Origin of the sequence: Caballeronia sp. GACF4, assembly GCF_023631025.1 — a bacterium.
Lineage (GTDB): Bacteria > Pseudomonadota > Gammaproteobacteria > Burkholderiales > Burkholderiaceae > Caballeronia.
In genome coordinates this window covers 1-51,100 of record NZ_JALQDW010000011.1, presented here as the reverse complement: position 1 = coordinate 51,100, position 51,100 = coordinate 1, and the positions used below count along the sequence as shown (strand labels likewise).

Sequence of the window (51,100 nt, the reverse complement as noted above, 5' to 3'; positions counted from 1 at the left end):
ACCGTGAAACGACTCCACGCCGATGATAGTGCGGATCTCCCGTGTGAAAGTAGGTAATCGTCAGGCTCCTCATGCAGAAACAAAAACCCCACCCCCAAACAGGTGGGGTTTTTGCATTTCTGCGGCGTTTGGCTGATCCGCCAGATTCGATCAGCCGTGCATGCCTTGATCGCGCGATAAAATCAGCAAAACATTGCGCAGCCGATTGCCATTCGAGTTCCCATGCTACGTTTAAGCGAAATCAAGCTTCCGCTCGATCATCCCGATTCGGCCATCGAGCCTGCGGTCATCGCACGCCTTGGAGAAATCGGCGTGACGTCAAGCGAACTCGTGCGCTTCCATGTCTTTCGCCGCGCGCACGATGCACGCAAGCGCGCCGACATCAAGCTTACGTACATCATCGATGTGGAGTTGGCAGATGAAGCGTCGGTGCTCGCGCGACTAAAGGCTCGGCCGCATCCGCATGTCGGCATTACGCCGGATATGGCTTATCACTTCGTGGCCAAGGCGCCTGAAGCATCGAGCCAGCTTCGCCCCGTCGTCATCGGCATGGGGCCGTGTGGACTGTTTGCCGGGCTGATTCTCGCGCAAATGGGTTTTCGCCCAATCATCCTCGAGCGTGGAAAAGCCGTGCGCGAGCGGACGAAAGACACTTGGGGTCTGTGGCGCCGAAACGAGCTTAACCCGGAATCCAATGTGCAGTTTGGTGAAGGCGGCGCCGGCACCTTCTCCGATGGCAAGCTCTACAGTCAAATCAAGGATCCGAAGCACTACGGCCGCAAAGTCCTCGACGAGTTCGTCAAAGCGGGCGCGCCTGAAGACATCCTGTATTTGAGCCGGCCGCATATCGGCACGTTTCGACTGGTCAGCATGGTCGAAAAGATGCGCGCGAATATTCATCAACTCGGCGGCGAAGTACGATTCGAGCAGCGCGTCGAGGATATCGACATCGACGATGGCAAGGTGCGCGGTCTATGTCTGTCGAGCGGAGAAACGCTGCGCTGCGATCACGTTGTGCTGGCCGTCGGACATAGCGCGCGCGATACCTTCCAGATGTTGCACGATCGCGGCGTTTTCATGGAAGCGAAGCCGTTTTCGCTCGGGTTTCGTATCGAGCATCCGCAGGGCATTATCGATCGGAGCCGTTTCGGCAAATTCGCCGGTCACGAACGGCTTGGCGCCGCGGACTATAAAGTCGTCCACCATTGCAGCAACGGCCGCGCTGTCTACAGCTTTTGCATGTGTCCTGGCGGAACGGTTGTCGCGGCGACGTCGGAGCCCGGCCGAGTCGTGACCAATGGCATGAGCCAGTACTCGCGCGCGGAACGTAATGCGAACGCGGGCATCGTCGTCGGCATCACGCCGGAAGATTATCCGGGCGGTCCACTCGCGGGCATCGCCTTCCAGCGCATGTGGGAAGAGCGTGCGTTCGAACTGGGCGGCGGCGATTACAGCGCGCCTGCACAGCTTGTGGGCGACTTCATCGCGAGGCGCGCATCGACATCGCTTGGATCGGTCGTGCCTTCGTACAAGCCAGGCGTCAAGCCGACCGATCTCAGCACAGCGTTGCCCGATTATGTGATCGAAGCCATCCGAGAAGCACTGCCTGAGCTCGATAAGAAGATCCCCGGCTTCGCGATGCACGACGCCGTTCTCACTGGCGTCGAGACGCGCACGTCGTCGCCGCTGCGGGTGCGCCGAAATAATGACGATTACCAAAGCGTCAATGTCGAAGGTTTGTATCCGGCGGGCGAGGGCGCGGGTTATGCGGGCGGGATCTATTCAGCGGCGATCGACGGAATCGAAGTCGCGGAGGCCGTCGCGTTGAGGATGATGGCGGAACATGAGGCGGCCGTCCGGTAACGTCGCGACTCATTCGCTGTCCATGCAAACGTCGAAGAGACATAACCACCGCCCATTGCCTCTAAAACGAAAAAGGGCGCATCGTCACCGTTGCGCCCTTTCATCCGCATCCAAAGAACCTCAAGTAACCACGCCCACCTGCCAGGGCACGAACTCACTCTGCCCATACCCGTGCAGTTCGCTCTTCGATGCCACGCCCGACGCGCAGTCGAGCATCATCTGAAAAATCTGGTCGCCGAGTTGCCCGATGCTCGCCGTTCCATCGATCACGCCGCCGCAGTTGATATCCATATCCTCTTCCTGCCGCTCCCAGAGCGCGGTGTTCGTCGCGAGCTTGAGCGATGGCGAAGGCGCGCAGCCGTAAGCCGAACCACGTCCGGTCGTGAAGCAGATGAGATTAGCGCCCGAAGCAACCTGACCCGTTGCAGACATCGGATCGTAGCCGGGTGAATCCATGAACACGAAGCCCTTGGCGTCGACGCGCTGCGCGTACTCATAAACCTCGACGAGATTGGTCGTGCCGCCCTTGGCCACCGCGCCAAGCGACTTTTCGAGAATCGTGGTCAGCCCGCCGACCTTGTTGCCCGCCGATGGATTGTTGTCCATCGCCGCACCGTTGCGCGCGCAATAGTCCTCCCACCACTTGATACGCGTCAGCAGTTTCTCGCCGACTTCACGGCTGACCGCGCGCCGCGTCAGCAAATGTTCCGCGCCATACACTTCCGGCGTCTCGGAGAGAATCGCCGTGCCGCCATGCGCGACGAGTTTGTCGACGGCCGCGCCGAGCGCCGGATTCGCCGAAATGCCCGAGTAGCCATCCGACCCGCCGCATTGCAAACCGACGATCAGATGCGACGCCGGCACCGGCTCGCGCTTGACGCGATTTGCTTCCGTGAGCATCTCCTTGACCAATGCGATGCCGTGCTCGATCGTCTTTCTCGTCCCGCCGCTGTCCTGAATCGTAAAGCTGCGCAGACGCTCGCCGTCTTTCAGTCCGCTTGCTTCGAGCACGCCGGAAATCTGATTGGTCTCGCATCCCAGGCCGACGAAGAGCACCGAATAGAAATTCGGATGCACCGCGTATCCCGCCAGCGTGCGACGCAAGATGGCGAGGCCATCGCCCTGCATGTCGATGCCGCATCCCAAGCCATGTGTGAGCGCAATCACGCCGTCGACGTTCGGGTAGTCCGCCAGCGCTTCCGGATGAACGTCGCGCCGAAAGTGATCAGCAATCGCGCGCGCGACGGTCGCCGAGCAATTGACGCTCGTCAGCACGCCGACGAAATTGCGCGTCGCCACGCGGCCGTCGTCGCGGCGAATGCCCATGAACGTCGCGGGTTCATCGACGAAAGGCGTCGGATGCTTGTCGATGCCGAACTCGTGCTCGCGCGCGAACTCGGCCATCGACAGATTTTGCGTATGGACATGCTGGCCGCGCGCGATGGCGTCCTTCGCCACGCCGATGATCTGGTTGTAGCGCTTGACGGGCTCGCCCGCGGCGATGGCGCGCGTCGCGATCTTGTGGCCCGGCGGAATCAGGCCCATGACGACGAGATCCTCCGACGCGATGCGCGCGCCGGAGAGCAGCTGACGTGTCGCGATGACGACATCGTCTTTGGGATGCAGCCGGATGACCGCATGGTCGGTGGATGTGGTGGACATGATGTTTTCTTAGATCGTGGAGGGAGCGCGCTTGTCGGCGAGGGCTTCCGTTTCGGCGCGGTTGAGCGGCTCGATCTTGCCGACAATCACAAGATAGCTGAACGCGCCGAGAAAGCAGAAGCCGCCTGCAACACACAGCGGAATGGTGAACGAGCCTTTCGTCATTTCGACCATGACGCCCGTGAACGTCGTGATGACGATACCCGCCAGATTCGACGCGAAATTCTGAATGCCACCGATGGACGCGACGTGTCCCGGCGTCGGTGCAACATCGCCCGGCAGCGACCAGATGCTGGCCGCGGCGAACGCGAGGCTGCCGTACGCAACGCCGAAAAAGCCGAGCATCAGATAGATGTTCGTGGTGAACGCCGAGAGCGTGATGACCGACGACAGCAGCATGCCGCCGACCATGCAGGTCTTGCGCGCCGCCGTGAGGCTCCAGCCCCGCTTGAAGAGCGAGTCGGACACGACGCCGCCGAGCCAGCCGCCCGGAATCGACATCAGCGCCGGAATCATGCCGAGCGTGCCGAGCGACTTGAGCGAGAAGCCATGCGTCTGCACGAGATAGCTCGGAAACCAGGTGATGAAGAAATAGATCACGAAGTTCAGGCAGAAAAAGCCGAGCATCATGCCCCACAGCGTGCGGTACTTGAAGAGCGAGCCCCACGAGACCTTGTTCTTCGGCGCGACCGGTTGCGGCGGGACATCCACGGGACCGGTGAGGTCGCCGAGCGACTTATTACGGTAAATGAGGAACCAGCCCAAGATCCACACCGCGCCGAGTGCGCCAGTGATGACGAACGACGCTTCCCAGCCCACCGAGCTGATGATGAGCGCAACGACGGGAATCGACAGCGCGGAACCGACACGCGAGCCGCTATCGAAGATGCTGGTGGCAAACGCGCGCTGCTGCGGCTTGAACCACTGCGCGACGAGCTTCGCGCACGACGGATACGCGCCCGCTTCGCCGACGCCCAGCATCAGCCGGCAGCCGAACATGCCCGCGACGCTCGTCGCGGTGGCGGTGAGCGCCGTGAAAACCGACCACCAGCCCACGGCAAGCGGCAGTGCGATTCGTGCGCCCACGCGGTCAACGAACCAGCCGAAAGGCATCTGCATGAGCGCGTAGGTCCAGAAGAAGCCGCTCAGGATGAAGCCCATTTCCGCCGGCCCAATGCCGAGCGCCTTCTCAATCTGCGGTGCAGCCACGGCCAGATTCGCGCGATCGATGTAATTGATCGCGATGGCCAGAAAGGCCAGAAATATCACTACCCAACGCATTTTGCGCATCGTTTGTCTCCTCGGGATGATGGCATTTCATATCTGCCGGCCCGAACCGCCATGCCGACGCGGTGAGCCGTGATTCAAAAACGGTGTGACGGGAGTCCGCGTTCTTTGGCGGATCTCAATGCGCGTTCAATGCATCGCGCAGGCGCTTTTGTTCGATATCGAGTTCGAGTTCGGCGGCGAAATCGATCACAGGTTGAAAACGCCGCGCTTTCTTCTCGTCGTGATTGCGCGCGATATCCGCGAGCTTGTGCACGAGAAACGGGTTCTCGAAGCGGTCGCGCACGCTCGCGAGGTAGTCGCTTGCCACGTCGCCCTTGCCGAGTGCGACAAACACCGGCAGCACTTCGTCGCGCCAGGTGGCTTCGAGCGGCTCGCGGTACGCGGAATCGCGCATCGCGTCGAGCACGGTCATGTCGGGCGCGCCGCCGCGCGTGCGCCAGATTTCCGCGAGCATCGTGTGGCCGAGGTTGAGCAGCAGCAGTTTCAGGCGCTCGTAGTGCGCGAGGTCGTCGGTGACGACGATGTCTTCGTGTTCGCACGGCAAGGTCATGCCCGCTTGCCGCTCGATTGCCCACAACGCGTAAGGCTCGGCAATCGCGCCGACCGGCAGGATAGGCTCCGACACGATGCGGTCCACGAGCGAATTCACCCAGACGCAATCGTTCGACAAGTAAGCGATGAACGCGTCGTCCGCATTCCATTTGCGCGCCAAGTCGAGCACAAGGTCGCGCAAGGTGTCGCCGTTACGCGAGACGAGTTCGCACGGCAACAGCGTGATCGGCGCCGCGCTCGCCTTGAAGCGTGCGTGCAGCAGCACGGCGAGCTTGGCCGCGAATCCGCGCGGCGTACGCGCGCCATCGAGCAGGTCGGCCGTGTCTTCGTCGAAAAGGGCGTAACCCGTGTCGGCCGTGTTCGAGACGATCACCTTGACGTCGCGTTCCATGCGTTCTAGCAACAGCGGCCAGTCGTCGTTTGCGTGCAGCGCTTCGGTGATCGAATCGCATTCGATGGTGGTGTCGACGGTCGCGTCGCGCTCGCGTCCGCGAATGCGTACCGGATAGCGGCCCGTGGCGCGCAGCGCATCGACGCGCGCGCGGCTGTCAGGACTCGACGTGGTCTGCACGACGGTGATCTTGCCGAGCGCTTTCGCAGGATCGCGCCGCGCGGCGTCGGCCACGAAGAAGTCAACGTGCGCTTGCAGAAAACGGCTCGTGCCGAACTGGAGAATCGGATTGGTCATGTCGGGCGGCTATCGCGCCATCGCTCGATGCGACGGCGAAGTACATGGGGGTTTTGTCGTTGGGAACGGTTCCAGACAGCCGTAAAAAATATGGCCCATCTGGCCTTACCGAAATGCATACTAGTGGCTCGAATTGGAATTGGTCAAGCCACTTGTAAGCGTTTGAAAATGGTCGAACGCGCTTCGTACGGTGCGTCAACCCTTCCGCTGATTACAATCCACGTTTTCCCCGAGACATGCAGGAGTGTGCACGTGAGTGTCAAACCAGTCGAAACGCGTCGCCTCTACCTTCAGATCGCCGATAAGCTGCGCGCTCTGATCGAACAGCAGGACTTTGCGCCGAACGGCCGGTTGCCCTCCGAACGCGAACTCGCGCAGACGTTGGGCGTGTCGCGGCCTTCGGTGCGCGAGGCGCTGGTTGCGCTGGAACTGGAAGGGCGAGTCGAGATTCGCATGGGCTCGGGCGTCTATATCTGCGCGACGCCCGTGGCGAAGCCGCCCGCCACCGAGGCGGAACTGGGCGAGAGCCCGATCGAGATCATGAATGCGCGCAGCGTGATCGAAGGCGCGATTGCCGCGAATGTCGCGCCGTTTGCCAAGCCAAAGGCATTGAAGACGCTACGCGCCGTCTACGAGACCATGGCGCGCGAAGTCGAAGCGGGACAAGTACCAATGAGCGCCGACCGCGCGTTTCACGTTGCGATCGCGCAGATGTCGGGCAACGACGTGCTGGTCAGGACAGTGGGCAGTCTCTATGACGAACGGCATAGTCCGCTGTCATCCACGTTACGCGGACATTTCGAGGGGGAGGAAACCTGGGCGGCCGCGCTTGGCGAACATCTCGAGATTCTCGAGGCGCTCGAAGCGCGGGACGCGGTGCAGGCTCAAGCCGCGATGCAGCGGCACATGCGCAAGTCGGCCGAGCGTCTGATGACACGGCGCAAAGGCTGAAACCGGCGCGCCTTCAAAGACGAACCGGTTCTCTCGAAAGTTAGCCCGCGTTAGCCGGGATACGCTTCATCGACCTTCAGGCCAGCCAGCTTGAAGATCACGCGCAGTGTCTGCGGCGCGATCTCGCGGCGCGAGGCGAGCGTGGTCAGGACGAAGTCCATCACCTTGGCGTACTTCAGCATGGTCAGACACGATTCGATATCCGTGGAGCCGTCGCGCATCGATTCGGCGAGACGCAGCATCTCCACCGAAATCTCTCGAGCCATTTCGAGTTCGAGTTGTTGCTTCTCGCTCCAGGCGGGCATCGTGGTCAGCGCCGCGAGCATCTCCTGAAACTGCTTTTCTGCTTTCTTGTCGGGGATCGCGTCCATCGCCGTCCTCTCCATGTTCATGGCGCTGGCGAGTCGCAATCGCCGCGCTGAGTGTTAGGTGTTACGTAACGAAAGCCGCTCGCGGGTGACGACGCGTACTGCGTTGTCGAGGCGTGACTTTGCTACCTGCTTGTTGCTCTTCCTTGCTGCATTGGCGCGCCGGGCTTCTTCCCCACGCTGCGCATCGTCCCGGCCAGATCCGCATACCGGACAATGCACGAAGTGTTCCAAGCGTTTTCTAGCCGTCTTGCATCGCCGGTCGACTTGGGCGGAACAAGAGCGTCTTCGCGCTTTTGGGTAAACTTCTCCTTTCGAGTCGGCAGAACCAGCGGTTAGCGCACATTCGGCGCAAACTAGCCTCGTTTTTTAATTTCCACGTCACTTTCACGATGGCCAAGAAGTCCTCCGCGTCGGCTCCGGGCACCCCCGACCCCACTACAAAGCACGAAATCCGTCCAGGTCAGTCGATCGAACTGCTGAAGGAACTTCATATCCTCACGCGCGACGGCAAGATGAATCAGGACAGCCGCCGCAAACTGAAACAGGTCTATCACCTCTATCAGTTCATCGAACCGCTGCTTGCCGACGTTCACGAACGCCAGGGTTCGGTGTCGCTTGTCGACCATGGCGCGGGGAAGTCTTACCTTGGGTTTATTCTCTACGATCTGTTCTTCAAGACTCTGCGCGATCGGTCACACATCTACGGTATTGAGACGCGTGAGGATCTTGTTCAAAAATCGGAGGAATTGGCGAAGCGGCTGGATTTCGAGGGAATGTCGTTTCTGAATCTGTCGGTGGCCGAATCGATTGAATCGAATCTGCTGCCGGATTCCATCGATGTCGTGACCGCGCTGCACGCCTGCAATACCGCGACGGACGACGCCATCCAGTTCGCTCTGCAGAAGAACGCGAAGTACATCGTCGTGGTGCCGTGTTGTCAGGCGGAAGTCGCGTCAGTGCTGCGCAAGAACAAGGGGCATGCGCTGTCGAAGAACGTGCTGACGGAGATGTGGCGGCATCCGCTGCATACGCGCGAATTCGGCAGCCAGATTACGAATGTACTGCGCTGCCTGCAGCTCGAATCGCACGGATATCAGGTCAGCGTGACGGAACTCGTAGGCTGGGAACATTCGATGAAAAACGAGCTCATCATCGCTCAGTTCAAGGACTTGCCGCGCGCCCGGCCCGCGCAACGGCTGTCGGATGTGCTCGAAACGCTCGGGCTGGACGAGTTGCGCGAGCGCTTCTTCGCGCACTGATCAGTCGCTTTTCATCCACGCCGCGAAACCTTCGTGACCGAGGCGACGCAGCGTTTCCATGTTGCGTTCGTAGATATCGGCGGCGTCGGGAAAGGCATCCACTGCGCGGTCGATGCTCGCTTCGCGCAGCAAATGAAAGATGGGATACGGCGCCCGATTCGTATAGTTCTCGATGTCGTCGGGCTCGCTGCCTTCGAATCGATATTGCGGATGAAAGCTCGCGATCTGCAGTTCTCCGGCAAGGCCCATGTCGTTCAACAAGCGGTCGGCGAAGAACAGCGCGTCGTTGTAATCGGTGAAGTGCGCAAAGGCGTGCGGCGTGATGAAAAGCGTCGTGTCGATGTCATTTGCATCGCTTTCGCGCAAAAGGCGCAGTTCGTCCGCGAGTTCCGCGACGACATCTTCCACGCCGCGCGCGTCGCTCACGACATAGCGAATCTGTCCCTTCACATGCACGCTCTTGGCAAAAGGACACAGGTTCAAGCCGATGACAGCGCGGGTGAGCCAGTGGCGCGTGGCCGCGATCACTTCTTCTTCGCGGGTGCTACGGTCGTTCATGGTGCATCCTGAATAAGCGGCTTGCAGGCCGCGTCGATCAACGTGCGCGCAATGCGAGGCGCCGCGCGCATCGGCCCCGAACCGGGACCGTAAGTCTGGCTCGTCGCGTAGACGCCATCGACGAGCAACGCCAGCGATTCTGCCAGTTCGACGGGATCGGCGGCGCCCGCAGCAACCGAAATCTCGGTGAGCCGCGTGATCAGATAGTGCTTGTTGCGCTCGACGGATTGCCGCGCGGGATGCGCTGGATCGCCGAATTCGCACGCGATGTTGAGAAACGGACAGCCGCGATAATCCGGCGCCGACGCGCGCCCGACGAGATCCTCGAGCGATTGAACGAGTTGCTCGGCCGGCGCGCCCGGATGCTTCTCGACGCTTGCCTCGAAGCGCTTGCGGAATCTTTCGTCCATGCGCTGCAGATACGCGGTGACGAGTTCGTCTTTCGATGCGAAGCGCCGGTACAGGCTCATCTTGTTGACGCCCGCGCGTTCGACGACGGCATCGACGCCGATGGCGCGGATGCCTTCGCGATAAAACAGTTCCTGCGCGGCATCGAGCAATTGTTCCCGAGCCTGCACGCCGTCGGTTCGCACACTGCGGCGAGCAGGGGTTTTCGGCTGGCCGGCGGGAGTTCGTGTCACAGTCGCATCCTTGAATATTGCTTGGGTCTTGACATGTTACCGATCGGTAACTAAGCTCGCAACTCTGATGTGACAGGTCGGTAACGTCACGGCGCGTAAAACACGAAATTCACGGAACGGAGCAGCGATGAATTGGGTAGCGAGACGGCTTGGCGGCCGCGTGCATTATGGCTGGATCGCAGTGGGCGTCGTTTTCCTGGTGTTGCTGGCGGCGGCCGGCACGCGCGCGACGCCGAGCGTGATGATGTTGCCGCTCGAAAAACAGTTCGGCTGGTCGCGCGGAACCATCTCGCTTGCCATCTCGATCAACCTTGCGCTTTACGGCCTGACCGGACCATTCGCCGCTGCCGCCATGCAGCGCTTCGGCGTGCGTCCGACCTTGCTCGCCGCGCTTGCGACCTTGGCCGCGGGCGTCGGTCTCTCCTCGATGATGACCGCGCCCTGGCAGATGATCGTGATCTGGGGCGTGATGGTCGGCGGCTCGACGGGCGTTGCGGCGCTCACGCTTTCGGCGACGGTGGTGAATCGCTGGTTCACGACGCATCGCGGGCTTGCAATGGGCATTCTCACCGCTAGTTCGGCGACCGGGCAGCTCGTGTTTCTGCCGTTTCTCGCGGCGTTGTCGGAGCATCACGGCTGGCGGCCGGTGGTTTTCGTCGTGGCTATAGCAGCCGCAGTCGTCGTGCCGCTCGTCGCGTGGCTGCTGCCGGAGCGTCCGTCGGATGTCGCGCTGCGACCCGTCGGCGAAAGCCCGGACGCGCCGCCCGCCGTCATTCCGCCGCCGAAAAATCCGATCAAGGTCGCATTCGGCACGCTCGGCATGGCGAGCAAGACGCGCGATTTTTGGCTGTTGTTCTTCAGCTTTTTCGTGTGCGGCGCGAGCACGAACGGTTATGTCGGCACGCATCTGATCGCGATGTGCTCCGACTACGGCATGACGCAGGTGCAAGGCGCGACCTTGCTCGCGGCGATGGGCATTTTCGATTTGTTCGGCACGACGCTTTCCGGATGGCTTTCGGATCGCTTCAACGCGCGCCTGCTGCTGTTTTGGTACTACGGCCTGCGCGGGTTGTCGTTGATCTATCTGCCGTATGCGTTTGGCATCGACTTCTTCGGCTTGCCGCTTTTCGCGGTGTTTTACGGGCTCGACTGGATCGCGACCGTGCCGCCGACGGTGCGCCTCGCCACCGATGTCTACGGCAAGGAGTCGGCGCCGATCGTCTTCGGCTGGATCGTGGCGGGGCACCAGCTCGGCGCGGCGTTCGCGGCGCTGGGCGGCGGCATGCTGCGGTCGAGCCTCGGCAGCTACACCGTGGCGACGATGATCTCCGGCGGTCTTTGCCTCGTCGCAGCCGTTACGGTGCTGCGGATCAATCGCGCGGGGCGGTCGATGGGCGTCGCCGCCACTTGAGCGCTTTTGCGGACGTGTGAGTCCGTGACTTATCCTTGTCGTTCGATACTTGAACGGCGCGCATTGGGCCGATGCGCGCCGTTTGCGCTTTTGAGGGCGGCGCGAGGCAACGGTGCTGTATTGAAGTGGTAGCGTTGTGCGGTTGACTGCTGCAAACCGTTATCGTGATGGGCAGGCCTCGCTTCTTCCAATCGCTGAAGGATTTCAATGATGACCGCCAAACCCGCCGCAACCGAAGTCGATATCCACGAACTACTCGCAGGCCGCTGGAGCCCGCGCGCGTTCGCCGACGCGCCGCTGAGCCGCGAGCATCTGCATAGCCTGCTCGAAGCGGCGCGCTGGGCGCCTTCATCGAGCAATTTGCAGCCTTGGCGTTTATCGCGTTCGATCGGCATCGCGACGAAGCCGCGTTCCAGCGCGCGTTCGAAACGCTCGCGCCGTCCAATCGGACATGGAATGTTCGCGTGCCCGTGCTGGTCTGCGTGACTGCGTCGACGCTCACGCCGAAGGGCGATGTCAGCCGCACCGCGCTCTACGACACCGGCGCGGCCGCGATGGCGCTCGTGCTCCAGGCGCACGCGCTCGGACTCGCGACGCATCAGATGGGCGGCTTCGATCGCGACGCGTTCCGCGCGGCGTTCGAGATTCCGCCGGAGGTGGAGATCATCGCGATGATCGCAATCGGTCATCACGGCGACGCGAATCTTCTCGACGACGCGCTGCGCGAACGCGAGGCCGCGCCGCGAGCACGCAAGGCGCTGGGCGAGACCTCGTTCGAAGGCGCGTGGGGAAAGAGTTTCGAGTGAAGCCAGGTTTACGCGGCGCGGGTTCGCTTGACTGCGGATGTGTCCGACATCACCCCTCATCCGCCGATGACAGCGGCCGCGCAACATCTTCCAGAGACTTGCGCTCCGCTGCCACGCCCCAGATGCCGGCCACGACGGCGGCCGCGATCATCAGCGCCGAGCCGATCAGATAGCCGACGAACACCGCGCCACGCTGATGCGTATCGATGAGTTGCCCGAACAGCGCCGGCCCGATGATCCCGCCGAGCGCCGTACCGAACGCATAAAAAACGGCGATGGCAAGCGCGCGAATCTCAAGCGGAAACGTCTCGCTGACCGTCAGATAGGCCGAACTCGCCGCCGCCGACGCGAAGAAGAAAATCACCATCCACGCTATGGTCTGCGTGGTCACGGAAAGCATTCCGTGCATGAACATCCATCCGCTGATCGTGAGCAGCACGCCCGAGATCGCGTAAGTGAAGGCGATCATCCGGCGTCGGCCGAGCACGTCGAATAGCTTGCCGAGCAGAACGGGGCCGAGGAAGTTGCCCGCCGCGAACGGCAGCACGTACCAGCCGATGTGATCGCCCGGCACGTGATAGAAGTCCGTCAGCACGAGCGCGTAAGTGAAAAAGATTGCGTTGTAGAAGAACGCCTGCGCGGTCATCAACATGAGGCCGACCAGCGAGCGGCTCCGATGCACATGAAACAGCGTGTGCGCGACTTCCGAAAGTGGCGTGTGCTCGCGCATCTTTAGGCGCAGCGGCTTGATCGGCGTGTTCGGTATTTCGACGCCGTGCTTGCGAAAATGCGCTTCGATATCCTCGACAATCTGCTTCGCCTCATCGACGCGGTTATGCGTGATGAGCCAGCGCGGACTTTCCGGCACCCACATCCGCATGAAGAGAATGGTGAGACCGAGCGCCGCGCCGATCAGAAAGCACCCGCGCCAGCCCCAATCGGGCGGCATCAGGCCCGGATCGAGCAAAACGAGCGAACCGGCCGCGCCAATGCCCGCGCCGATCCAGAACGTGCCGTTGATGGCGAGATCGGTCCAGCCGCGCAAACGCGCGGGCGTGAATTCCTGGATCGTGGAATTGATGGCCGTGTATTCGCCGCCGATGCCTGCGCCCGTCAGAAAGCGGAACAGCACGAAACTTGCGAGATCCCATGAGAACGCGGTTGCGGCGGTCGCGGCCACGTAGAGAAAGAGCGTGATGAAGAAGAGTTTGCGTCGTCCGAGCCGGTCGGTGAGCCAGCCGAAGCCAAGCGCGCCGACCACCGCGCCCGCAATGTACGCGCTGCCGGCAATGCCGACATCCGTGTTGTTGAAGTGCAGCGCCGGGCTCGACTTCAATGCGCTCGCCACCGCGCCCGCGAGCGTGACTTCGAGCCCGTCGAGCAGCCACGTGATGCCGAGCGCGAATACGATCAACGTATGAAACCGTCCCCAGGGCAGACGGTCGAGCCGTCCCGGTAAATCGGTTTCTATGATGTCGGATCGATCGCTGGCGCTCGCAGTCGAACGATTTTCCTGCGGTAAGGTAGTGTCGTTCATTGGCTCGTGCCCGCCGCATCCGCGCGCGCAACAGTGAATAAATTGCCGCTTTGGCGAGCAAGTTGCATTCCGCGCCGGTTGAAGCGTCGTGGCGGTTCCAGACGGGTTCGAATGCGGTTGATGCATGCCGCCGAACATGCTACAAACCCTGTCCACTTTTGAATGCGGCGTTGCCTCGTAACGCTGCCTCGATGTCCATGACCTACTGTGCGATCGATTTTGGCACGTCGAATTCCGCCGTCGCCGTGCCTGCCGCGATTCAGGCGCAGACGCAGGGTGGCCATTCGATCCGGCTGGCTCCCGTCGAGGGCGAGGCAACCACGCTTCCGACGGCCGTCTTCTTCAACACGGACGAAAACAGCCAGTCCTATGGCCGCGCCGCGCTCGAATCGTATATAGACGGCTTCGACGGCCGCCTCATGCGTTCGATGAAAAGCATTCTCGGCTCGCCGCTCGCCGACACTAGCACCGATCTCGGCGACGGCTCCGCCATCAAGTACACGGACGTCATCACGCTTTTTCTGCAGCATCTGAAGCAGAAAGCACAGGCGGTCTCGCCAAGTCCGCTCGATCGCGCGGTTCTCGGCCGTCCGGTCTTTTTCGTCGATGACGATCCGCGCGCCGACCGCCTCGCGCAGTCGCAACTCGAAGCGTGCGCGCACGCCATCGGCTTGCGCGAGATTCACTTTCAATACGAACCTATCGCCGCCGCATTCGATTACGAAGCGCGCCTGACGCAGGAAGGGCTCGTGCTGGTCGCGGATATCGGCGGCGGTACGTCCGACTTCTCGCTCGTTCGCGTGGGGCCCGAGCGCGCTCGCCAGCTAGACCGAAAAAGCGATGTCCTCGCGCATCACGGTGTGCACGTGGCCGGCACGGATTTCGACCGGCGCGTCGAGCTGACGACCGTTTTGCGCGAACTCGGTTATCAGACGCTCGATCCGCAAGGGCGCGAAGTGCCAAACCGCGTGTATTTCGATCTGGCGACGTGGCATCTGATCAACACCGTCTACACGCCCAAGCGCGTGAGCGAATTGCAACTGATGCGCCACCTTTACACCGAACCGCGTCTGCACGACCGGCTGATGCGCGTCGTCGATCGCAGGCTTGGTCATGCGCTAACCGCGCACGCTGAGGAAGCGAAGATCGACGTGGCGGCGGGCGGCGTAACCGAGATCGACATGGAAGAGGTGGAGGAAGCGCTGCGCGTCGCATTCGACGAAGCGCAGCTGATCGAAGCGGGCGCGGACGAGACGCGGCGTATCGTCGAAGCGGCGCTGGAAACGGTGAAACGCGCGGGCGTGGCGAACGCGGATGTCGGCGCCGTGTACTTCACGGGCGGCACCACCGGTTTGCGCTTTCTGTCCGATGCGCTCGCGGCGGCTTTTCCCGGCGCACGAGCCGTATTCGGCGATCGACTTGCCAGCGTGGCGACGGGTCTCGGTATTTACGCGCAACGCGTCTTTACCTGATCGCGCTCGTTCCAGATGCAAAAAACCCCGCCGAGGCGGGGTTTTCTTTAAGCCGGATAAAAACTTACGCCGGCTTGATGTTCGCTGCTTGCTTGCCCTTGGGGCCAGTCTTCACTTCGTAGGTAACCTTTTGGTTTTCTTGAAGTGTCTTGAAACCCTCAATGCGGATTTCCGAGAAGTGTGCGAACAGATCTTCGCCGCCGCCATCCGGGGTGATGAAGCCAAAGCCCTTTGCGTCATTAAACCACTTGACGGTACCGGTTTCCATGTTACTTATTCCAAAAAATTGATGAATGAGGCCGAAGCCAAGGGTGCATGAAGATCAAGGAAGGGGCAATGGGACCAACCGGAGTACCGCGATGGCGAACTACGAAAGAACCACAAGTCACTCGCCACTTGAAATCCTGCAAGAAGGTTTATACGGCTAATCGTTTTCGCGGTCAAATAATATCCGACTGCCGCGCAGGGACTTTTTGAGATATCGCAACGTATCTTACGAATCTTTCATAATTTCACTGCCAACTGTCTATCACCGCCGTGTGGTAGCTTTCATCGCGCAAAAACTGATGAAAGCTGACAATCCTTCGCTGCATTCGAAAGGTGCAACCGTTACACTACGCGCCAACCTGCCAAGGTTGCACCAAAATCGCCCTATCACCGGACCGTAGGCCGGCATCGCGCGCGGCGGATGTGCATTCGTGCGCCTGACCTCCAAGCGCAAGGCGAGAGACACTGGAGAACAATGTGAAGAGTTCGATACAACGGAATATCGGGCCGATAGCACTTATGCTTACCGGCCTCGGTTCCATCATCGGTTCAGGCTGGTTGTTCGGCGCGTGGAAAGCGGCCAAGATCGCCGGTCCCGCAGCCATGGTCGCGTGGGTGATCGGCGCGGTCGTCATCATGGCGATCGCTCTTACTTACGCGGAGTTGGGCGCGACGTTTCCCGAATCCGGCGGCATGGTGCGTTACGCGCGCTATTCGCATGGCGCGCTCGTCGGTTTCATCAGCGCGTGGGCGAACTGGATTGCCATCGTCTCGGTCATTCCGATCGAGGCCGAGGCATCCATTCAATATATGAGCACGTGGCCCTATGAATGGGCGCATGCGCTCTTCGTGAACGAAACGCTCACGACTTCAGGGCTGATCCTCTCGGCGCTGCTCGTGGTCGTGTACTTCATGCTCAACTACTGGGGCGTGAAGGTGTTCGCGCGCGCCAACTCGACAATCACTGTCTTCAAGTTCCTGATTCCCGGCCTGACCATCGCGGGCCTCATCTATACAGGGTTCCATTCCGAGAACTTCGGCACGGTGTCGAGCTTCGCGCCCTATGGCTGGCCGGCCGTGCTGACGGCGGTGGCGACGAGCGGTATCGTATTCAGCTTCAACGGCTTTCAGAGCCCGGTCAATCTCGCGGGCGAGGCGCGCAATCCGTCGCGGAGCATCCCGTTCGCCGTGATCGGCTCGATTCTGATCGCGCTCGTGATCTACGTATTGCTGCAAGTGGCCTACATCGGCGCGGTCAATCCCGCCGATGTCGCGAAGGGCTGGTCGCATTTCAACTTCGCGTCGCCGTTCGCGGAACTGGCGCTGGCGCTGAATTTAAACTGGCTCGCCGTGCTTCTTTATGTCGATGCTTTCGTGAGCCCGAGCGGCACCGGCACCACCTACATGGCGACGACCACCCGCATGATCTACGCGATGGAGCGCAACAACACGATGCCGAAGATATTCGGCAACGTGCATCCGTTCTACGGCGTGCCGCGTCCCGCGATGTGGTTCAACCTGTTCGTCGCGTTCGTGTTCCTGTTCTTCTTCCGTGGTTGGGGCACGCTGGCGGCGGTGATTTCGGTGGCGACGGTCATTTCCTATCTCACCGGGCCTGTGAGCCTGATGGCGCTGCGCCGCGCCGCGCCGGATCTGGAACGGCCGGTCCGCTTGCCCTTAATGGGCTTGGTCGCGCCGTTCGCGTTCGTTTGCGCGTCGCTCGTCCTGTACTGGGCAAAGTGGCCGCTGACCGGCGAAATCATCCTGTTGATGGTCGTCGCGCTGCCCGTGTACTTCTACTTCCAGGGCAAGACCGGCTTCGCGGGATGGGGCCGCGATCTGAAAGCCGCGTGGTGGCTGGTGGCGTATCTGCCGACGATGGCCGTCATGTCGCTCATCGGCAGCAAGGAATTCGGCGGAAGTGGCGTGTTGCCGTATGGCTGGGACATGGCGCTCGTCGCCGTGCTCGCGCTCGTGTTTTACTTCTGGGGCGTGCACACCGGTTATAGGACGGACTATCTGGATGAACGCGAAGCGCACGAAGACATTCAGCACGAAGTCGGCGCGTAAACAGATCGTCGACGAGAAGCGGTAAAACGAAGCCCGCCTGAGCAATCAGGCGGGCTTCGTTCTTTCCTGCGCGGCTCGTGCGTTCAGGCCTCAGGCGTCCGCGAACACGTAGTTCGTCATTGCGAGCGCGCGCTGGAAAGTGCCGAGCGACTGTATGCGCAACTGATAGTCATCCGCCGCAGCGCCTAGTGCGCCGAATACTGGCAGCAGATGCTCGTCGGTCGGATGCATCAGCGCGGCGTGCGGCGCGCGGGCGCGATAGTCGAGCAGCGCGTCGATGTCGCGATCGGCAAGACGCGCCTCGAACCAATGCGTGAACTCATCGACGCGCGGATCGGCATCTTCAGGACGAGCGCCGAAATCCGCCATGCGCAGGTTATGCGTGATCTGCCCGGAACCGACGATCATCACGCCGTCACGCCGCAAATCGCGCAGCGCCCGGCCGATACCGAAGTGATGCGCGGCATCGAGGCGCGGTTGAATGGAAAGTTGCGCGACTGGGATGTCGGCGTTGGGAAACATGAGCAGAAGCGGCACCCACGCGCCGTGATCGAGGCCGTGCTCCATCGTGCTCGCAGCAATGCCGTGCTCGCCGAGCAGCGCGGCGGCGTTGCGGGCGAGATCGGGCGCGCCGGGCGCGGGATAGCGCAGTTCATAGAGCGCGCGCGGAAAACCGTAGAAATCGTGGATGGTTTCCGGCCGCTCGGCGATGCTCGCAACGGGTTGCGTCGTGCCCCAGTGAGCCGAAAGCATGAGGATGGCGCGTGGGCGCGGCAGCGTTTCAGCGAGCGAGGCGAATTCGCCGGAAGGCATCGACGGGTCGATAGGCAGCGTCGGCGCGCCGTGGGAAATGAAAACGGAGGGAAGGGAAGTCATGGCGTCGCGTATTGAGTTGGATGCCATCAATGTACGGCCGGAACTAGCGGAAATAAACGGCCGGTGAAGCAATGAATTGTGTCGTCGGCGTTTGCAATCGAAGCGACGCTCAGTCCGCTTCGCCGCGCATTCCTTCCCATGCAGCGGCGGCCGGCGATGCGATCTGGAACAGATCAATCACCCGCGCGACGGTGTGATCCACCATCTCGTCGATGCTCGCCGGCTTCTGATAAAACGCCGGCATCGGCGGAAAAATCACGCCGCCCATTTCCGTCACGGCGGTCATATTGCGCAGATGCGCGAGGTTGAGCGGCGTTTCGCGCACCAGCAGCACCAGACGGCGACGCTCCTTGAGCACGACATCCGCCGCGCGCGTGATGAGATTGTCGGAGAGTCCGTGCGCGATGCTTGCCAGCGATCGCATGGAGCACGGCGCGACAATCATGCCTTCCGTGGAAAACGAGCCGGACGCGATGCTCGCGCCGACATCGCGCACGTTATGAACAACGTCCGCGAGCGCGTGAACCGTGGATTTATCGAGTTCCAGCTCGTGCTGGATATTGAGCCAGCCGGCGCTGGAAACGAGCAAATGCGTTTCCACGCCGGAAACATGGCGCAACGTTTCAAGCAGACGCACGCCGTAAATTGCGCCCGTGGCGCCCGTGATGGCGACGATGAGCCGTCGTCGGGCGGCAGGCGCGTTCACTTCGAAGATGACTTCAGGCAGCGGCGAAGAGCTGTTGCAGTTCGCCGGATTCGTACATCTCCATCATGATGTCCGAGCCGCCGATGAACTCGCCCTTCACGTAAAGCTGCGGAATGGTCGGCCAGTTCGAGAATTGCTTGATGCCCTGACGAATTTCGTTGTCTTCGAGCACGTTCACGGTTGTGATCTGATCGACGCCGCACGCCTTCAGCACCTGGATGGCGCGGCCGGAGAAACCGCACATCGGGAACTGCGCCGTGCCCTTCATGAAGAGGACGACCGCGTTTTGATCGACGAGTTGCTTGATGCGTTCTTGCGTTTCCATGATGTTCCTGCGCTTTGATGTCGGTGGGGACTAAGTGTTGAAATGATAGCGGATTTCGCTATTCCGGGCTGACCGCTGCCTGGCTCGCCCGCCGCGCTCAGGCATTGAAAACGCCGCCGCTGATTCGCTCGATTCCCGCCAGATCGCACAGCGAATGCACATTGGTGAAACCGCGCGCCGTGAGCAGTCGGCGCACGGCGTCGGACTGATCGTAGCCGTGTTCGAGCCACAGCTCGCCACGGCGCGCAAGCAGAAACGGCGCTCGCTCGATAATGGTCCGGATGCAGGACAAACCGTCGGCGTCATCGGTGAGCGCGTCGCGCGGCTCGAAGCGCAGATCGCCTTGCTGCAAATGCGGATCGTCGCTTGCGATATACGGCGGATTGCTCACGATGGCTTCGAAGAGCAGCGAAGGATCGACCTTCGCGGTCCAGTCGCTTTCGACGAACGCGAGCGGCCCGCCCGCGCGCGCCGTATCGAGCAGCCGTTCTGCATTGCGACGCGCGACATCCAGCGCGGCGCCTGAGCGGTCCACGGCCCACACGCGCGCGTCGGGCCGTGCATGCGCAAGCGAAACCGCAATGGCGCCGGTTCCCGTGCCGAGATCGAGCACGCGCGCGTTCGGCGTATTCGCGATGGCGTCGAGCGCCGTTTCCACCAGCAATTCGGTTTCCGGGCGCGGAATCAGCACATCGGGCGTCACGTCGAATTCGAGCCCAAAAAATTCACGCGTTCCAGTCAGCTGCGCGATCGGTTCTCCCGCGACACGGCGCGCGACGAGCGCCTCGAAGCGGCTAACCGCGATGGCGCCAAGCGCTTCGCGGTCGCGCGTGATCAACTGCGTGCGTCGCCAGCCGAGCACGTGCATCAGCAAGACGCGCGCTTCGAGCGCGGGCAGCGCACACGCACGCAGCAGATCGACTGCGGTCGTCACTCGGTTTCCCCGAGCGCCGCGAGCAATTCCGCCTGATGCTCGCTCACGAGCGCGCCGATCAGTTCGTCGATATCGCCGTCCATGATGTATTCGAGCTTGTAGAGCGTCAGATTGATGCGGTGATCCGTCATGCGCCCTTGCGGAAAATTGTAGGTGCGAATGCGCTCGGAGCGGTCGCCTGAACCGATCAGACTCTTGCGCGTCGCCGCTTCCTTCGCGTGTTGCTCGTGATACTGCTTGTCCTTGATGCGCGCGGCGAGCACCTTCAGCGCGCGATCCTTGTTCTTGTGCTGCGAGCGGTCGTCCTGACATTCGACGACGATTCCGGTCGGCAAGTGCGTGACGCGCACGGCCGAATCGGTCTTGTTGATGTGCTGCCCGCCCGCGCCCGACGCGCGGAAGGTATCGATACGCAGATCCGCTGGATTAATCACCACTTCGCTGATTTCATCGGCTTCCGGCATGACCGCGACCGTGCACGCGGACGTATGGATGCGCCCCTGCGTTTCCGTCGCCGGCACACGTTGAACGCGATGCCCGCCCGACTCGAACTTGAGCCGCGAGAAGGCGCCGTGGCCCGCAATCCGCACGATCACTTCCTTGTAGCCGCCCAAGTCGGACACGCTCTCGGACATGGTTTCGGCGGTCCAGCGGTTGCGCTCCGCATAGCGCAGATACATGCGCAGCAGGTCGCCCGCGAACAGCGCGGATTCGTCGCCGCCCGTGCCCGCGCGAATTTCGATGAAGATATTGCGCTCGTCGTTGGGATCGGTCGGCAGCAGCATGGTCTGCAGATCGCTTTCGATCGTCGCCATGCGTTCGCGCGCTTCGCCGATTTCCTCTTCGGCGAAATCTCGCATCGACGGATCGGACAGCAATTCCTGCGCGGTCGCTTCGTCGTTGAGCGCCTGACGCCAGAGCGCGTACTGCTCGACGACCGGACTGATTTCCGCATGTTCGCGCGTGAGTTTCCGATACTGATCCATATCGGCGGTCACGTCTTCGCGGCTCAACAATTCGTTGAGTTCGACCTGCCGTTTTGCAAGCTGGTCGAGCTTGCTTTGCATGCTCGTTTTCATCGGGCGGAGTTGGAGCGATGCTCCGGAGAAATGTGGAATCAGAAATGCCTGCGCGTCAGCGCCGCGCGGCATTGGAGAACAGCGAGGAAAGCCGCTAACGGTCCGGAGACTGCGACGATTCAGGCGCCGAAGGCGTGTCGTCTTGCGGCTTGTCGGACGAACCGTGGCGGTAGAAGCCGCTCATCAGGTCGATGAGCTGGGCGCGCTCTTCCGTGGTCGCGCGATTGAGCGCGTGCGTCGGACCATGAATGAGCTTGTTGGTGAGCGATTGCGACAATGCTTCGAGCACGGCGGCGGGATCGTCGCCGCGCGCGAGCAGCTTGCGCGCGCGTTCGACTTCGGCGCGGCGCAACGCGTCGGCTTGTGTATGCATGTGGCGGATGACCGGCACGATACTGCGCGCATCGAGCCACTGCATGAAATTCTGCACACGCGTTTCGATAATCGCTTCGGCTTGCGCGACGGCAGCTTGCCGCGACGCATTGCCTTCGCGCACGATCGCGCCGAGGTCGTCGACGGTATAGAGGAACACGTCCTGCAGATTGCCGACTTCCGGCTCGATATCGCGCGGCACGGCGAGATCGACCATGAAGATTGGCCGATGCCGGCGCGCGCGCACCGCGCGTTCGACCGCGCCCAGCCCGATGATAGGCAGCGTCGACGCCGTGCACGACACGATGATGTCGAACTCGTGCATGCGCGTGGGCAGATCGGAAAGCGGAATAGCGCGGCCGTTGAACCGTTCGGCGAGCTTTTCGCCGCGTTCGGCCGTGCGGTTTGCGACCACCAGTTCGCGCGGATTTTGCGCGGCGAAGTGCGTGGCGCAGAGTTCGATCATTTCGCCCGCGCCGATGAAAAGCACGCGCTGACTCGAAATGTTTTCGAAGATGCGCTGGGCGAGTCGCACGGCGGCTGCGGCCATGGAAACGGACTGCGCGCCGATCTCGGTCGTCGAGCGCACTTCTTTGGCCACCGCGAAGGTGCGCTGAAACAACTGGTTGAGATAAGTACCGAGCGCGCCCGCTTCCGACGCGGTGCGCACGGCATCCTTCATTTGTCCGACGATCTGCGTTTCGCCGAGCACCATGGAATCAAGCCCCGAGGCGACGCGGAAGGCGTGGCGCACGGCCTCGGACTGCGGCAGCGCGTAGACGTGCGGCGCGAGTTCCGAAACCGGGAGATTGTGGTACTTCGACATCCACTGAATGGCAGCGTCGCGCGCGGCGGCGTCGTCGGTGGCGCAGTAAAGTTCGGTGCGATTGCAGGTCGAGAGGATCGCCGCTTCGGGCGAAACCTTGGCGAGCGGCCCAAGCCAGATGTCCTTCAGCGCGCCCAGAGCAGGCTTCAGCTGTTCGAGCGGAAACGCCACGCGTTCGCGCAAGGCGACAGGCGCAGTGTGGTGATTGATTCCGATCGTGAGGAGCTGCATGTAATGGGCCTAAGCCGATGGCCTTTCAGATAGCGCAATATTATAGCGTTTTACGAATCTCTTCATTTATAGGCGGCATAGGGGATGGCTGGTGTTCGCTCGCGCCGCTTGCAGCTGGCGCGAAGCCGCACGCTCGTGCGACGCCAGGACGCAGCGCCGCGCTCAATCGAAGTACTTTGCCAGCTCGGCGGCGCGCGCTTCGAGTTCCTCTTGCGACAATGCATGCGTCTCGGCAGCCGCTTCGCGATTTCGTTCGGCGGCGGCAATGGCCGCGTGCCGCGAAGTATTGTCGTGATGTAGATGGAACAGCGACGCGTTTGCATCGGGCACGGAATGCCAGCGAACGCCGAGCCGCACCGCGCGCGTGAGCAGGTCGTCATCTTCGCCGCCCCAGCCAATGAAGCGCGGATCGTAGCCGCCAACGCGCATGTAATCCGAGCGTTTTATGAGCACGATGGCGCCCGGCGTATTCGCATAGAGAATTTCCATTTCTTCGGGCCGGTCGCTTTCGAGAAACGGTTTTAGTATTGCGTAATCTCCGGAAGCAATGAAGGCATCGCGATAAACACCCGTAACGTTAATCACGTTCGTGAATGGGCAAAGTGCGTCGCTTGCCGTTCCATGACGAATTGCGTTGATGCAAAGCGGCAGATAATCCGGATTGGAAATCATGTCCGCGTCATGGAAACAAATGATGTCGCCGGTGCACATTCGCGCGCCCAGATTGCATAGGCGCGCCTTTGGAAAGGGGCCGTTGTTGTATACGAAGACATGCCTGATCTTTTCGTCGCCGAGGCCCGACCAGTGAAAGGTGGGCGTGGCATCGGCTTCGATGAGATAAACCGTGTAGTCGGAATAAGTCGAATCGAGATGGCGCAATATGCCGCGCAGATTTTCACGCCGTTCCAGCGTGGAACCGCGGTAGGTCATGACGAATTCCAGACCGTTTAGCGATATGAGGCTTTTCTCAATCATGGTGCTTTGTTTTCCGCTGTAAACCCATTAAATCGATGCCGCGAACTTGGGCAATGACTTCTTAGAGTATCGCCCTTAAATCAGCGTGGCTAAAGCGGTCATTTTACCGGCCCGGCATATTTTCATTTTTAAGCTTAGTCGCATAAATCGTTCAAGGAAACGCACTTGCCATCGCCAACCTGGCCCCCTAAACTCGACCGCTAACGGCGCGCGGCGCCGGTTCAAACGCAATCAAAGGGGCGCGGTAGCTGATGGGCTGGACGGGCTTGATCTTTTTGGGCGCGGTAATCGGCGCGACGGGTTGGTGGCTGCATCCGCTGCGGCGCGCGGGGCGCGTGGGCACAGGCGCGGCGGGGCGCATCTGGACGGCCATCGTCGCGGGCATATTGGCGATAATCGTCGCGCGCATGTTCGGCAATATCATCAACCTGTATCACGACGGCGATACGCTCGAATGGTTCGCGTGCACGGTGTTCGCGCTCGTCGTCGTGACGGTGACAGTCGGCCTTGCCGCGCGTCGCTAAACCCGCGCTCGCCGGCGCTTCCTCACGCATTCCATGCAGGTGACTTCATGAACGACCGCATCGCACATTCCGCCATTCCCGACGCAGCCGAGTTCGCCCGGCGCATTGAATCGCTGCGCGGCCAGATGGCGCTCGACAATCTTGCCGCCGTGCTGATTCCGTCGGCAGACCCGCATCTTTCCGAATATCTGCCGGAGCGCTGGCAAGGGCGGCAATGGCTGTCCGGCTTCACCGGTTCGGTCGGCACGCTCGTGGTGACGGCGGATTTCGCGGGCGTCTGGGTGGACAGCCGCTATTGGACGCAAGCCGAGGCGCAACTGGCGGGCACCGGCATCGTGCTCATGAAGATGATGGGCGGCCAGCAAACCGCGCCGCACGTCGAATGGCTGGCGGCGCATGTCGATTCGGGCGATGTCGTCGGCGTCGATGGCGCCGTGCTCGGCGTGGCGGCGGCGCGCTCGCTTGCGGATGCGCTGAAGGCACGCGGCATCGTACTGCGCACGGATGTCGATCTGCTCGATTCCATCTGGCCGACGCGTCCCGGTTTGCCTGACGCGCCCATCTACGAACATGCCGCGCCGCACGCCAGCGTGAGCCGCGCGGACAAACTCGCCCAGGTGCGCGAAGCCTTGCGCGCAAAAAACGCGCAGTGGCACTTCGTGTCCACGCTCGACGATCTCGCGTGGATCTTCAATCTGCGCGGCGGCGATGTCAGCTACAACCCCGTGTTCGTCGCGCATGCGTTGATCGGCAGTGACGACGCGACGATCTTCATCGCCGATGGCAAGGTGTCGGCCGAGCTCGAGGAATCGCTCGCGCGCGACAACGTGCGCGTCGCGCCTTACGCCGATGCGCCCCGCGCACTCGCCGCGCTGCCCGCCGGAGCCACGCTCCTGATCGACCCGCGCCGCATCACGCATGGTTTGCTGGAGCAAGTGCCCTCGGCGGTGACGATCGTGGAAGGCGTGAATCCGTCCACCTTCGCGAAGTCGCAAAAGACGGCGGCGGAAGCCGAGCATATCCGCGCGACGATGGAACAGGACGGCGCGGCGCTCGCGGAATTCTTCGCCTGGTTCGAGAATGCGCTGGGCCGCGAGCGCATTACGGAACTTACCATCGACGAAAAGCTCACGGCGGCGCGCGCGCGGCGTCCGGGCTTCGTGACGCTGAGCTTCGGCACTATCGCGGGCTTCAATGCCAACGGCGCGATGCCGCACTACCGCGCAACCGAAGCGTCGCATTCGGTGATAGAAGGCAATGGCTTGCTCTTGATCGATTCGGGCGGACAGTATGTGAGCGGCACGACGGACATCACACGCGTGGTTCCCGTCGGCGAGATCACGGCTGAACACAAGCGCGATTTCACCATCGTGCTGAAAGGAACGATGGCGCTGTCGCGCGCACGCTTTCCGCGTGGCATCCGTTCGCCAATGCTCGATTCCATCGCGCGCGCGCCGATCTGGGAAGCCGGCGCGGACTACGGGCACGGGACCGGGCACGGCGTCGGCTACTTTCTGAACGTGCATGAAGGCCCGCAGGTCATCTCGCACTACGCGCCCGCCGAAAGCTGGACGGCGATGGAAGAGGGCATGATCACGTCTATCGAGCCGGGCATCTATCGGCCGGGCAAGTGGGGCATTCGCATCGAGAATCTGGTGCTGAACCGAAGCGCGGGCAAGACCGAATTCGGCGATTTCCTCGACTTCGAAACACTCACGCTCTGCCCGATCGATACCCGCTGCATCGACCTGGCCTTGCTGCGCGAGGACGAACGCGCGTGGCTCAACGCGTATCACGAGGAAGTGCGCCGGCGCGTGTCGCCGCATGTGTCGGGCACGGCGTTGGCGTGGCTCGAAAAACGCACGCAGGCTATCTGATCCGAAACAAGAAGGAGCAGCAAAACCATGACCATCAAGGCAGTCGTATTCGACTTCGGCGGCGTGTTGATCGACTGGGATCGCGAGTATTTGTACCGGCAACTGATTCCGGACGAAACCGAGCGCCGCTGGTTTCTCGACAACGTCTGCAAGATGGATTGGGTCGTACAACAGGACGGCGGGCAGACCATAGAAGAAGGCACCGCCGAACTGATCGCGCGCTATCCCGATCACGAAGCGCTGATTTGCGCGTTCTATGCGCGCTGGCACGAGATGGTGTCGGGCGTGCTGGAAGAGGGCGTGGCGCTCGTCGACCGGCTGGACGCGGAAGGCGTGCCGCTATTTGGCCTGACGAACTGGTCGGCGGAGACGTTCCCGTATGCGTGGGAACGCTTCGACGTGTTGCGGCGGTTTCGCGAGATCATCGTTTCGGGGCGCGTGGGAATCGTCAAGCCCGACCCGCAAATTTTCGCGTTGATGCGCGCGGAGATCGAAAAGCATCTGCCGGGCATTCAGCCGCACGAACTCGTCTTCATCGACGACAACGCGAAGAACGCGCAGGCCGCCACGGATCTCGGCTGGCACGGCATCCACTACACGGGCGCGATGGAAACCGAAACGAAGCTGCGCGCGCTCGCCGTGCCTATCTGACGCTTACTGACCGAGCAAACTCTTGAGCGCGTTGCCAATACCGCGCACGGTATCGCCCGTGCCTTTGGCCACGCCTTCGACGCTCACACCGAGCGCCTTCGCAAAACCGGCGGCGAGTTTCTTCGACAGACTTTCCTGCAGCGAAAACTTCGGATCGCGCAGATCGCCGTCGAGCACGAAGTCGAGCTTGATCTGATCCTTGCGGTCTTTCAGCGCGGCGACAGCGGCTTTCGTCGGAATGGAGAGGAAGGTGTCGAGTCCGTTGCCGGTGTCGCTGATCTGCAAGTGATTCAGCGTGAGCGTGCCGGGCGCGTGAATGCGGTAATCGTGGATGTTCGCGTCCACGGTGAGGTCGATGGTCCCGCCCGTCACCGCCGCACGCGCGCCGGCCTTTTTCAGCAGATACGGGTCGAACGACGCGATATCCACGCCGCTCAGCACGGCGCGCGTCTGCGAATCCTTGTTGGCGATGACCATCCAACCGCCCCACGAAACCGTTCCCGTATGCGACGGACCCTTGATCGAACCGGACATCGACAGATTGGTGCGGTCAGTGAGCGCGGGGAGATGCAGATGGTCGATGGTCGCGCGCGAATCGCTGATCAACACGCGATACGGCGGCTTTTGCACCGATGAATCGAAGAACTCCATCGAGCCGCGTTCGAACGACACGCGATCGATGAGCTTCTCTTCCTGCGAGCGCGCGTCTTCCTTCGCGTCGGGCTTGGCGTCGGCGACGCGCGCGGTTTCCTTGAGACCGGGCAGAATCTGCACGCGGCCATCGGCGGAACGCACGATCGACAAATAGTAGTTGTCCACGCTCACGCCATGCAGATGCACGCGGTTTCGCAGCGCTTCGTGCATGTCGATGTCGAGCACGATGCGCTCGGCGCGCATGGCGTCGCTCGCGGGCCAGTCCTGCGGGCCGCGCAGACGCACGCGCGACAGTGTGACGTGGCCGAAGCCGACATCGATCTCTTCGGCCGAGCCGTTCGGCCCGAGCGTTTCGAGAATGCGCTCCTTCATCTGATGCGCGACGAAGAGCCACCCGCCAACCGCCACGACGATGATCGCCACGACGATTCCGACTGCCCAAAGCGCTCCCCGTTGCGCTTTCGATCGCGCCATCTGCTATGTCTCCCGAATACTGGTTCTGCCTGAGGCTCACTCGGCGGTAAGCCGTTTCGCGTGCATCGTTTTTTTAAGTGAGCGCGTACTTTTCAGCCTCTGTCGCGCCGCTAGCGTGTCGCAAAGATGCGGTGAAGACTGGCGGCGACGTGCCTCAGACAGTCGCCGCATTCGTGTCCGATGTCGGTGCGCGCGCGCGCATAGGCGCGCGCGTTCCTCGTCTCATCCGTTCACGCAAAGGATCAGCGCGTGATCGGCTTGTAGCGCAGACGCTTCGGCCTCGCGGCTTCTTCGCCGAGCCGCTTGCGCTTGTCGGCCTCGTATTCCTGATAGTTGCCGTCGAAGAACTCGACGTGCGAGTCGCCTTCGAACGCGATGATGTGCGTGGCGATACGGTCCAGGAACCAGCGATCATGCGAGATCACCATGACCGAGCCGGCGAATTCGAGCAACGCGTCTTCGAGCGCGCGGAGCGTTTCGACGTCGAGGTCGTTGGACGGTTCGTCGAGCAGCAAGACGTTGCCGCCCGCGATCAGCGTTTTCGCCAGATGCAGACGTCCGCGTTCGCCGCCCGACAGATTGCCGACGAGCTTCTGCTGATCGCTGCCCTTGAAGTTGAAGCGGCCGATATACGCGCGCGACGGCGTTTCGTACTTGCCAACCGTGAGCACATCCGCGCCGCCGGAGATTTCCTCGAACACGGTCTTGTCGGCGCCAAGCGCGTCGCGGCTTTGATCGACATAGGCGAGCCTGACCGTCGGCCCTTGCACGATCTCGCCGGAATCCGGCTGCTCCTTGCCGGTCAGCATGCGGAACAGCGTGGACTTGCCCGCGCCGTTCGGCCCGATGATACCGACGATCGCGCCCGCCGGAATCTTCATGCTGAGGTTGTCGATCAGCAGCCGGTCGCCATACGCCTTGCTGACGTTTTTGAACTCGATGACTTCATTGCCGAGACGATCGCCCACGGGAATGAAGATTTCCTGCGTTTCGTTGCGCTTCTGATATTCCTGGCTGTTGAGTTCCTCGAAGCGTGCGATGCGCGCCTTCGACTTCGCCTGACGTCCCTTCGGATTTTGGCGCACCCATTCCAGTTCCTTCTTGATGGCTTTCTGGCGGGCGGATTCGCTCGATTCTTCCTGCTTCAGGCGCTCTTCCTTCTGGTCGAGCCAGCTGCTGTAGTTGCCCTTCCATGGAATGCCGTGACCGCGGTCGAGTTCGAGAATCCATTCGGCGGCGTTGTCGAGAAAGTAGCGATCGTGCGTGACCGCGACGACGGTGCCCGGATAGCGCGTCAAGAACTGTTCGAGCCATTCGACGGATTCGGCGTCGAGGTGGTTGGTCGGTTCGTCGAGCAGGAGCATGTCGGGCTTTTGCAGCAGGAGCTTGCACAGCGCGACGCGGCGCTTTTCGCCGCCCGAAAGATGTTCGATGGTCGCGTCCCACGCGGGCAGGCGCAGCGCATCGGCGGCGACTTCGAGTTGCTGCTCGGGGCTGCCGCCGTCGCTCGTCGCGAGGATGGCTTCGTACTTCGCTTGCTCGGCGGCGAGCTTGTCGAAGTCGGCGTCGGGCTCGGCGTAAGCGGCGTAGATTTCGTCGAGCTTCTTGGTTGCCTGGAAGACATCGCCGAGACCTTCTTCGACTGCCTGACGCACGGTTTGTTGCGGATCGAGTTGCGGTTCCTGCGGCAAATAGCCGATGTTCAGATTGGGCATCGGCGTGGCGTCGCCTTCGATGTCCTTATCGACGCCCGCCATGATCCGGATGAGCGTGGACTTGCCTGAACCGTTGAGACCGAGCAGACCGATCTTCGCGCCGGGGAAGAACGAGAGTGAGATGTCTTTCAGGATCTGACGCTTCGGCGGGACGATCTTGCCGACGCGGTTCATGGTGAAGACGTATTGGGCCATGTCGATGTTGTCTGTAATGGTGTGGTGAAGAGTGCGAACGCCGGGCGCGGGCGGCTGCGTGCGGGACGCGCACGCCGCGTTATCGGCATTCGACGCGAATCGTCGGCGCGGGATGACGCGCTTCCCGGCGCGTGTGCCGCGCGGGATCGAATGTCATTGTACTTCGGGCGTGCTCAGGCTATTGCCAGCGCGCCACGCCGCCATGCCGCGAACACGTTCCGCCGTGGTGGCGGCTGAAGCTGTACGAGCCGTCGCGGCACTGCGCGGTCGCGCCTTCGGGTACCGCACCCGAACGCGAGCGAGAGGGCGCATGGATTACGTTGCCGTCGCGGTTGACCTAATGGCCATGTCTGTCGAGGTCGTTTTCGTCAGGCTGCGGGTTGAAGCTGTTCGCGTTCGCGCTGTTCGCGTACGCGTGCGCCGGTGTGCAAGGGATGACGCTCGCGGACAATGCAATGCAACACGTCGCAGCGAGCGAACGCAGAAACGTGGGTCCTTTCATCTGCTTTTTGTCTCTCTTTATTTTTATCGGGTACCGCTCATGAAAAAAGCGGAGCCCCGTTTATCGGGCACTCCGCTTTTTTCATGCAAGACGATTTGACGATTCTTGACGCTTGACGGCGTTTAAACGTTGAACAAGAAGTTCATCACGTCCCCGTCGTGCACGACGTATTCCTTGCCTTCGGCCCGCATCTTCCCGGCTTCCTTTGCGCCTTGCTCGCCCTTGAACGCGACGTAGTCATCGAACGCAATGGTCTGCGCGCGAATGAAGCCGCGCTCGAAATCGGTATGGATGGCGCCAGCGGCCTGAGGCGCCGTATCGCCGATATGAATGGTCCACGCGCGCACTTCCTTCACGCCAGCCGTGAAGTACGTCTGCAAGCCAAGCAACTTGAAACCCGCCCGGATCACGCGGTTCAAGCCCGGCTCGTCCATGCCCATGTCGGCGAGGAAGTCCTGCTTGTCCGCGTCGTCCAGATCGGCGATTTCCGCTTCGATTGCCGCGCACACCGCGACGACCGGCGCGTTCTCCGCGTCCGCATGCTTGCGAACGGCGTCGAGATATGGGTTGTTCTCGAAGCCGTCGTCCTTCACGTTCGCCACATACATGGTCGGCTTCGCCGTGATGAGGCAAAACGGCTTGATGAGCGCCTGCTCGTCTTCGTTCAACGAAAGCGCACGCACCGGCTTGGCCTCGTCGAGCTGCGCGCGCACTTTTTCGAGCACGGCGACGAGCTTGCCCGCTTCCTTGTCGTTGCCCGACTTCGCCGCCTTCGAATAACGCGTGAGCGCCTTTTCGATCGTCGACAGATCCGCAAGCGCGAGTTCCGTGTTGATGACGCCGATATCGTCCAGCGGATCGATCTTGCCCGCGACGTGGATCACGTTCTCGTCGTCGAAGCAGCGCACGACGTGCGTGATCGCATCCGTCTCGCGGATGTTCGCGAGGAACTGATTGCCGAGACCTTCGCCCTTCGACGCGCCCGCGACGAGACCCGCGATATCCACGAATTCGACGACGGCCGGCAGGATACGCTCGGGCTTCACGATTTCGGCGAGCGCGGTGAGGCGCGCGTCCGGCACTTCGACCACGCCGACATTCGGCTCGATGGTGCAGAACGGATAGTTCTCGGCGGCAATACCCGCCTTGGTCAAAGCATTGAATAGAGTGGACTTGCCGACGTTAGGCAAGCCGACGATGCCGCATTGGAGGCTCATGGAATCCTTCGAACTGGTGAGACGGCGCAGGCCGCGCGGGTTTCGTCAAAAGTCGCGCGCCGGGCAAAGGCTGAATTGGCAAAAACGCCCGCCAGCGCAACGGCCGCGTCGAGCGGCCAGGCAAACCGCCATTGTACCGCCGCGCCGGGCAGCGGCGTTTCGCGCCGCCTTCCGCGACGGCCCGCCGCAGCGCCGCGCAGGCGCCAAATACGCTGCAATCCTCACGGCTATAATGGCCGGATGACTTCGCATCCCCTGACCTTTCATGCAGTTGTCGTCGGCGGCGGGCTCGTCGGCAAGACCGCTGCGCTTGCGCTCGCGCAATCCGGCTTGCGCACCGCGTTGCTCGCGCCGCAAGCCGCCGCCTTGCCCGCGGGCGCCGCGTTCGATTCGCGCATCTACGCGCTCTCGTCGAGTTCGCAGACGCTGCTCGAACGGCTGCGCGTCTGGCAAGCGCTCGATCGCACGCGGCTCGGGCCCGTCTTCGACATGCGCGTGTTCGGCGACACGCACGCGGAACTGCACTTCTCCGCGTTCCAGGCCTCGGTGCCGCAGCTCGCGTGGATCGTCGAGTCGAATCTGATCGAACAGTCGCTCGACGCCGCGCTGCGCTTCCAGCCGAGTCTGTCGTGGTTCGAATCGCGCGCGCAGGGCATGACGGTCGAGGACGATGCCGCGCACGTCACGCTTGCAAGCGGCGAGACGCTCGAAGCGGATCTGATCGTCGGCGCGGATGGCGCGCATTCTTGGGTGCGCGCGCAAATGGGCGCAAAGGTCGACCGGCGCGATTATCGGCAAACGGGCGTGGTCGCGAATTTCAAGGCGGAGCGGCCACACGGCGAAACCGCCTACCAATGGTTCCGCGACTCGGAAATCATCGCGCTGCTGCCGCTGCCGGGCGATCACGTCTCACTCGTCTGGTCCGCGCGCACCGAACACGCCGACGAACTCCTCGCGCTCGATCCCGCGCAACTCGCGGCACAAGTCGAACAGGCCACGCAAAACATGCTCGGCACGCTCGAATGCGTGACGCCCGCGCAAGGCTTCCCGCTCGCGTTGCAAACGGTCGACAAGCTGATCTCGCCACGTGTCGCGCTTATCGGCGACGCCGCGCATTTAATTCATCCGCTAGCCGGGCAAGGCATGAACCTCGGTTTGCGCGATGTCGCCGCGCTCGCGGATGTCATCGCCAATAAAGAAGGTTTTCGCAATCTTGGCGATCCCATTTTGCTGCGCCGCTACGAACGCGCGCGCCGCGAAGACATACAAAAACTCATGTTGGCGACAGACGGCTTGCAACGGCTTTTCTCGGTGCCGGGCACGCTTGCGCGCGCGGTTCGCAATACCGGCATGGCGCTCGTGGGCGCGCAGCCACTCGTCAAGCGCTGGCTGGTTTCGGCCGCGCTCGGTTGAAGACACGCCAGGCACATACAGGAAAAAAACATGAAACGCATACTTCGAACGGCACTCGCAGCAGCCGCGGCACTCGCCGTGACACTTGGTCTCGGCTGCACGGCGCAGGCCGACCAGACCACCGACAAGATCAAGTCCACGCTCGAATCGCGCATGGGCGACGCGAACATCAAGAGTGTCGACAAGACGCCCATTCCAGGGCTCTATGAAGTGAACCTCGGCTCGCAGATCGTCTATACCGACGCCACCGGCAACTACGTGCTGATCGGCGATCTCGTCGATACGCGCAGCAGCAAGAATCTCACGGAAGCGCGGCTCTCCGAGACCAACAAGATCGACTTCGCGAAGCTGCCTTTCGAGAACGCGGTGAAAGTGGTGAAGGGCAACGGCAGCCGCAAGATCGCGGTGTTCTCGGACCCGAATTGCCCGTATTGCAAGCAACTCGAATCGACCTTGAAGTCCATCGATAACGTCACCGTGTACACGTTCCTGTATCCCGTGCTCTCGCCGGATTCGACCGCGAAATCGAAGTCGATCTGGTGCTCGAAAGATCGCGCGATGAGCTGGGAAGGCTGGATGCTGGACCGCAAGGCGCCGACCACGGCCGCCTCGTGCGACACCACCGCCATCGACAAGAACCTGAAGCTCGGTCACACGATGAACGTGAGCGGTACGCCGACCGTGTTCCTCGCGGACGGCCGCCGTCTGCCGGGCGCCGTTCCCGCCGACCGGCTGGAGAAGGAACTTTCGACCGCGCATTGAGGCGGCCCGAACCCACGACGAGAGGCGCATGAGAGGCGCCTCTTTTGGTTTCAAAGGCGCACCGACCGCGCGCCCACAACAAGAACAAAGGACACGACATGGCAACGACTACGCTCGATCGACCGGTGCACTACAGCATCGTTCCGAAGAATCCGGCCGCGCATATCTTCGAAGTCACGCTCACGGTCGCCGCGCCGGACCCGGCGGGACAACGCTTCATGCTGCCGGTGTGGATTCCGGGCAGCTACATGATTCGCGAATTCGCGCGCAATATCGTCACCTTGCACGCGTTCAACGCGGCAGGGCGCAAGATCGGTATCGAAAAAATCGACAAGCACGCGTGGCAAGCCGCGCCGGCGGATGGCCCCATCACGCTGCGTTACGAGGTGTACGCGTGGGACATGTCGGTACGCGCCGCGCATCTGGATGACAGCGTCGGCTTCTTCAACGGCACGAGCGTGTTTCTCGCGGTGGAGGGGCAGTCGGCTGCGCCGTGTATCGTCGATATTCAAGCGCCGCAAGGCGGAGCGCTGCGCAACTGGCGCGTCGCCACGGCGCTTGCCGAAGCGCGTGGCACGAAGCGCCATGGTTTCGGCGCGTACGAGGCCGCGAATTACGACGAACTCGTCGATCATCCGGTGACGATCGGCGAATTCGCGCTCGGCGGCTTCACCGCGCATGGCGTGAAGCACGACATCGTGATCTCGGGACGCGTGATCGGGCTCGACATGAACCGGCTCGCGGCCGACCTCAAACGCGTGTGCGAAGCGCAGATCGCGCTCTTCGAACCGCGCACGAAGAAAGCGCCGGTGGATCGCTACGTGTTCATGACGGTCGCCGTCAGCGATGGTTACGGCGGGCTGGAACATCGCGCATCCACGGCGCTGATCTGCAATCGCGGCGACTTGCCGGTGCTTGGCCGACCCGAAGTCAGCGAAGGTTATCGCACGTATCTTGGCCTTTGCAGCCACGAATACTTCCATACGTGGAACGTAAAGCGCATCAAGCCGGCGGCGTTCGCGCCGTACGATCTGTCGCAGGAAAATTACACGTCGCTTTTGTGGCTCTTCGAAGGTTTCACGTCGTATTACGACGACCTGATCCTCGTGCGCACCGGCCTTATTTCCGCGAGCGATTACTTCTCGATGCTCGGCAAGACCATCGGCGGCGTGTTGCGCGGAAGCGGGCGGCTCAAGCAATCGGTGGCGCAGAGTTCGTTCGACGCATGGGTGAAGTACTACCGCGCCGACGAGAACGCATCGAACGCCATCGTCAGTTACTACCAGAAGGGTTCGCTCGTCGCGCTCGCGTTCGATTTGTCGATCCGCGCGCAGACGGACAACCGTAAGTCGCTCGACGATGTCATGCGTCTCTTGTGGCAGCGCTACGGACGCGACTTCTATCTCGGCAAGGCACGGGGCATCCGCGAGGACGAAGTGGAAGCGCTCTTCGCCGAGGCCACCGGCGCGGATCTGCGCTCGCTGTTCCGCGACGGCGTGCGCGGCACGCGCGACTTGCCGCTCGACGCGCTCCTCGAGCCGTTCGGCATAGCACTCGCGCCCGATCTGCCGACGAGCGGCACGGCCGGCAAACCGTCGCTCGGCGTGCGCGTGCGTGGCAGCGCGGATTGCACGCTGGCGGTCGTGCACGACGGCAGCGCCGCGCAGAAGGCGGGGCTTTCGGCGGGCGATGTTCTCGTGGCCATCGATGGTCTGCGTGTGACGGGATCGAATCTGGAGGCGCTGTTGTCGCGTTATCTGCCGGGTGCGAAGGTCGAAGTACACGCGTTTCGCCGCGACGAACTGCGTCGTACCGAAGTGAAGCTCGACGGCCCCGAAGTGTCGCGTTACGCGCTGACGGCTATCGACGGGCGCGGACCGTCGAAACAATGGCGCGAGCGCTGGCTGAAGGGCTGAAAAGGCTGCGCCCACCGGGGATTGTCCTACTGGTGCAACGATCCTTCACGGCCGGACGGCTTTTTCCGGAACGCCGAACAACGAAGAATGCTTCCAACGCGGGCGCCGACGGCTCCCGCTCCTCCATCAAGGAAGCCATCATGACGACGATTCTCCAGATCAACTCCGCAGCGCGCTCGCAAGGCGCTCAATCGACGCTGCTCGCCGACGAACTCACCGCGAAGCTGCAACAAAGCAATCCGGGCGCGAACGTGGTCGTCCGCAATCTGCTCGCCGACCAGCTCACGCACCTCGACGACGCCACGCTCGGCGCGTTCTTCACGCCCGCCGAACAACGCACGCCGGAACAAGTCGCCATCAACGCGAAGAGCGAAGCGCTGATCGACGAACTGCAAGCGGCCGACATCGTGGTGATCGCGGCGCCGCTTTATAACTTCGGCGTGTCGTCGCAACTGAAGGCTTATTTCGACTGGATCGCGCGGGCCGGAATCACGTTCCGCTACACCGCGACCGGCCCCGAAGGCCTGGTGAAGGGCAAGAAGGTGTTCGTGGTGTCGGCGCGTGGCGGCAAGTACGCAGGCACGCCGAACGACTCGCAAACGCCGTATCTCAAGACGTTCTTGGGCTTCCTCGGCATGACTGACGTGAACTTCATTTACGCCGAAGGCTTGGCGATGGGACCGGACGCCGCGAGCGCAGCGCTCGCTTCGGCACGCGATTCGATCGCGGCGCTGTAAGGCTTAAGCTCGACGCCGAAGTAAAAGAGCCCGCCCGGTCTTCGGACCGCGGCGGGCTCTTTGCATTGCATTGCATTGCGTTGCATTGATGAGGATGCTCAGGCGAGCAACTGTGCCTCGGCGGGCAAGCGCCAGTCGATCGGCTCGCGCCCATGCCGCTTCAGATATTCGTTCGCGGCGACGAAATGCCCGCACCCCAGAAATCCGCGATGCGCCGACAACGGCGACGGATGCGGCGCTTCCAGCACGCAATGGGCCTTTCCCGTGCCGTCGATCAGCGCGCGTTTTGCCTGAGCGTGCGCGCCCCACAACATGAACACGACGCCATCGTGGCGCTCGGCAATTTCGTGGATCAGCGTATCCGTGCACTGTTCCCAGCCGCGCTTGGCATGGCTTCCCGCTTTATCGCGCTCGACGGTCAGCGACGTGTTGAGCAAGAGCACGCCTTGTTTCGCCCACGAATCGAGGCAGCCGTGAGCAGGCGCGACGATATCCAGACTCGCGGCGATTTCCTTGAAGATGTTGCGCAATGACGGCGGCGGGCGCACGGGCGCGGGCACGGAGAACGCAAGCCCATGCGCTTGCGGCGCGCCTTTGTCTTCACCGTGATACGGGTCCTGACCGAGAATCACCACTTTGACCTCGCCAGGACTGGTGAGGCGCAATGCGCGGAAAACATCGGCGGGATAAACGGTCTTGCCGGCGGCGCGCTCGGCATCCACGAAAGCGCACAACGACGCATAGCGCGGACTGTCGATAAATGCTCTCAGATGTCGCCGCCATTCAGCGGGCAGCGCTTCGAACTGGCTTTCGAGCGTGATGAAGCCGCCAGCGTGCGTGCGAGGCTCGTCGAAAAGAGAAGGCTGCTGGCTCATGCTTCGGCGTCGTCTACCGCGCTTTCCGGACGCTCGCGCAGCCGATAACCTCGCTCCGCCTTGCTCAAATCTTCCGGGTCGAGTTCGGGAAACGCGCCGCGCAATTCGGCGGCGAGCGTGGAGAGCGCTTTGGCGTCGCCGGACTTGATTTCGAGTTCCAGCTCGCTGATTTCCGCGTGATGGTTTTCGCCATCCACGTCCGCCGTGATCTTGCCGGCGTCGAGCGCGACTTCGATCTGCGAGCCTTCACGCTCGATGCCCCACACGATGCGCCGGAAGTCCGTGCGAAACAGGGCGATCAGATTCGGCGCGGCGTCCTGCAACGCCTTGCGGGCCGCTTCGTCTTCGCAGGAAACGAGGAGCGCATCGATTTCAAGCGATTCGCCCGCCACCGGCATCTCCCATTCGTGACGACGGCTCAAGCCGGCTTTCGATTCGCCCAGCACCTTGTACGTCTGCAACCACTGGTCGGGCGTGCGGCGCAGGCGCAATGCGGACTTCGCCTTGGCGAGCGCGCAATCCGGCGTGTCGAAATAGACGTTCGCCAGTTCCATCGGCTTGCCCGCACCGGTGCGCTCGTCGAAAAAGCGCGCCACGTCGTCGTGCTGCGAAGGCGGCAGCGCGAGCTTGATTTCCTGTTCGATGCCCAAAATTCGGTCCCGTCTTTAGAGTCAGAAGAACATTCGCGCGAGTTCCGTGCCCGGATCGTCGGCGCGCATGAACGCTTCGCCGACGAGGAACGTGTGTACGTGCATCGCTCGCAGCCGATCCACGTCGTGGCGCGAGAGAATGCCCGATTCCGTCACCACAATACGGTCGTCCGGCACCGCTTCCAGCATGCCGATGGTCGTATCGATAGTCGTCTGGAACGTGCGCAGATTGCGATTGTTGATGCCGATGAGCGGCGTTTTCAGCGTGAGCGCGTCTCGCAGTTCGTCGGCGTCGTGCACTTCGACCAGCACCGCGAGTCCGAGCGAATGTGCATAGGCTTCGAGATCTTGCATCTGCGAAAGTTCGAGCGCGGCGGCTATCAGCAGAATGCAGTCGGCGCCCATCGCGCGCGCTTCCATGATCTGATAAGGGTCGACGATAAAGTCTTTGCGCAGCACCGGCAGGCTGCACGCGGCGCGCGCTTCTTCGAGATACGCGACGCTGCCTTTAAAGAACTGCACGTCGGTGAGCACGGAAAGGCACGCGGCGCCGCCTTGCTCGTAGGAGCGTGCAATTTCGCCCGGCACGAAGTGCTCGCGCAGCACGCCTTTGGAAGGGCTCGCCTTCTTCACTTCCGCAATGACCGCGGCCCGGCCTTCAGCATGCTTCGCACGCAGCGCGCCGACGAAATCGCGCAAGTCGCGCGCGCTCGCTTCGAGCCTGAGTTCTTCGAGCGGCGCGCTTTGTTCGGCGGCGCGGATTTCCTCGCGCTTCACCGCGATGATGCGATCCAGAATGTCGCTCATGGTGATGTCCGTTATTTGGTGAATTGCTGCGTGAAGCGCACGAGAGCTTCGACCTTTTCGCGCGCCTCGCCGCTGGCGATGGCTTCGCGCGCGGCGGCCATGCCCTCGGCGATCGAATCGACGATGTCGGCCGCGTAGAGCGCCGCGCCCGCGTTCAGCGTGACGATCTCGCGCGCTACACCCGCCTTGTTGTTCAGCGCGCCGAGCAGCATGGTTTTCGATTCCTGCGCGTCCTGCACTTTCAGCGAGCGGTTCGAGACCATTTGAAGACCGAAGTCTTCCGGATGAATCTCGTACTCGTTCACTTCGCCGTTCTTCAATTCGCCGACCTTGGTCGCGGCGCCAAGCGACACTTCGTCCATCCCGTCCTTGCCGTACACGACAAGCACGTGGTTTGCGCCGAGCCGCTGCATCACACGAACCTGGATGCCGACGAGGTCTTCATGGAACACGCCCTGCAGCTGATTCGGCGCGCCCGCCGGATTGGTCAGCGGCCCGAGAATATTGAAGATGGTCCGCACGCCGAGTTCGCGGCGCACGGGCGCGATGTTCTTCATTGCCGGATGATGGTTCGGCGCGAACATGAAGCCCATGCCGGTTTCGGCAATCGAGGCGGCGACTTGTTCCGGCGTCAGATCGATATTCACGCCGAGCGCTTCGAGCACGTCCGCGCTGCCCGACTTGCTCGACACGCCGCGATTGCCGTGCTTCGCGACCTTCGCGCCGGCGGCGGCGGAAACGAACATCGATGCCGTGGAAATGTTGAAAGTGTGCGAGCCGTCGCCGCCCGTGCCGACGATGTCGACAAAATGGGAGTTGTCCGCCACCTCGACGTGATTGGCGAACTCGCGCATGACAGTCGCGGCGGCCGCGATCTCGCCGATGGTTTCCTTCTTCACGCGCAAGCCGGTGATGATCGCAGCGGCCATCACAGGCGACATCTCGCCGCGCATGATGGTGCGCATGAGATGCAGCATTTCGTCGTGAAAGATTTCGCGATGCTCGATCGTGCGTTGCAGCGCTTCTTGTGCGGTGATCGTCATGACAGTCACGCTCGCTTTCCCGATGCCGTGTTTTTCACGAAGTTTTCGAGCAGCGCGTGACCATGCTCGGAAAGAATGGATTCCGGATGGAACTGCACACCTTCCACTTCGAGTTCCCGGTGGCGCACGCCCATGATTTCACCATCAGGCGTCCATGCGGACACTTCGAGACAGTCGGGCAAAGACTCGCGTTCAATCGCCAGCGAGTGATAGCGCGTGACGTTGAAGTGTTTTGGCAGGTCGGAGAACACGCCTTTACAGTCGGTTTCGATCGCGCTCACCTTGCCGTGCGTGATGGTCTGCGCGCGCACCACGCGTCCGCCGAACGCTTCGCCAATGGCCTGATGGCCGAGGCACACGCCAAGAATGGGCAGCTTGCCGGAGAACTCGCGCAGTACGTCGAGCGTGATGCCCGCGTGCTGCGGATTGCTCGGTCCCGGCGACAGGCAGATGCGTGCAGGATTGAGCTTGGCGATTTCATCGAGCGAGATTTCGTCGTTGCGAAACGTCTGCACGTCCTCGCCGAGTTCGCCGAAGTACTGGACCAGGTTATAGGTGAACGAGTCGTAGTTGTCGATCATCAGCAGCATGGTCTTTTCTCCTCAGAAGTCGCTGTCGAGGCCATCTTGCACTTGCTCGGCGGCACGCAACACGGCGCGCGCCTTGTTCTCCGTCTCTTGCCATTCGGACTCGGGCACCGAGTCGGCAACGACACCCGCCGCTGCCTGCACATAGAGATTGCCCTTGTGAATGAGGCCGGTGCGAATGGCAATCGCCAGATCCATTTCGCCGCTGAACGACAAATAACCGACCGCGCCGCCATACAAGCCGCGCTTCACGGGTTCGAGTTCGTCGATCAATTCCATCGCGCGCACTTTCGGCGCGCCGGAAAGCGTGCCGGCGGGGAAGGTCGCGCGCAATACGTCGAAGTTGCTCATGCCGGGCTTCAACGTGCCTTCGACCGAACTCACGATGTGCTGAACGTGCGAATACTTTTCGATGATCATCTTGTCCGTCACCGAAACCGAGCCGGTCTGCGCAATACGGCCCACGTCGTTGCGCGCGAGGTCGATCAGCATCACGTGCTCGGCGACTTCCTTCGGATCGTTCAGCAGTTCGGTGGCGAGTTCGGCGTCGCGCTCGGGCGTGTTGCCGCGCGGTCGCGTGCCGGCAAGCGGACGTATGGTCACTATGCGCTCGCCCGCGCGCTGTTCCTGACGCACGAGAATTTCCGGCGATGCGCCGACCACGTGAACGTCGCCGCCAAAGTTGTAGTAGTACATGTACGGCGACGGATTGAGCGAACGCAGCGCGCGATACAGCGAGAGCGGGTTGTCGCGGAACGGCTTGACGAGCCGCTGGCCGACTTGCACCTGCATTAGTTCGCCCGCCGCGATGTATTCCTTCGCGCGTCGCACGGCGTTCAGATAATCCTCTTTAGCGAACTCGCGGAACGTTTCGGTGCGCACACTCGCCGACGTCACGGGCGGCTGGACGGTAGCACGCAGACGCGCCCGCAGTTCGCGCAGCCGATGCTTTGCCTTGGCATACGCCTCGGCCTTGGTGGGATCGGCATAGACGATCAGGTAGAGCTTGCCCGCGAGGTTGTCGATGACCGCGACTTCCTCGGTCAGCAGAAGCTGAATGTCCGGCAGGCCGAGATCGTCGTGCGGCGCCGTATGCGCGAGCTTTTTCTCGATATAGCGCACCGCGTCGTAACCGAAGTAGCCTGCCAGGCCGCCGCAAAAGCGCGGCATACCAGGACGCATGGCAACCTTGAAACGCTTCTGGAAGCGTTCGATGAACGCGAGCGGATCGCCTTCATCGGTCTCAGTGACGTTGCCGTCGGTCACGACTTGCGACACGCCGTTCTGTACGCGCACCACCGTGCGCGCCGGCAGGCCGATGAACGAATAGCGCCCGAAGCGCTCGCCGCCCACGACGGATTCCAGCAGGAACGAGTTGGCGCCATTGCGCTCGGACTGCGCGAGCTTGAGATAAAGCGACAGGGGCGTTTCGAGATCGGCGAGCGCTTCTGCGATGAGCGGAATGCGGTTATAGCCTTCGTTCGCCAGCGATTGGAATTCGAGTTCGGTCATGTTGCGATCCTTTGCGTGCCGCGCATTCTTTTGATTGAGCGCGGCATCGGGACAAGCGGGGCACTGCGATCGGCCGGTTTTTCATGCTGTCGAACGGTGCGCGACGACACGCGTTTTCGCGGGCGTTTCTCGCAAGGAGAGACGTCTTGAAGAACGACGCGGTTATCGTTCGTTGCGCCGGAATGGTTCCGAAGCAAGCGGTGCGACAAGTCAGAGTAAACGGCGCGGGAATGCGCAGCGAAACAAAAAACGGATGCTGAAGCGTGCTCGAACATGATGGCTTCAGCGTACCTCGGGCGAGGTTAGCGCGACCAGCGACGCCAGGGCCAGGCTCCCCGGTCGATGCTGCTCAGACTCCGTTTTCTGTTGAGAAACATGAGATGGACTATTCAGTCAGTGTGGTATTGGGCGGCGCCAGCGTAGTGGAAATGGCCATTGCGGCGGCGCGCAGCGTGGAAACTATACCATCGGATTTCACCGATTGCACATCTTTCCCGTGGTTGTAGCCGTAGGGGACGGTGAGCGTCGCCATGCCCGCGGCGCGGCCCGCGAGAGCATCGTTTTCGGAGTCGCCGACCGCCACGGTTTCGCGCGGCAGCACGTCGAGCCGCTCGCACGCGGTGAGCATGGGAAGCGGATCGGGTTTCTTCTGCGCGACCGAATCGCCGCCGAGAATGACCTTGAAATACTCGGCAATGCCGAAGTGCGCCAGCAACTCCACGGCGAACCGATGCGGCTTGTTGGTCACACACGCGAGCGCGATGCCGAGTTCGCGCATGGCTTCCAGACCTTCCTTCACTTCGGGAAAGAGCGCCGAGTACTGGCCGTTGATCTTCGCGTATTCGCTTTGATAGATAGCGAGGGCGTCGTCGAATTGCGCGGCGGCTTCGGTGCGCGGCAGGCGCACGGCGAGCACGCTGCGGATCAGATTCTCCGAGCCCTTGCCGACGTAACCCACGACTTCATCGCGCGCGACCGGCTGCTGTTGCAGACCGATGCGCACGAGCATGCCGTTGATCGCGACGACGAAGTCGTCGGCGGTATCAACCATGGTGCCGTCGAGATCGATGATGGCCGCGCGGATCGGTCGCGCGGGTCGTATCGAAAAGGTGGTGAGTTCGCTCACTGCGCGTTCCCCACTTTGGCGAGTTCGGCGCGCATGGCGTCGATTACTTGCTTGTAGTCGTGCTTGCCGAAGATGGCCGAGCCCGCGACGAAGCTGTCCGCGCCCGCCGCCGCGATCTCGCCGATGTTCTCCACCTTCACGCCGCCATCCACTTCGAGATGAATATCGCGGCCCGTTCGCTCGCGGTAAGCGTCGATACGCGTGCGCGCCTCGCGAATCTTGTTCAACGCTTCAGGAATGAACGACTGTCCGCCAAAGCCGGGGTTCACCGACATGATGAGCACGAGATCGACCTTGTCCATCACGTGATCCAGATAAATGAGCGGCGTGGCCGGATTGAACACGAGGCCCGCCTTGCAGCCGTGATCGCGAATGAGCGACAAGGTCCGGTCGATATGATCCGAACCTTCCGGATGGAAACTGATCTGATTAGCTCCGGCTTTTGCAAAGTCCGGCACGATACGGTCGACCGGGCGCACCATCAAATGCACGTCGATGGGCACGTCCACATGCGGGCGAAGCGCCTCGCACACCACCGGGCCGATCGTCAGGTTCGGCACATAATGGTTGTCCATCACGTCGAAGTGAACCCAGTCGGCGCCGGCCGCGACGACGTTACGGACTTCTTCGCCAAGGCGCGAGAAGTCGGCGGACAGGATGCTAGGAGCGATATGGAATTGCTTCATGGACGTGTGGAGTGAGTTGGCCCGCGTCCGGCGAAAGCATTGCCGGATTAAGGCTCGATGTCTGGAACACCGATTCTAACCCGCGTTTTTTCAGCACGTTACCCGGCTGAACGGCCTAATACGTGCTACTCGGAATGAAATGGCGCGAGTTTTGGATTTGACTCGAGCACGCAATTCGTATTGCGACTGTGAATTGCATAAAGCAGAATGCTTGACCAGTGGAAGCAAAGCGATGAAACAATGAGGCACCTGCGCGCTAAATGGCGGCGCAGCGACGAATAGAATTGGAACAACGATGAGCCAGTACGAATTCAGCGTCGCGGTCGAGACGCGCTACCTGCCGGACCAGTCAGATCCCGACAACCGTCAATACGCGTTCGCCTACACGTTGACGATCCGTAACACGGGTCAGATCACCGCTCAACTGATCTCCCGTCACTGGATCATCACCGATAGCGACGATCACGTGCAGGAAGTAAAAGGGCTCGGCGTGGTCGGGCATCAGCCGCTTCTGCCGCCGGGCGAGCGCTTCGAATATACGAGCTGGGCCGTCATCGCGACGCCCGTGGGCACGATGCGCGGTTCGTATTTCTGCGTGGCGGAAGATGGCGAGCGCTTCGAAGCGCCGGTCGCGGAGTTCGCGCTGCACATGCCGCGCACACTGCATTGAACGCGGAGTTTTAGTGGCAATCAGCGGCGCTTCGCAGCGTCGTTTTGGCGGTTCTGGTGTTTCTTCTTGCCCGAATTCGTCCACACAACGATAAAAATCAGCAAGCCGAGCGCAACCAGCGCCTCGAGCCCGAAAACCAGCATTGGATATTCGTCGAACAGATCAGACATGGCGGTTCCCATCAAGAACGAGCATTGTATGCGTTTCACGCGGTCTGCCGCGCGCGTGGCGGCGCTGGCCGCATCGATTGCAACCGCGGTCCTCGTCGCCTCGTGCGGAGGCGGCTCTTATACGAAGCCAGGCGCGAATGCACCGACTGGCGCGCCGATCATCACGGGACAGCGCGCGGCTTCGCGTCTTTCGCCGGTGAGCTGGCAGCAAGTGCCGGGCTGGCAGGACGATTCACTTATCGGCGCGACGGCCGCGCTGCGTCAGAACTGCAGCCGTCTCGCGCGTCAGGCGCCGTGGCAGCGAGCATGCGCGGCGGCACAGCAGCTTGACGATCTGGACATGTCGGCGGCGCGCAGCTTCTTCGAGAGCTACTTCACGCCTTATCAGCTCGCGAATACCGACGGCACGCTCGACGGCCTCGTAACCGGCTACTACGAGCCGTTGTTGCGCGGCGCGCGTACGCGGCATGGCATCTATCAGAACGCGCTTTATCGATGGCCGTATCGCTATAAGCAAGGCTCCGCGTTGCCTGCGCGCGCGCAGCTCGAACGTTCGGGCGCGTTGACCGGCAACGAACTCGTCTGGGTCGACGACCCGATCGAAGCGTTTTTCCTGCAGGTTCAGGGTTCGGGACGCGTCGTCATGGAAGACGGAAGCGTGATGCGCGTTGGCTTCGGCGGCACGAACAACCAGCCGTATCGGTCGATCGGCAAGGAGTTGCTCGATCGCGGCGAAATCACGCCGGTGCAGGCGACCATGCAGGGCATCAAGGCGTGGGCGAAGGCGAACCCCGCGCGCGTCGATGCGCTCCTCGACGTGAATCCGCGCTTCGTGTTTTTCCGTGAGATGCCGTCGGCCGACGTGGTGTCCGCGAGTCTCGGCGACGGCCCGGTTGGCGCTTTGGGTGTGCCGCTGACGCCCGAACGTTCGATCGCCGTCGATCCGTCCGCGATCCCCCTCGGCACGCCCGTGTTCCTCCAGACCACGCGTCCGCTCAGCAATCAGCCGATGAACCGCCTCGTCTTCGCTCAAGACACCGGCAGCGCAATCAAGGGCGGCGTGCGCGCCGACTACTTCTGGGGCCTGGGCGACGACGCCGGCGATCTTGCCGGCCGCATGAAGCAGGGCGGCCGGATGTGGCTCTTGCTGCCGAATTCCTAGCGGGCGCGTTTGTCGACGACGCGTCGCGCCTTGCCCACCGAACGCTCGATGCCGTTCACCGCGAGCACATTCACGATAGCGCTGACGCCTATCAGCGCCTTGATGTCGTAGGTAAGCGCATCCCTGGCGCCGTCGAGCGCGACGGTATCGGGCGCGGATTCGGGGCAAGGCTCGACGTTCAGCGTCAGGACGTCGAGCGGACCTTCCTTCGTCAGTACGATCTGGTAGTGCGGCGCGAGCACGGGGCGCTTGAGCAGCAACTCTTCTATCTGCGTGGGGAACACGTTGACGCCGCGCACGATCATCATGTCATCCGAGCGGCCGGTGATCTTTTCCATGCGGCGCATCGTGCGCGCGGTGCCCGGCAAAAGCCGTGTGAGATCGCGCGTGCGATAGCGGATGATCGGCAGCGCTTCCTTCGTCAACGAGGTGAAGACGAGTTCGCCGAATTCGCCATCCGGTAACACTTCGCCCGTTTCCGGGTCGATGATCTCGGGATAAAAATGGTCTTCCCAGATCGTCGGGCCGTCCTTGGTTTCCGCGCACTCCGAAGCCACGCCTGGCCCCATCACTTCCGAAAGCCCGTAGATGTCGACCGCGTCGATACCCATGCGCGCCTCGATCGCGCGACGCATGTCGTTCGTCCACGGCTCCGCCCCGAAGATGCCAAGACGCAGCGAGCAACTCGCCGGATCGACGCCTTGCCGCTCGAGTTCATCCGCGATCGAGAGCATGTAGCTCGGCGTCACCATGATGATGTCCGGACGAAAGTCCTGTATCAGTTGCACTTGCTTCTCGGTCTGACCGCCGCCGAAGGGAATTACCGTGAGTCCCGCGCGTTCGGCGCCGTAGTGCGCGCCGAGGCCGCCCGTGAAGAGACCGTAGCCGTAGCTCACGTGGACCTTATCGCCGCGTCGCGCGCCGGCTGCGCGGATCGAGCGCGCCACGAGATTCGCCCAGATGTCGATATCGGACGCCGTGTAACCCACAACAGTCGGCTTCCCGGTCGTGCCGGACGAAGCGTGGATTCGCGAAATTCGCTCTTGCGGCACGGCGAACATGCCGAACGGATAACTGTCACGTAAATCTTTTTTCGTCGTGAACGGGAAGCGGGCGAGATCGGCGAGCGACTGCACGTCCTCCGGGTGCACGCCGGCTGCATCGAACTTGCGCCGATACACCGGCGAGTTCTCATAGGCGTGCTTGAGCGTCCATTTCAGACGGTCGAGTTGCAGCGCCAGAAGTTCGTCGCGGCTCGCCTTTTCTATGGGCTCGAGCGGCAGCGTCGTGGTCATCGTTGTCTCCTTCATGCTCGCCATGCAGCGGGGCCATGTCTGGCGCGTCCGCCTGCTCGGGTCGGTCCAGTCAGACTGGTATGACGGTGCCGCGGATCTGCGCGGACTTGCCGCGAAACATCGCGACCGTTTCGCCTTCGCGGTTGGTCAGGCGAATATCGTAGATGCCGGCGCGGCCGCTCAAAGTCTGCTCGATCGCTTCGGCGGTCAGTCGATCGCCGCCTTGAACCGGACGCAGAAATTCGATCGAACAGCCCGCCGCGACCGTGCTGAGGTTGTACGAATTGCATGCAAAGGCGAATGCGGAATCGGCAAGCGTGAACATCAAGCCGCCATGACAGATCGCGTGGCCGTTCAGGAAGTCGGGGCGCACGTTCATCTGCAGCCGCGCATAGCCAGGCCTGATTTCGACGAGTTCAATGCCGAGCGAGCGCGTGCAGGCGTCTGCTTCATACATTGCCTTGGCGGTCGCTTCCGCCAGTTGTTGAGGCGTCACGGGTTTCTCCTTGCGGCTCTTACAGACCTTCGAAGCGCGGTGCGCGCTTTTCCTTGAACGCGGCGACGCCTTCCATGAAGTCGTGGGACGCGCCCAACTCGCGTTGAACATCGCGTTCGAGGTCGAGTTGCTGATCGAACGTGTTGTTGGCGCTCGCGCGAAGCGCCTGCTTGATCGCCGCTATCGCCTTCATGGGCTGCTGCGCGAGTTGTGCGGCCAGTTGCGTCGCGGCGTCGGTCAAGTCGGGGTCTTCCACCACGCGCCAAACGATGCCCCACGCTTGCGCTTTTTCCGCGCCGAGCTTCTCACCCGTCAGCGCGAGCCCGAGCGCGCGCGCTTCGCCGACACGTCGTGGCAGGAGCCACGTTCCACCTGAGTCGGGCACGAGACCGATCTTCACGAACGCCTGGATAAAGCTGGCCGAGCGCGCGGCAATGACCAGATCGCACGCCATCGCCAGATTCGCGCCGGCGCCGGCGGCCGTGCCGTTGACAGCGGCGATGATCGGCAATGGCATTGCCTGAAGACGTCGCACGAGCGGGTTGAAGTGTGCCTCGATCAGCTCGCCGAGATCGGGCGTGGCGCCTTGCGTGAAGTCGAGATCGGCCAGATCCTGACCCGCGCAAAAGCCGCGTCCTGCGCCGGTGATGATGACCGCGCGCGCGTTGCTCGCTTCGACTTCGTTCAACGCGTCGTTCAGCTCGACATGCATCTCGCGGGTAAAGCTGTTCAGCTTGTCGGGACGATTGAGCGTCACCGTTGCGACGCGCGTCGTTGCATCGATATGAAACAGGACGGACTTCCCGGACATGGCGTCTCCTCAATCACCAATCGTTTGAATCGATACTAGCCGTGCGCCCGAGCCCTTGCCATTCGGCCGAATGGCATAGGCCTTTTGCACCGTCGCTTTTGCCTATGCCGTTTGGCTAGCTTCCGCAGTCGCGGCCTTCGGCGCAACATGGACTCTGCTTTGCACGACACGAAAGCGATTGGCGACGTAAGCCGCGTCGGACAGCGCAGCGTTGGCCGCGGGATTCGCGCCCGTGCCATGGAAGTCCGAGTACGCCGCGGTCTGATTGACGAAAACGCCGCCCGTCAGATTGATGGACAGGGCGACGCCGCCGCGAATGGCTGCGTCATAGGCCGCTTCGATCACTGCGTCGTCCGTGCTGTACACGGCGAAGGTCAGCGCGCCGTGTTCTTGCGCGATCGAGCCGGCAAGTTCCAACGACTGCGCGGTCGAGTCCGTCGCGACGACGAAGGAGATCGGGCCGAACCATTCCTTGATGAAGCTGGCTTCATCGGCGCGCGCGTCGAGTTTGAGCATGAGGGGCGTATGCACTCGCGCTTCGGGAAATGCCGGGTGCGCGAGCGTCTGGCTATCGAGGAGAACCGCGCCGAGTTCGCGTGCTTGGGCTACGCGATTGACGACGCCATCGTTTTGAATCGCGCCGGTCAGCTCGACCGCGCGCGCCGGGTCGGAGGTCAGTTTTTCGACGGAAACGGCGAGCGCCTTGGCGACATCGTCGAAGCTCACGTGTCCGTCGGCCGTGCGGATACCCTCACGCGGCACGTAGATGTTTTGAGGCGCCGTGCACATCTGGCCGGAATAGAGCGCGAGCGAAAACGCAATGTTCCGTGCCGCTGCCTTCAGGTCGTCCACGGAATCGATGACGATCTGATTGACGCCCGCTTTTTCCGTATAGACCTGCGCCTGATGCGCGTTGCGTTCGAGCCAGGTGCCGTTCTGCGTGCTGCCCGTGAAGTCGATCAGCTTGATTTCGGGCCGCACGGCGAGTTCTTGTACGAGCGGGCCGTCATTCGGAGCGGTGGCGAGCAGCGTGACGACATTCGGATCGAAGCCCGCATCCCGCAGTACTTCGCGCGCGATGCGAACCGTGATTGCAAGCGGCAAGATTGCACCCGGATGCGGTTTGACGATGACGGCGTTGCCGGTCGCGAGATCGGCGAACAGGCCGGGGTAACCGTTCCACGTCGGGAACGTGCAGCAGCCAAGCACGAGGCCCGTGCCGCGCGGAACGATGGTGAAGCGCTTTTGCATCGCGAGCGGCGGATTCTTGCCTTGTGGCTTTTCCCAATGCGCTTCGGAAGGGATTCGGCGCATTTGGTCCCACGCATAGACCACGGCTTCGAGCCCGCGATCCTGCGCGTGCGGGCCACCTGCCTGAAAGGCCATCATGGATGCCTGACCGGTCGTATGCATCACGCTTTGCGCAATTTCGAAGCTCGCGCGGTTCAGTCGCGAAAGAATCTCGAGACTCACGCCGACCCACGCTTTCGGTCCAGCGGCGCGCCACGCAGATTGCGCTTCAGAAGCGGCCCGAATGAGCGCGTCGGGATCAGACTTGGGATACTTGATGCCAAGCCCAATGCCGAACGGCGATCGTTCGTCACCGACTGTCTCTCCCGTCGAGGGCTGGTCGAGTTCGAACGTCTTGCCGAGATGCGCCTTGAACGCGGCTTCGCCATTCGCGGCTGCCGTTTCCCCGTACACTTTGGGGCTCGGCATTTCGGCGAACGGGCTCCAATAGCCGCGTGTCTCGATGGCGGCAAGCGCTTGGTCGAGCGTCGCCTCATGTTTCGTAAAGAGCGGATGTGTCATGGTCGCGAGCAGTAGGAACGGCGGATGGCGGCGGATCGAATAATTAACCGACCGGTTGGTTGGTAATGTTAGCATTATCGAGATAGCGCGAAGCAAGTGATTTCATTAGGGCTTACCTGAGGATCGAAAGGAGGAGTGCATGGCTTACGAGAATCTGTTGGTGGAGACGCGCGGGCGGGTTGGACTGATCACGCTCAATCGGCCGAAGGCGCTCAACGCGCTGAACGACGCGCTGATGGATGAGTTGGGCGCGGCGTTGAAGGCATTCGACGCCGACGAGGATATCGGCGCGATCGTCGTGACCGGCAGCGAGAAGGCGTTCGCAGCGGGCGCGGACATCGGAATGATGGCCGGCTATTCCTATATGGACGCCTACAAGGGCGACTACATCACGCGCAACTGGGAAACCATCCGCTCGATTCGCAAGCCGATCATCGCGGCGGTCGGCGGCTTCGCGCTGGGCGGCGGCTGCGAACTCGCCATGATGTGCGACATCATCATCGCCGCGGATACCGCGAAGTTCGGCCAGCCCGAAATCAAGCTCGGCGTCATCCCGGGTGCGGGCGGCACGCAGCGGCTGACGCGCGCGGTATCGAAGTCAAAAGCGATGGACATGTGCCTGACCGCGCGCATGATGGACGCGAGCGAGGCGGAGCGGGCGGGTTTGGTGTCGCGCGTCGTCGGTGCGGAGCGTCTGATCGATGAGGCCGTCGAGGCCGCGACGATCATCGCTTCTTTCTCGCTGCCAGCGGTCATGATGGCGAAAGAGGCGGTCAATCGCGCTTACGAAACAACATTGGCGGAAGGCGTTCATTTCGAACGTCGCTTGTTCCATTCGCTCTTCGCGACGGAAGATCAAAAGGAAGGCATGGCCGCGTTCGTCGAGAAGCGCAAGCCCGTCTTCAAACACCGTTAAGTTTCTTCGACGCAAAGGGCTTGCGATTCTCGCCGGCGCCCACTAAAATTCCGTTCCTTCGCGATTCGATGAACGCGAAGGAAGCGGGAGGTGGTTTCAGTAGGCGAGGCGGACAAAGGTGGT

47 protein-coding genes and 2 pseudogenes are annotated in these 51,100 nt (G+C 62.0%); 17 read left to right on the top strand and 32 right to left on the bottom strand.

Annotated elements, in window-relative coordinates; all coding sequences use genetic code 11:
* Positions 1–222 precede the first annotated feature (222 nt).
* Positions 223–1,863 carry an NAD(P)/FAD-dependent oxidoreductase gene (locus tag NCR40_RS11915; RefSeq protein WP_250509547.1) on the top strand — a complete coding sequence of 547 codons (1,641 nt, stop codon included), beginning with the start codon at positions 223–225 and terminating at the stop codon, positions 1,861–1,863.
* Between the two features lie 120 nt (positions 1,864–1,983).
* Here NCR40_RS11915 and NCR40_RS11910 read toward each other — a convergent pair whose 3' ends face one another.
* From NCR40_RS11910 to NCR40_RS11900, 3 genes are all read right to left on the bottom strand, one after another.
* The gene (locus NCR40_RS11910) at positions 1,984–3,525 is read right to left on the bottom strand and encodes a UxaA family hydrolase (RefSeq protein WP_244826355.1); all 1,542 of its coding nucleotides are present in this window, start codon (positions 3,523–3,525) and stop codon (positions 1,984–1,986) included.
* A 9-nt stretch (positions 3,526–3,534) separates the two neighbouring features.
* Positions 3,535–4,815 carry an MFS transporter gene (locus NCR40_RS11905; protein ID WP_244826354.1) on the bottom strand — a complete coding sequence of 427 codons (1,281 nt, stop codon included), beginning with the start codon at positions 4,813–4,815 and terminating at the stop codon, positions 3,535–3,537.
* Between the two features lie 115 nt (positions 4,816–4,930).
* Complete coding sequence (locus NCR40_RS11900) at positions 4,931–6,055, bottom strand: mannitol dehydrogenase family protein (protein WP_250509546.1); 1,125 nt, start codon at positions 6,053–6,055, stop codon at positions 4,931–4,933.
* A gap of 252 nt (positions 6,056–6,307) precedes the next feature.
* Here NCR40_RS11900 and NCR40_RS11895 point away from each other — a divergent pair, with 252 nt between their 5' ends.
* On the top strand, positions 6,308–7,006 hold the full coding sequence (locus NCR40_RS11895) for a FadR/GntR family transcriptional regulator (RefSeq protein WP_250465782.1): 699 nt from the start codon (positions 6,308–6,310) through the stop codon (positions 7,004–7,006).
* Positions 7,007–7,056: 50 nt separating this feature from the next.
* Here NCR40_RS11895 and NCR40_RS11890 read toward each other — a convergent pair whose 3' ends face one another.
* Entirely contained in the window at positions 7,057–7,377 is a 321-nt protein-coding gene (locus NCR40_RS11890; protein ID WP_244826352.1) for a DNA-binding protein, read from the bottom strand.
* Positions 7,378–7,766: 389 nt separating this feature from the next.
* On the opposite strand from NCR40_RS11890, the gene NCR40_RS11885 reads away from it, so the two are divergent.
* Entirely contained in the window at positions 7,767–8,636 is an 870-nt protein-coding gene (locus NCR40_RS11885; RefSeq protein WP_250465780.1) for a class I SAM-dependent methyltransferase, read from the top strand.
* On the opposite strand, the gene NCR40_RS11880 is transcribed toward NCR40_RS11885, so the two are convergent.
* Positions 8,637–9,194: a DUF1415 domain-containing protein gene (locus tag NCR40_RS11880; protein WP_250509545.1), complete on the bottom strand. Its 558-nt coding sequence runs from the start codon at positions 9,192–9,194 to the stop codon at positions 8,637–8,639.
* Complete coding sequence (locus tag NCR40_RS11875; RefSeq protein WP_502800980.1) at positions 9,191–9,835, bottom strand: TetR/AcrR family transcriptional regulator; 645 nt, start codon at positions 9,833–9,835, stop codon at positions 9,191–9,193. The genes NCR40_RS11880 and NCR40_RS11875 overlap by 4 nt, the downstream gene beginning before the upstream one ends.
* A 127-nt stretch (positions 9,836–9,962) precedes the next feature.
* Between NCR40_RS11875 and NCR40_RS11870 the strand changes: the two genes are divergently transcribed.
* The gene (locus tag NCR40_RS11870; protein ID WP_250509544.1) at positions 9,963–11,246 is read left to right on the top strand and encodes an MFS transporter; all 1,284 of its coding nucleotides are present in this window, start codon (positions 9,963–9,965) and stop codon (positions 11,244–11,246) included.
* Positions 11,247–11,456: 210 nt separating this feature from the next.
* Positions 11,457–12,052 (top strand): annotated as a pseudogene (locus tag NCR40_RS11865) (nitroreductase family protein).
* Between the two features lie 49 nt (positions 12,053–12,101).
* Here NCR40_RS11865 and NCR40_RS11860 read toward each other — a convergent pair.
* The gene (locus NCR40_RS11860; protein WP_244826348.1) at positions 12,102–13,589 is read right to left on the bottom strand and encodes an MFS transporter; all 1,488 of its coding nucleotides are present in this window, start codon (positions 13,587–13,589) and stop codon (positions 12,102–12,104) included.
* 197 nt (positions 13,590–13,786) lie between these two features.
* Here NCR40_RS11860 and NCR40_RS11855 point away from each other — a divergent pair, with 197 nt between their 5' ends.
* Positions 13,787–15,061 carry an Hsp70 family protein gene (locus tag NCR40_RS11855; RefSeq protein ID WP_244828124.1) on the top strand — a complete coding sequence of 425 codons (1,275 nt, stop codon included), beginning with the start codon at positions 13,787–13,789 and terminating at the stop codon, positions 15,059–15,061.
* 64 nt (positions 15,062–15,125) lie between these two features.
* On the opposite strand, the gene NCR40_RS11850 is transcribed toward NCR40_RS11855, so the two are convergent.
* Positions 15,126–15,329 carry a cold-shock protein gene (locus NCR40_RS11850; RefSeq protein ID WP_016346375.1) on the bottom strand — a complete coding sequence of 68 codons (204 nt, stop codon included), beginning with the start codon at positions 15,327–15,329 and terminating at the stop codon, positions 15,126–15,128.
* 476 nt (positions 15,330–15,805) lie between these two features.
* Here NCR40_RS11850 and NCR40_RS11845 point away from each other — a divergent pair, with 476 nt between their 5' ends.
* The gene (locus tag NCR40_RS11845; RefSeq protein WP_250465772.1) at positions 15,806–17,398 is read left to right on the top strand and encodes an APC family permease; all 1,593 of its coding nucleotides are present in this window, start codon (positions 15,806–15,808) and stop codon (positions 17,396–17,398) included.
* Between the two features lie 90 nt (positions 17,399–17,488).
* On the opposite strand, the gene NCR40_RS11840 is transcribed toward NCR40_RS11845, so the two are convergent.
* The 7 genes from NCR40_RS11840 to NCR40_RS11810 form a co-directional block, all read right to left on the bottom strand.
* Positions 17,489–18,274 carry a DODA-type extradiol aromatic ring-opening family dioxygenase gene (locus NCR40_RS11840; protein ID WP_250509543.1) on the bottom strand — a complete coding sequence of 262 codons (786 nt, stop codon included), beginning with the start codon at positions 18,272–18,274 and terminating at the stop codon, positions 17,489–17,491.
* A 109-nt stretch (positions 18,275–18,383) separates the two neighbouring features.
* A complete protein-coding gene (locus NCR40_RS11835) occupies positions 18,384–18,980 on the bottom strand; it encodes a UbiX family flavin prenyltransferase (protein ID WP_250509542.1) in 597 nt (198 codons plus the stop codon).
* A 13-nt stretch (positions 18,981–18,993) separates the two neighbouring features.
* Positions 18,994–19,305, bottom strand: a complete 312-nt coding sequence (gene grxD / locus NCR40_RS11830; RefSeq protein ID WP_244826344.1) for a Grx4 family monothiol glutaredoxin — start codon at positions 19,303–19,305, stop codon at positions 18,994–18,996.
* Positions 19,306–19,402: 97 nt separating this feature from the next.
* On the bottom strand, positions 19,403–20,239 hold the full coding sequence (gene prmC, locus NCR40_RS11825) for a peptide chain release factor N(5)-glutamine methyltransferase (protein WP_250509541.1): 837 nt from the start codon (positions 20,237–20,239) through the stop codon (positions 19,403–19,405).
* Positions 20,236–21,318, bottom strand: a complete 1,083-nt coding sequence (gene prfA / locus NCR40_RS11820; protein ID WP_244826342.1) for a peptide chain release factor 1 — start codon at positions 21,316–21,318, stop codon at positions 20,236–20,238. Before prfA ends, prmC begins: the two co-directional genes overlap by 4 nt.
* A 94-nt stretch (positions 21,319–21,412) precedes the next feature.
* Positions 21,413–22,747, bottom strand: a complete 1,335-nt coding sequence (gene hemA, locus NCR40_RS11815) for a glutamyl-tRNA reductase (protein ID WP_250509540.1) — start codon at positions 22,745–22,747, stop codon at positions 21,413–21,415.
* Between the two features lie 162 nt (positions 22,748–22,909).
* Positions 22,910–23,677, bottom strand: a complete 768-nt coding sequence (locus NCR40_RS11810) for a glycosyltransferase family 2 protein (RefSeq protein ID WP_250509539.1) — start codon at positions 23,675–23,677, stop codon at positions 22,910–22,912.
* 296 nt (positions 23,678–23,973) lie between these two features.
* Between NCR40_RS11810 and NCR40_RS11805 the strand changes: the two genes are divergently transcribed.
* Genes NCR40_RS11805 through NCR40_RS11795 form a run of 3 tightly spaced genes read left to right on the top strand, consistent with a single transcriptional unit; the run spans position 23,974 to position 26,774 of the window.
* Positions 23,974–24,246, top strand: a complete 273-nt coding sequence (locus tag NCR40_RS11805) for a hypothetical protein (protein ID WP_244826339.1) — start codon at positions 23,974–23,976, stop codon at positions 24,244–24,246.
* 47 nt (positions 24,247–24,293) lie between these two features.
* Complete coding sequence (locus NCR40_RS11800; protein ID WP_284507759.1) at positions 24,294–26,123, top strand: aminopeptidase P family protein; 1,830 nt, start codon at positions 24,294–24,296, stop codon at positions 26,121–26,123.
* Positions 26,124–26,150: 27 nt separating this feature from the next.
* Positions 26,151–26,774, top strand: coding sequence for an HAD family hydrolase (locus NCR40_RS11795; RefSeq protein ID WP_250509538.1), 624 nt, complete (start codon positions 26,151–26,153; stop codon positions 26,772–26,774).
* A 3-nt stretch (positions 26,775–26,777) separates the two neighbouring features.
* Here the strand turns inward: NCR40_RS11795 and NCR40_RS11790 are convergent, their stop codons facing one another.
* The 4 genes and pseudogenes from NCR40_RS11790 to ychF form a co-directional block, all read right to left on the bottom strand.
* Positions 26,778–27,902: a DUF748 domain-containing protein gene (locus tag NCR40_RS11790; RefSeq protein WP_250509537.1), complete on the bottom strand. Its 1,125-nt coding sequence runs from the start codon at positions 27,900–27,902 to the stop codon at positions 26,778–26,780.
* A 242-nt stretch (positions 27,903–28,144) separates the two neighbouring features.
* Entirely contained in the window at positions 28,145–29,812 is a 1,668-nt protein-coding gene (gene ettA, locus NCR40_RS11785; RefSeq protein ID WP_244826336.1) for an energy-dependent translational throttle protein EttA, read from the bottom strand.
* A 178-nt stretch (positions 29,813–29,990) separates the two neighbouring features.
* A pseudogene (locus NCR40_RS11780) lies at positions 29,991–30,314 on the bottom strand (DUF3761 domain-containing protein).
* Between the two features lie 122 nt (positions 30,315–30,436).
* Positions 30,437–31,531, bottom strand: coding sequence for a redox-regulated ATPase YchF (ychF, locus tag NCR40_RS11775; protein ID WP_250509536.1), 1,095 nt, complete (start codon positions 31,529–31,531; stop codon positions 30,437–30,439).
* Positions 31,532–31,771: 240 nt separating this feature from the next.
* Between ychF and NCR40_RS11770 the strand changes: the two genes are divergently transcribed.
* The 4 genes from NCR40_RS11770 to NCR40_RS11755 all read left to right on the top strand — a co-directional run bounded on the left by NCR40_RS11770 (position 31,772) and on the right by NCR40_RS11755 (position 36,359).
* Positions 31,772–32,944 carry a UbiH/UbiF family hydroxylase gene (locus tag NCR40_RS11770; RefSeq protein WP_250509535.1) on the top strand — a complete coding sequence of 391 codons (1,173 nt, stop codon included), beginning with the start codon at positions 31,772–31,774 and terminating at the stop codon, positions 32,942–32,944.
* A 30-nt stretch (positions 32,945–32,974) separates the two neighbouring features.
* Positions 32,975–33,706: a DsbC family protein gene (locus tag NCR40_RS11765; RefSeq protein ID WP_250509534.1), complete on the top strand. Its 732-nt coding sequence runs from the start codon at positions 32,975–32,977 to the stop codon at positions 33,704–33,706.
* Positions 33,707–33,804: 98 nt separating this feature from the next.
* Positions 33,805–35,622: a M61 family metallopeptidase gene (locus tag NCR40_RS11760; protein WP_250509533.1), complete on the top strand. Its 1,818-nt coding sequence runs from the start codon at positions 33,805–33,807 to the stop codon at positions 35,620–35,622.
* A 140-nt stretch (positions 35,623–35,762) separates the two neighbouring features.
* Entirely contained in the window at positions 35,763–36,359 is a 597-nt protein-coding gene (locus NCR40_RS11755; RefSeq protein ID WP_244826330.1) for an FMN-dependent NADH-azoreductase, read from the top strand.
* Between the two features lie 98 nt (positions 36,360–36,457).
* Here NCR40_RS11755 and NCR40_RS11750 read toward each other — a convergent pair whose 3' ends face one another.
* The 8 genes from NCR40_RS11750 to rpe form a co-directional block, all read right to left on the bottom strand.
* Complete coding sequence (locus NCR40_RS11750; protein WP_250509532.1) at positions 36,458–37,234, bottom strand: uracil-DNA glycosylase; 777 nt, start codon at positions 37,232–37,234, stop codon at positions 36,458–36,460.
* A complete protein-coding gene (locus NCR40_RS11745; protein ID WP_250509531.1) occupies positions 37,231–37,884 on the bottom strand; it encodes a CYTH domain-containing protein in 654 nt (217 codons plus the stop codon). The genes NCR40_RS11750 and NCR40_RS11745 overlap by 4 nt, the downstream gene beginning before the upstream one ends.
* 21 nt (positions 37,885–37,905) lie before the next feature.
* The gene (trpC, locus tag NCR40_RS11740; protein WP_250509530.1) at positions 37,906–38,691 is read right to left on the bottom strand and encodes an indole-3-glycerol phosphate synthase TrpC; all 786 of its coding nucleotides are present in this window, start codon (positions 38,689–38,691) and stop codon (positions 37,906–37,908) included.
* A gap of 11 nt (positions 38,692–38,702) precedes the next feature.
* On the bottom strand, positions 38,703–39,734 hold the full coding sequence (gene trpD, locus NCR40_RS11735; RefSeq protein WP_250509529.1) for an anthranilate phosphoribosyltransferase: 1,032 nt from the start codon (positions 39,732–39,734) through the stop codon (positions 38,703–38,705).
* A 5-nt stretch (positions 39,735–39,739) separates the two neighbouring features.
* On the bottom strand, positions 39,740–40,324 hold the full coding sequence (locus tag NCR40_RS11730) for an aminodeoxychorismate/anthranilate synthase component II (protein ID WP_250509528.1): 585 nt from the start codon (positions 40,322–40,324) through the stop codon (positions 39,740–39,742).
* Between the two features lie 12 nt (positions 40,325–40,336).
* Positions 40,337–41,833, bottom strand: coding sequence for an anthranilate synthase component I (gene trpE, locus NCR40_RS11725; protein ID WP_250509527.1), 1,497 nt, complete (start codon positions 41,831–41,833; stop codon positions 40,337–40,339).
* Positions 41,834–42,218: 385 nt separating this feature from the next.
* Positions 42,219–42,959 carry a phosphoglycolate phosphatase gene (locus NCR40_RS11720; RefSeq protein ID WP_250509526.1) on the bottom strand — a complete coding sequence of 247 codons (741 nt, stop codon included), beginning with the start codon at positions 42,957–42,959 and terminating at the stop codon, positions 42,219–42,221.
* Positions 42,956–43,645, bottom strand: coding sequence for a ribulose-phosphate 3-epimerase (gene rpe, locus NCR40_RS11715; protein WP_244826322.1), 690 nt, complete (start codon positions 43,643–43,645; stop codon positions 42,956–42,958). The genes NCR40_RS11720 and rpe overlap by 4 nt, the downstream gene beginning before the upstream one ends.
* 295 nt (positions 43,646–43,940) lie before the next feature.
* On the opposite strand from rpe, the gene apaG reads away from it, so the two are divergent.
* On the top strand, positions 43,941–44,315 hold the full coding sequence (gene apaG, locus NCR40_RS11710; RefSeq protein ID WP_250509525.1) for a Co2+/Mg2+ efflux facilitator ApaG/CorD: 375 nt from the start codon (positions 43,941–43,943) through the stop codon (positions 44,313–44,315).
* A gap of 20 nt (positions 44,316–44,335) precedes the next feature.
* Here the strand turns inward: apaG and NCR40_RS31615 are convergent, their stop codons facing one another.
* Positions 44,336–44,497 carry a hypothetical protein gene (locus NCR40_RS31615; RefSeq protein WP_284507762.1) on the bottom strand — a complete coding sequence of 54 codons (162 nt, stop codon included), beginning with the start codon at positions 44,495–44,497 and terminating at the stop codon, positions 44,336–44,338.
* Here NCR40_RS31615 and mltA point away from each other — a divergent pair.
* Entirely contained in the window at positions 44,484–45,647 is a 1,164-nt protein-coding gene (mltA, locus tag NCR40_RS11705; RefSeq protein ID WP_284507758.1) for a murein transglycosylase A, read from the top strand. The genes NCR40_RS31615 and mltA overlap by 14 nt on opposite strands.
* Here mltA and paaK read toward each other — a convergent pair.
* The 4 genes from paaK to paaN all read right to left on the bottom strand — a co-directional run bounded on the left by paaK (position 45,644) and on the right by paaN (position 50,061).
* Positions 45,644–46,942, bottom strand: a complete 1,299-nt coding sequence (gene paaK / locus NCR40_RS11700) for a phenylacetate--CoA ligase PaaK (protein ID WP_250509524.1) — start codon at positions 46,940–46,942, stop codon at positions 45,644–45,646. The two genes, mltA and paaK, sit on opposite strands and share 4 nt — an antisense overlap.
* Before the next feature lie 70 nt (positions 46,943–47,012).
* A complete protein-coding gene (gene paaI / locus NCR40_RS11695) occupies positions 47,013–47,399 on the bottom strand; it encodes a hydroxyphenylacetyl-CoA thioesterase PaaI (protein ID WP_250509548.1) in 387 nt (128 codons plus the stop codon).
* A gap of 58 nt (positions 47,400–47,457) precedes the next feature.
* Positions 47,458–48,249, bottom strand: coding sequence for a 2-(1,2-epoxy-1,2-dihydrophenyl)acetyl-CoA isomerase PaaG (paaG, locus tag NCR40_RS11690; RefSeq protein ID WP_250509523.1), 792 nt, complete (start codon positions 48,247–48,249; stop codon positions 47,458–47,460).
* Positions 48,250–48,351: 102 nt separating this feature from the next.
* Positions 48,352–50,061, bottom strand: coding sequence for a phenylacetic acid degradation protein PaaN (gene paaN / locus NCR40_RS11685; RefSeq protein ID WP_250509522.1), 1,710 nt, complete (start codon positions 50,059–50,061; stop codon positions 48,352–48,354).
* A gap of 139 nt (positions 50,062–50,200) precedes the next feature.
* On the opposite strand from paaN, the gene NCR40_RS11680 reads away from it, so the two are divergent.
* On the top strand, positions 50,201–50,977 hold the full coding sequence (locus tag NCR40_RS11680) for an enoyl-CoA hydratase (RefSeq protein ID WP_250465743.1): 777 nt from the start codon (positions 50,201–50,203) through the stop codon (positions 50,975–50,977).
* The last annotated feature ends 123 nt before the right edge of the window (positions 50,978–51,100 follow it).

Excerpts from the sequence above, each read along its gene's own strand:
- NCR40_RS11915 (WP_250509547.1), top strand. The coding sequence starts at position 223 with ATGCTACGTTTAAGCGAAATCAAGCTTCCGCTCGATCATCCCGATTCG.
- NCR40_RS11910 (WP_244826355.1), bottom strand. The coding sequence starts at position 3,525 with ATGTCCACCACATCCACCGACCATGCGGTCATCCGGCTGCATCCCAAA.
- NCR40_RS11905 (WP_244826354.1), bottom strand. The coding sequence starts at position 4,815 with ATGCGCAAAATGCGTTGGGTAGTGATATTTCTGGCCTTTCTGGCCATC.
- NCR40_RS11900 (WP_250509546.1), bottom strand. The coding sequence starts at position 6,055 with ATGACCAATCCGATTCTCCAGTTCGGCACGAGCCGTTTTCTGCAAGCG.
- NCR40_RS11890 (WP_244826352.1), bottom strand. The coding sequence starts at position 7,377 with ATGGACGCGATCCCCGACAAGAAAGCAGAAAAGCAGTTTCAGGAGATG.
- NCR40_RS11885 (WP_250465780.1), top strand. The coding sequence starts at position 7,767 with ATGGCCAAGAAGTCCTCCGCGTCGGCTCCGGGCACCCCCGACCCCACT.
- NCR40_RS11880 (WP_250509545.1), bottom strand. The coding sequence starts at position 9,194 with ATGAACGACCGTAGCACCCGCGAAGAAGAAGTGATCGCGGCCACGCGC.
- NCR40_RS11870 (WP_250509544.1), top strand. The coding sequence starts at position 9,963 with ATGAATTGGGTAGCGAGACGGCTTGGCGGCCGCGTGCATTATGGCTGG.
- NCR40_RS11860 (WP_244826348.1), bottom strand. The coding sequence starts at position 13,589 with ATGAACGACACTACCTTACCGCAGGAAAATCGTTCGACTGCGAGCGCC.
- NCR40_RS11855 (WP_244828124.1), top strand. The coding sequence starts at position 13,787 with ATGACCTACTGTGCGATCGATTTTGGCACGTCGAATTCCGCCGTCGCC.
- NCR40_RS11850 (WP_016346375.1), bottom strand. The coding sequence starts at position 15,329 with ATGGAAACCGGTACCGTCAAGTGGTTTAATGACGCAAAGGGCTTTGGC.
- NCR40_RS11840 (WP_250509543.1), bottom strand. The coding sequence starts at position 18,274 with ATGACTTCCCTTCCCTCCGTTTTCATTTCCCACGGCGCGCCGACGCTG.
- grxD (WP_244826344.1), bottom strand. The coding sequence starts at position 19,305 with ATGGAAACGCAAGAACGCATCAAGCAACTCGTCGATCAAAACGCGGTC.
- prfA (WP_244826342.1), bottom strand. The coding sequence starts at position 21,318 with ATGAAAACGAGCATGCAAAGCAAGCTCGACCAGCTTGCAAAACGGCAG.
- hemA (WP_250509540.1), bottom strand. The coding sequence starts at position 22,747 with ATGCAGCTCCTCACGATCGGAATCAATCACCACACTGCGCCTGTCGCC.
- NCR40_RS11810 (WP_250509539.1), bottom strand. The coding sequence starts at position 23,677 with ATGACCTACCGCGGTTCCACGCTGGAACGGCGTGAAAATCTGCGCGGC.
- NCR40_RS11805 (WP_244826339.1), top strand. The coding sequence starts at position 23,974 with ATGGGCTGGACGGGCTTGATCTTTTTGGGCGCGGTAATCGGCGCGACG.
- NCR40_RS11800 (WP_284507759.1), top strand. The coding sequence starts at position 24,294 with ATGAACGACCGCATCGCACATTCCGCCATTCCCGACGCAGCCGAGTTC.
- NCR40_RS11795 (WP_250509538.1), top strand. The coding sequence starts at position 26,151 with ATGACCATCAAGGCAGTCGTATTCGACTTCGGCGGCGTGTTGATCGAC.
- NCR40_RS11790 (WP_250509537.1), bottom strand. The coding sequence starts at position 27,902 with ATGGCGCGATCGAAAGCGCAACGGGGAGCGCTTTGGGCAGTCGGAATC.
- ettA (WP_244826336.1), bottom strand. The coding sequence starts at position 29,812 with ATGGCCCAATACGTCTTCACCATGAACCGCGTCGGCAAGATCGTCCCG.
- ychF (WP_250509536.1), bottom strand. The coding sequence starts at position 31,531 with ATGAGCCTCCAATGCGGCATCGTCGGCTTGCCTAACGTCGGCAAGTCC.
- NCR40_RS11770 (WP_250509535.1), top strand. The coding sequence starts at position 31,772 with ATGACTTCGCATCCCCTGACCTTTCATGCAGTTGTCGTCGGCGGCGGG.
- NCR40_RS11765 (WP_250509534.1), top strand. The coding sequence starts at position 32,975 with ATGAAACGCATACTTCGAACGGCACTCGCAGCAGCCGCGGCACTCGCC.
- NCR40_RS11760 (WP_250509533.1), top strand. The coding sequence starts at position 33,805 with ATGGCAACGACTACGCTCGATCGACCGGTGCACTACAGCATCGTTCCG.
- NCR40_RS11755 (WP_244826330.1), top strand. The coding sequence starts at position 35,763 with ATGACGACGATTCTCCAGATCAACTCCGCAGCGCGCTCGCAAGGCGCT.
- NCR40_RS11750 (WP_250509532.1), bottom strand. The coding sequence starts at position 37,234 with ATGAGCCAGCAGCCTTCTCTTTTCGACGAGCCTCGCACGCACGCTGGC.
- trpC (WP_250509530.1), bottom strand. The coding sequence starts at position 38,691 with ATGAGCGACATTCTGGATCGCATCATCGCGGTGAAGCGCGAGGAAATC.
- trpD (WP_250509529.1), bottom strand. The coding sequence starts at position 39,734 with ATGACGATCACCGCACAAGAAGCGCTGCAACGCACGATCGAGCATCGC.
- NCR40_RS11730 (WP_250509528.1), bottom strand. The coding sequence starts at position 40,324 with ATGCTGCTGATGATCGACAACTACGACTCGTTCACCTATAACCTGGTC.
- trpE (WP_250509527.1), bottom strand. The coding sequence starts at position 41,833 with ATGACCGAACTCGAATTCCAATCGCTGGCGAACGAAGGCTATAACCGC.
- rpe (WP_244826322.1), bottom strand. The coding sequence starts at position 43,645 with ATGAAGCAATTCCATATCGCTCCTAGCATCCTGTCCGCCGACTTCTCG.
- apaG (WP_250509525.1), top strand. The coding sequence starts at position 43,941 with ATGAGCCAGTACGAATTCAGCGTCGCGGTCGAGACGCGCTACCTGCCG.
- mltA (WP_284507758.1), top strand. The coding sequence starts at position 44,484 with ATGGCGGTTCCCATCAAGAACGAGCATTGTATGCGTTTCACGCGGTCT.
- NCR40_RS31615 (WP_284507762.1), bottom strand. The coding sequence starts at position 44,497 with ATGGGAACCGCCATGTCTGATCTGTTCGACGAATATCCAATGCTGGTT.
- paaK (WP_250509524.1), bottom strand. The coding sequence starts at position 46,942 with ATGACCACGACGCTGCCGCTCGAGCCCATAGAAAAGGCGAGCCGCGAC.
- paaI (WP_250509548.1), bottom strand. The coding sequence starts at position 47,399 with ATGTATGAAGCAGACGCCTGCACGCGCTCGCTCGGCATTGAACTCGTC.
- paaG (WP_250509523.1), bottom strand. The coding sequence starts at position 48,249 with ATGTCCGGGAAGTCCGTCCTGTTTCATATCGATGCAACGACGCGCGTC.
- paaN (WP_250509522.1), bottom strand. The coding sequence starts at position 50,061 with ATGACACATCCGCTCTTTACGAAACATGAGGCGACGCTCGACCAAGCG.
- NCR40_RS11680 (WP_250465743.1), top strand. The coding sequence starts at position 50,201 with ATGGCTTACGAGAATCTGTTGGTGGAGACGCGCGGGCGGGTTGGACTG.